Origin of the sequence: Halapricum hydrolyticum, from assembly GCF_025517535.1 — an archaeon.
GTDB classification, from domain to species: Archaea; Halobacteriota; Halobacteria; order Halobacteriales; family Haloarculaceae; genus Halapricum; species Halapricum hydrolyticum.
This window is the reverse complement of record NZ_JAOPKC010000014.1, coordinates 1-56202: the sequence shown is the minus strand read 5'-3', so window position 1 is coordinate 56202 and position 56202 is coordinate 1. Positions and strand designations below refer to the sequence as shown.

58 protein-coding genes, 1 tRNA gene and 3 pseudogenes (1 of these 62 only partly in view) are annotated in these 56202 nt (G+C 63.5%); 27 read left to right on the top strand and 35 right to left on the bottom strand.

Annotated elements, in window-relative coordinates; all coding sequences use genetic code 11:
* Together OB916_RS11875 and OB916_RS11870 are read left to right on the top strand one after the other, a co-directional pair.
* Position 1, top strand: a 1-nt sliver of a protein-coding gene (locus tag OB916_RS11875; protein WP_315909512.1) for a polyprenyl synthetase family protein. Its footprint begins 1064 nt before the window's first position; only 1 of the gene's 1065 nt is visible here; its start codon lies off the left edge, out of view; the stop codon is cut by the window's left edge — 1 of its three bases falls inside, at position 1.
* A gap of 155 nt (positions 2-156) precedes the next feature.
* Positions 157-774, top strand: a complete 618-nt coding sequence (locus tag OB916_RS11870) for a halocyanin domain-containing protein (RefSeq protein ID WP_315909511.1) — start codon at positions 157-159, stop codon at positions 772-774.
* A gap of 14 nt (positions 775-788) precedes the next feature.
* Here the strand turns inward: OB916_RS11870 and OB916_RS11865 are convergent, their stop codons facing one another.
* Complete coding sequence (locus tag OB916_RS11865; RefSeq protein ID WP_315909510.1) at positions 789-1328, bottom strand: type II toxin-antitoxin system RatA family toxin; 540 nt, start codon at positions 1326-1328, stop codon at positions 789-791.
* A gap of 84 nt (positions 1329-1412) precedes the next feature.
* Here OB916_RS11865 and trpB point away from each other — a divergent pair, with 84 nt between their 5' ends.
* The 4 genes from trpB (at position 1413) to OB916_RS11845 (ending at position 5413) form a co-directional block, all read left to right on the top strand.
* A complete protein-coding gene (trpB, locus tag OB916_RS11860; RefSeq protein WP_315909509.1) occupies positions 1413-2573 on the top strand; it encodes a tryptophan synthase subunit beta in 1161 nt (386 codons plus the stop codon).
* Positions 2574-2627: 54 nt separating this feature from the next.
* Positions 2628-3725 (top strand): DUF373 family protein, encoded by a 1098-nt coding sequence (locus OB916_RS11855; RefSeq protein ID WP_315909508.1) that lies wholly within the window; start codon positions 2628-2630, stop codon positions 3723-3725.
* A gap of 75 nt (positions 3726-3800) precedes the next feature.
* Positions 3801-3875 (top strand) — tRNA-Arg (locus OB916_RS11850).
* A 395-nt stretch (positions 3876-4270) separates the two neighbouring features.
* A complete protein-coding gene (locus OB916_RS11845; RefSeq protein WP_315909507.1) occupies positions 4271-5413 on the top strand; it encodes a thiolase family protein in 1143 nt (380 codons plus the stop codon).
* Positions 5414-5469: 56 nt separating this feature from the next.
* Here the strand turns inward: OB916_RS11845 and OB916_RS11840 are convergent, their stop codons facing one another.
* The 6 genes from OB916_RS11840 to truD form a co-directional block, all read right to left on the bottom strand.
* Positions 5470-5727 carry a KEOPS complex subunit Pcc1 gene (locus tag OB916_RS11840; RefSeq protein ID WP_315909506.1) on the bottom strand — a complete coding sequence of 86 codons (258 nt, stop codon included), beginning with the start codon at positions 5725-5727 and terminating at the stop codon, positions 5470-5472.
* 82 nt (positions 5728-5809) lie between these two features.
* Positions 5810-5944, bottom strand: a complete 135-nt coding sequence (locus OB916_RS11835) for a DNA-directed RNA polymerase subunit P (RefSeq protein ID WP_229112335.1) — start codon at positions 5942-5944, stop codon at positions 5810-5812.
* Positions 5945-5969: 25 nt separating this feature from the next.
* Positions 5970-6248 carry a 50S ribosomal protein L37ae gene (locus tag OB916_RS11830; RefSeq protein WP_315909505.1) on the bottom strand — a complete coding sequence of 93 codons (279 nt, stop codon included), beginning with the start codon at positions 6246-6248 and terminating at the stop codon, positions 5970-5972.
* Positions 6249-6417: 169 nt separating this feature from the next.
* Complete coding sequence (locus tag OB916_RS11825; RefSeq protein WP_315909504.1) at positions 6418-7140, bottom strand: DUF2103 domain-containing protein; 723 nt, start codon at positions 7138-7140, stop codon at positions 6418-6420.
* 116 nt (positions 7141-7256) lie between these two features.
* Positions 7257-8240, bottom strand: a complete 984-nt coding sequence (locus OB916_RS11820) for a sensor histidine kinase (RefSeq protein WP_315909503.1) — start codon at positions 8238-8240, stop codon at positions 7257-7259.
* A gap of 135 nt (positions 8241-8375) precedes the next feature.
* Positions 8376-9719, bottom strand: coding sequence for a tRNA pseudouridine(13) synthase TruD (gene truD, locus OB916_RS11815; protein WP_315909521.1), 1344 nt, complete (start codon positions 9717-9719; stop codon positions 8376-8378).
* Between the two features lie 89 nt (positions 9720-9808).
* On the opposite strand from truD, the gene OB916_RS11810 reads away from it, so the two are divergent.
* Positions 9809-10438 carry an RNA 2'-phosphotransferase gene (locus OB916_RS11810; protein WP_315909502.1) on the top strand — a complete coding sequence of 210 codons (630 nt, stop codon included), beginning with the start codon at positions 9809-9811 and terminating at the stop codon, positions 10436-10438.
* Between the two features lie 179 nt (positions 10439-10617).
* Here OB916_RS11810 and OB916_RS11805 read toward each other — a convergent pair whose 3' ends face one another.
* Positions 10618-11457: a M48 family metallopeptidase gene (locus tag OB916_RS11805; protein WP_315909501.1), complete on the bottom strand. Its 840-nt coding sequence runs from the start codon at positions 11455-11457 to the stop codon at positions 10618-10620.
* Between the two features lie 138 nt (positions 11458-11595).
* Between OB916_RS11805 and OB916_RS11800 the strand changes: the two genes are divergently transcribed.
* Complete coding sequence (locus tag OB916_RS11800) at positions 11596-11769, top strand: DUF5786 family protein (protein WP_315909520.1); 174 nt, start codon at positions 11596-11598, stop codon at positions 11767-11769.
* 141 nt (positions 11770-11910) lie between these two features.
* Positions 11911-12114, top strand: coding sequence for a DUF7561 family protein (locus tag OB916_RS11795; RefSeq protein WP_315909500.1), 204 nt, complete (start codon positions 11911-11913; stop codon positions 12112-12114).
* Between the two features lie 12 nt (positions 12115-12126).
* Here the strand turns inward: OB916_RS11795 and OB916_RS11790 are convergent, their stop codons facing one another.
* The gene (locus tag OB916_RS11790; RefSeq protein WP_315909499.1) at positions 12127-13488 is read right to left on the bottom strand and encodes a type IV pilin N-terminal domain-containing protein; all 1362 of its coding nucleotides are present in this window, start codon (positions 13486-13488) and stop codon (positions 12127-12129) included.
* A gap of 82 nt (positions 13489-13570) precedes the next feature.
* Here OB916_RS11790 and OB916_RS11785 point away from each other — a divergent pair, with 82 nt between their 5' ends.
* Positions 13571-15292, top strand: a complete 1722-nt coding sequence (locus tag OB916_RS11785) for an ATP-dependent DNA helicase (protein WP_315909498.1) — start codon at positions 13571-13573, stop codon at positions 15290-15292.
* A 145-nt stretch (positions 15293-15437) separates the two neighbouring features.
* Here the strand turns inward: OB916_RS11785 and OB916_RS11780 are convergent, their stop codons facing one another.
* Together OB916_RS11780 and OB916_RS11775 are read right to left on the bottom strand one after the other, a co-directional pair.
* Complete coding sequence (locus OB916_RS11780) at positions 15438-16520, bottom strand: class I SAM-dependent methyltransferase (RefSeq protein ID WP_315909497.1); 1083 nt, start codon at positions 16518-16520, stop codon at positions 15438-15440.
* Between the two features lie 2 nt (positions 16521-16522).
* A complete protein-coding gene (locus OB916_RS11775) occupies positions 16523-17659 on the bottom strand; it encodes a 60S ribosomal export protein NMD3 (protein ID WP_315909496.1) in 1137 nt (378 codons plus the stop codon).
* Between the two features lie 155 nt (positions 17660-17814).
* Between OB916_RS11775 and OB916_RS11770 the strand changes: the two genes are divergently transcribed.
* Positions 17815-18558, top strand: a complete 744-nt coding sequence (locus tag OB916_RS11770) for a creatininase family protein (RefSeq protein ID WP_315909495.1) — start codon at positions 17815-17817, stop codon at positions 18556-18558.
* A gap of 31 nt (positions 18559-18589) precedes the next feature.
* Here OB916_RS11770 and OB916_RS11765 read toward each other — a convergent pair whose 3' ends face one another.
* The 3 genes from OB916_RS11765 to OB916_RS11755 form a co-directional block, all read right to left on the bottom strand.
* A complete protein-coding gene (locus OB916_RS11765) occupies positions 18590-18985 on the bottom strand; it encodes a DUF5790 family protein (RefSeq protein ID WP_315909494.1) in 396 nt (131 codons plus the stop codon).
* Between the two features lie 64 nt (positions 18986-19049).
* On the bottom strand, positions 19050-20111 hold the full coding sequence (locus OB916_RS11760; protein ID WP_315909493.1) for a DUF7544 domain-containing protein: 1062 nt from the start codon (positions 20109-20111) through the stop codon (positions 19050-19052).
* 59 nt (positions 20112-20170) lie between these two features.
* On the bottom strand, positions 20171-20518 hold the full coding sequence (locus OB916_RS11755) for a dihydroneopterin aldolase family protein (RefSeq protein WP_315909492.1): 348 nt from the start codon (positions 20516-20518) through the stop codon (positions 20171-20173).
* A 124-nt stretch (positions 20519-20642) separates the two neighbouring features.
* On the opposite strand from OB916_RS11755, the gene azf reads away from it, so the two are divergent.
* The 3 genes and pseudogenes from azf to OB916_RS11740 form a co-directional block, all read left to right on the top strand.
* Entirely contained in the window at positions 20643-21413 is a 771-nt protein-coding gene (gene azf / locus OB916_RS11750) for an NAD-dependent glucose-6-phosphate dehydrogenase Azf (RefSeq protein ID WP_315909491.1), read from the top strand.
* Between the two features lie 416 nt (positions 21414-21829).
* On the top strand, positions 21830-23128 hold the full coding sequence (locus OB916_RS11745) for a PQQ-binding-like beta-propeller repeat protein (protein WP_315909490.1): 1299 nt from the start codon (positions 21830-21832) through the stop codon (positions 23126-23128).
* A 263-nt stretch (positions 23129-23391) separates the two neighbouring features.
* Positions 23392-23505, top strand: a pseudogene (locus OB916_RS11740) (NAD(P)-dependent oxidoreductase); the annotation flags it as partial.
* Between the two features lie 224 nt (positions 23506-23729).
* Here the strand turns inward: OB916_RS11740 and OB916_RS11735 are convergent.
* Positions 23730-24320, bottom strand: coding sequence for a hypothetical protein (locus OB916_RS11735; protein WP_315909489.1), 591 nt, complete (start codon positions 24318-24320; stop codon positions 23730-23732).
* Between the two features lie 336 nt (positions 24321-24656).
* Between OB916_RS11735 and OB916_RS11730 the strand changes: the two genes are divergently transcribed.
* Complete coding sequence (locus tag OB916_RS11730; protein ID WP_315909488.1) at positions 24657-27326, top strand: valine--tRNA ligase; 2670 nt, start codon at positions 24657-24659, stop codon at positions 27324-27326.
* Between the two features lie 390 nt (positions 27327-27716).
* Positions 27717-28319, top strand: a pseudogene (locus OB916_RS11725) (IS5 family transposase); the annotation flags it as partial.
* A 196-nt stretch (positions 28320-28515) separates the two neighbouring features.
* Here OB916_RS11725 and OB916_RS11720 read toward each other — a convergent pair.
* Positions 28516-28959 (bottom strand): hypothetical protein, encoded by a 444-nt coding sequence (locus OB916_RS11720; RefSeq protein WP_315909487.1) that lies wholly within the window; start codon positions 28957-28959, stop codon positions 28516-28518.
* Positions 28952-29362: a hypothetical protein gene (locus OB916_RS11715; protein WP_315909486.1), complete on the bottom strand. Its 411-nt coding sequence runs from the start codon at positions 29360-29362 to the stop codon at positions 28952-28954. Before OB916_RS11715 ends, OB916_RS11720 begins: the two co-directional genes overlap by 8 nt.
* 341 nt (positions 29363-29703) lie before the next feature.
* On the opposite strand from OB916_RS11715, the gene OB916_RS11710 reads away from it, so the two are divergent.
* The 3 genes from OB916_RS11710 to OB916_RS11700 are packed head-to-tail and all read left to right on the top strand — an operon-like array spanning position 29704 to position 31673.
* Positions 29704-29865 (top strand): hypothetical protein, encoded by a 162-nt coding sequence (locus OB916_RS11710; RefSeq protein WP_315909485.1) that lies wholly within the window; start codon positions 29704-29706, stop codon positions 29863-29865.
* Entirely contained in the window at positions 29862-30695 is an 834-nt protein-coding gene (locus OB916_RS11705) for an ABC transporter permease subunit (protein WP_315909484.1), read from the top strand. The genes OB916_RS11710 and OB916_RS11705 overlap by 4 nt, the downstream gene beginning before the upstream one ends.
* A gap of 6 nt (positions 30696-30701) precedes the next feature.
* On the top strand, positions 30702-31673 hold the full coding sequence (locus tag OB916_RS11700; protein WP_315909483.1) for a CPBP family intramembrane glutamic endopeptidase: 972 nt from the start codon (positions 30702-30704) through the stop codon (positions 31671-31673).
* Between the two features lie 79 nt (positions 31674-31752).
* Here the strand turns inward: OB916_RS11700 and OB916_RS11695 are convergent, their stop codons facing one another.
* Positions 31753-32325 carry a hypothetical protein gene (locus OB916_RS11695; RefSeq protein WP_315909482.1) on the bottom strand — a complete coding sequence of 191 codons (573 nt, stop codon included), beginning with the start codon at positions 32323-32325 and terminating at the stop codon, positions 31753-31755.
* Between the two features lie 159 nt (positions 32326-32484).
* Here OB916_RS11695 and OB916_RS11690 point away from each other — a divergent pair, with 159 nt between their 5' ends.
* Complete coding sequence (locus tag OB916_RS11690; protein ID WP_315909481.1) at positions 32485-34731, top strand: NADP-dependent malic enzyme; 2247 nt, start codon at positions 32485-32487, stop codon at positions 34729-34731.
* Between the two features lie 274 nt (positions 34732-35005).
* Positions 35006-36319: an extracellular solute-binding protein gene (locus OB916_RS11685; RefSeq protein ID WP_315909480.1), complete on the top strand. Its 1314-nt coding sequence runs from the start codon at positions 35006-35008 to the stop codon at positions 36317-36319.
* A gap of 188 nt (positions 36320-36507) precedes the next feature.
* On the opposite strand, the gene OB916_RS11680 is transcribed toward OB916_RS11685, so the two are convergent.
* The 8 genes from OB916_RS11680 to OB916_RS11645 all read right to left on the bottom strand — a co-directional run bounded on the left by OB916_RS11680 (position 36508) and on the right by OB916_RS11645 (position 44726).
* The gene (locus OB916_RS11680) at positions 36508-37821 is read right to left on the bottom strand and encodes an RNA-guided endonuclease InsQ/TnpB family protein (RefSeq protein WP_315909479.1); all 1314 of its coding nucleotides are present in this window, start codon (positions 37819-37821) and stop codon (positions 36508-36510) included.
* A 176-nt stretch (positions 37822-37997) separates the two neighbouring features.
* The gene (locus OB916_RS11675) at positions 37998-38687 is read right to left on the bottom strand and encodes an HAD family hydrolase (RefSeq protein ID WP_315909478.1); all 690 of its coding nucleotides are present in this window, start codon (positions 38685-38687) and stop codon (positions 37998-38000) included.
* A 57-nt stretch (positions 38688-38744) separates the two neighbouring features.
* Entirely contained in the window at positions 38745-39644 is a 900-nt protein-coding gene (locus OB916_RS11670) for a DMT family transporter (RefSeq protein WP_315909477.1), read from the bottom strand.
* Between the two features lie 36 nt (positions 39645-39680).
* The gene (locus OB916_RS11665; RefSeq protein WP_315909476.1) at positions 39681-40166 is read right to left on the bottom strand and encodes an SRPBCC family protein; all 486 of its coding nucleotides are present in this window, start codon (positions 40164-40166) and stop codon (positions 39681-39683) included.
* A 98-nt stretch (positions 40167-40264) separates the two neighbouring features.
* Positions 40265-41593, bottom strand: coding sequence for a chemotaxis protein CheC (locus tag OB916_RS11660; protein ID WP_315909475.1), 1329 nt, complete (start codon positions 41591-41593; stop codon positions 40265-40267).
* A 228-nt stretch (positions 41594-41821) separates the two neighbouring features.
* Entirely contained in the window at positions 41822-43678 is a 1857-nt protein-coding gene (locus OB916_RS11655; RefSeq protein ID WP_315909474.1) for a PINc/VapC family ATPase, read from the bottom strand.
* A 78-nt stretch (positions 43679-43756) separates the two neighbouring features.
* On the bottom strand, positions 43757-43948 hold the full coding sequence (locus tag OB916_RS11650; protein ID WP_315909473.1) for a hypothetical protein: 192 nt from the start codon (positions 43946-43948) through the stop codon (positions 43757-43759).
* Between the two features lie 115 nt (positions 43949-44063).
* Positions 44064-44726: an RNA ligase partner protein gene (locus OB916_RS11645; RefSeq protein WP_315909472.1), complete on the bottom strand. Its 663-nt coding sequence runs from the start codon at positions 44724-44726 to the stop codon at positions 44064-44066.
* Positions 44727-44799: 73 nt separating this feature from the next.
* Between OB916_RS11645 and OB916_RS11640 the strand changes: the two genes are divergently transcribed.
* On the top strand, positions 44800-45924 hold the full coding sequence (locus OB916_RS11640) for an RNA ligase (protein ID WP_315909471.1): 1125 nt from the start codon (positions 44800-44802) through the stop codon (positions 45922-45924).
* Between the two features lie 28 nt (positions 45925-45952).
* Here OB916_RS11640 and OB916_RS11635 read toward each other — a convergent pair whose 3' ends face one another.
* Positions 45953-46240: an amphi-Trp domain-containing protein gene (locus OB916_RS11635; RefSeq protein ID WP_315909470.1), complete on the bottom strand. Its 288-nt coding sequence runs from the start codon at positions 46238-46240 to the stop codon at positions 45953-45955.
* 136 nt (positions 46241-46376) lie between these two features.
* Between OB916_RS11635 and OB916_RS11630 the strand changes: the two genes are divergently transcribed.
* Entirely contained in the window at positions 46377-47603 is a 1227-nt protein-coding gene (locus tag OB916_RS11630) for an FAD-dependent oxidoreductase (RefSeq protein WP_315909469.1), read from the top strand.
* Between the two features lie 2 nt (positions 47604-47605).
* Here the strand turns inward: OB916_RS11630 and OB916_RS11625 are convergent, their stop codons facing one another.
* Entirely contained in the window at positions 47606-48055 is a 450-nt protein-coding gene (locus tag OB916_RS11625) for a DUF5799 family protein (RefSeq protein ID WP_315909468.1), read from the bottom strand.
* 25 nt (positions 48056-48080) lie between these two features.
* Between OB916_RS11625 and OB916_RS11620 the strand changes: the two genes are divergently transcribed.
* On the top strand, positions 48081-49049 hold the full coding sequence (locus OB916_RS11620; RefSeq protein ID WP_315909467.1) for an NAD(P)-dependent oxidoreductase: 969 nt from the start codon (positions 48081-48083) through the stop codon (positions 49047-49049).
* Positions 49050-49098: 49 nt separating this feature from the next.
* Here OB916_RS11620 and OB916_RS11615 read toward each other — a convergent pair whose 3' ends face one another.
* Both OB916_RS11615 and OB916_RS11610 read right to left on the bottom strand, forming a co-directional pair.
* Positions 49099-50157, bottom strand: a complete 1059-nt coding sequence (locus OB916_RS11615) for a hypothetical protein (RefSeq protein ID WP_315909466.1) — start codon at positions 50155-50157, stop codon at positions 49099-49101.
* Between the two features lie 129 nt (positions 50158-50286).
* Positions 50287-50643, bottom strand: a pseudogene (locus tag OB916_RS11610) (IS6 family transposase); the annotation flags it as partial.
* Between the two features lie 96 nt (positions 50644-50739).
* Between OB916_RS11610 and OB916_RS11605 the strand changes: the two are divergent.
* Positions 50740-51000, top strand: a complete 261-nt coding sequence (locus tag OB916_RS11605) for an antitoxin VapB family protein (protein WP_315909464.1) — start codon at positions 50740-50742, stop codon at positions 50998-51000.
* Positions 50997-51389, top strand: coding sequence for a type II toxin-antitoxin system VapC family toxin (locus OB916_RS11600; protein WP_315909463.1), 393 nt, complete (start codon positions 50997-50999; stop codon positions 51387-51389). Before OB916_RS11605 ends, OB916_RS11600 begins: the two co-directional genes overlap by 4 nt.
* 21 nt (positions 51390-51410) lie before the next feature.
* Here OB916_RS11600 and OB916_RS11595 read toward each other — a convergent pair whose 3' ends face one another.
* Complete coding sequence (locus OB916_RS11595; protein WP_315909462.1) at positions 51411-51716, bottom strand: chorismate mutase; 306 nt, start codon at positions 51714-51716, stop codon at positions 51411-51413.
* Positions 51674-52534, bottom strand: a complete 861-nt coding sequence (locus OB916_RS11590) for a shikimate kinase (RefSeq protein WP_315909461.1) — start codon at positions 52532-52534, stop codon at positions 51674-51676. The genes OB916_RS11595 and OB916_RS11590 overlap by 43 nt, the downstream gene beginning before the upstream one ends.
* 94 nt (positions 52535-52628) lie before the next feature.
* Between OB916_RS11590 and OB916_RS11585 the strand changes: the two genes are divergently transcribed.
* On the top strand, positions 52629-53066 hold the full coding sequence (locus OB916_RS11585) for a DUF5796 family protein (RefSeq protein WP_315909460.1): 438 nt from the start codon (positions 52629-52631) through the stop codon (positions 53064-53066).
* A gap of 107 nt (positions 53067-53173) precedes the next feature.
* Here the strand turns inward: OB916_RS11585 and OB916_RS11580 are convergent, their stop codons facing one another.
* The 3 genes from OB916_RS11580 to OB916_RS11570 are packed head-to-tail and all read right to left on the bottom strand — an operon-like array spanning position 53174 to position 56006.
* Complete coding sequence (locus tag OB916_RS11580) at positions 53174-54598, bottom strand: PAS domain S-box protein (RefSeq protein WP_315909459.1); 1425 nt, start codon at positions 54596-54598, stop codon at positions 53174-53176.
* A 17-nt stretch (positions 54599-54615) separates the two neighbouring features.
* On the bottom strand, positions 54616-55059 hold the full coding sequence (locus OB916_RS11575; RefSeq protein ID WP_315909458.1) for a chemotaxis protein CheW: 444 nt from the start codon (positions 55057-55059) through the stop codon (positions 54616-54618).
* A gap of 2 nt (positions 55060-55061) precedes the next feature.
* On the bottom strand, positions 55062-56006 hold the full coding sequence (locus OB916_RS11570; protein ID WP_315909457.1) for a methyl-accepting chemotaxis protein: 945 nt from the start codon (positions 56004-56006) through the stop codon (positions 55062-55064).
* Positions 56007-56202 lie beyond the last annotated feature (196 nt).

Here is a 56202-nt window from a genome sequence, read left to right as displayed (position 1 = left end):
ATAGCGATTATCGTAGCCGGTCGGAGGCGGCTCATCTCCGACCGGATTCTGGGATCCAGTTTCCCCAGCGAAATCGATAGAATTCTACGATAATCACTATAAGCAATAACCGCTGGTTTCGCTATCTTCAGTAGTCGCCACCTGAAAGCGACGGCTATGGCTGAACCAGAGACGTCTCGACGTGACTTTCTCAGAGCGACGGCTGGCGGTGCGGCCGGGGCGGGTGCGATCGCGGCCAGCGGGTCGGCGACAGCCCAGGCGGCCGAGCAGCCGGATTACAGCGGCTATCTCAGTGGCGCGAACGTTTTCGACGGGTCGACGGTCGATCTGCGGGGGCAGGAGGAGGTGACGATCGCGGTCGGTGCCGGCAGCAGCGGCTACGCGTTCGATCCCCCTGCTGTCTGGGTCGATCCCGGGACGACCATCGTCTGGGAGTGGACCGGCGAGGGCGGCGCGCACAACGTCGTCGGCGAGAACACCGACTTCACGTCCGGGGATACGATCGACCAGGAAGGCTATACCTACGAACGGACCTTCGAGGAGTCGGGGATCGTCACTTACTACTGCAATCCACATCGTGATCTCGGCATGCTCGGGGCACTTGCCGTCGGCGACGACGTCCCCACCGTCGAGGTCGGTGGCGAGGCCGGCCCGACCGTGCCGGGTGACGCGAAGGCGCTCGGCGTCGCCTCGGGCGTCGCGATGGTCTCGACGCTCGGCCTGGCGTACTTCTTCATGAAATATGGCGGCGACTACGGCGAACCTGAAGCCTGATCTTCTGGCAGCGACTACGGCGAACCCGGAGCCGAGCCGTCCGGCGTCGTGTGGATGTCGAGCTCGACTGCCCGTGATTCACCCTCCAGTTCGGCCACGAGCCGTTCGACGATCCGCTCGGCCTCCCTGCGGACGAGCGGTTTGACCTTCTCGATCACCCAGCCCAGTGAGACGAATCGGGGGAGATCGATCGTCCCCTTCCCGGCCGAATGTGGATCGTAGTGGACGACGAACCGGATCCGCGTCGCGTCGTCCCGGTCTTCGGGCGGACGTCCCGATTCCAGCACCCAGGACCCGCGAGCGTCGAGATCTTTCGTGAGTTCCCAGTCGATCCGCTCCGGTGGGTCGAGATCGGTCACCATCGAGTGTGCCGTATAGGAGAGTTTCCACCAGGCAAAGTGCAGTCGATAGCTCGTCCCGGCCGACCCGTCGCCGTCCTGGCGGACGTCCCGGAGGTGTTCCGAGAGAACGGCGTAGCGCGGGAAATCGACGAGAAACTCGTACACGTCGGATTTCGGCCGATAGACGACGGTACTGACTTCGATCGTGTCCACATCCGTCGCTGGGGCTCGCAGCGACAAAAGGACTCGTCCTTCGGGACGCCACAGTTATGAGCGCCAGTCCCGATGTTTCAGGCGATGTCAGAGGACACTGGTGATTTCGAGGGTTACGGGGGCCGACACGTCCCCGAGATGCTGGAAGAACCGCTGGAACACCTTGCGGAGGCGTTCGACGGGATCGTTCGAGACGAAGCGTTCCTGGAGGAGTTCCGATCGATTCTCCGGCAGTACGCCGGACGACCGACGCCGCTGTATCACGCCGAGAACCTCTCGGAGCGGTGGGGTGGCGAGATCTACCTGAAGCGCGAGGACCTGCTGCACGGCGGCGCACACAAGATCAACAACGCGGTCGGGCAGGCGCTGCTCGCGAGGGAGGCCGGCAAGGAGCGGCTGATCGCCGAGACCGGAGCCGGTCAGCACGGTACCGCGACGGCGATGGCCGGTGCCCTGTTCGACATGGACACCGAGATCTACATGGGCCGCAAGGACATCGAGCGCCAGCGGATGAACGTCTTCCGCATGCGACTGATGGGTGCGACCGTGACAGAAGTCACCCGGGGTGGCGAAGGGCTCGCCGACGCGGTCGACACGGCGCTGGAGGACTTCGCACAGAACATCGAGGCGACGCACTACCTAGTCGGCAGTGTCGTCGGCCCGGATCCGTTCCCGCGGATGGTCCGGGAGTTCCAGTCCGTCATCGGCAAAGAGGCACGCGAGCAGAGCCTCGAACAGATCGGACACCTCCCCGACGCCGCGGTCGCCTGCGTCGGCGGTGGCTCGAACGCGATCGGGCTCTTCCACGCGTTCCGTGACGACGACGTCGCCTTCTACGGCGGCGAGGGCGGTGGCGAAGGCGCGGACTCACAGCGGCACGCCGCGCCGCTCGACGACGGCAGCGACGACGTGATTCACGGCATGAAGACGCGGGTCATCGACGACGACACCGAAGTACACTCCGTGTCGGCCGGCCTCGACTACCCTGGCGTCGGCCCCGAACACGCGATGTTCCGCGAGACCGGTCGCGCCCAGTATCGGGCGATCACCGACGACGAGGCACTCGACGCGTTCCGGACGCTCAGCGAGGAGGAGGGCATCATCCCCGCGCTGGAGACGAGCCACGGCCTCGCGATGGCCAAGCGGGTTCTCGAAGAGACCGATCACGAGACGATCGTCGTCAATCTCAGCGGCCGGGGCGACAAGGACATGGAGACTGCCGCCGAGCACTTCGATCTCGGCTAATACGCGAGCGCGGATGCCGAAAGCCCATATGGTGGGATCGCCTACCAACGCGTGATGCTGCTGGTGTTGTGCATCGACCTCGACGACGACATTGGCCGCAAAACCGGCATCGAGACGCCGGTCGTCGGCCGCGACGCCGTCGAGGACGCCGCGGTCGAGTTCGCCACCGCCGACCCCGAGGACAGCGATCTCAACGTCCTCTTCGAGGGGTTGCACATCTACGACGACCTCGTCGACGAGGGGGGCGAGAGCGTCGAGATCGCGGCGGTCACGGGACTCGAGGGAAGCGACGTCGCGGCCAATCGTGCGGTCGGTGAGGAACTCGACGAGGTGCTGGCTCGACTCACCACGGGCGAGGACGTTCGCGCGCTGCTGGTCACCGACGGCGCACAGGACGAGAGCGTCGTGCCAGTGATCCGATCGCGGGTCAAGATCGACGGCGTCCGTCGGGTCGTCGTCAGGCAGGCCCAGGATCTGGAGTCGATGTACTACACTATCAAGCAGGTGCTGGACGATCCCGAGACTCGCGGGACGATCCTGGTGCCGCTGGGGATCGTGCTGTTGATCTATCCGCTCGCCGTGGTGGCTGATCTGCTCGGGAAGCAGGGCGACGTGTTCGGGCTCGTCTCCGGACTGCTCGGGCTGTATCTGCTCTCTCGCGGGTTCGGACTCGGGGAGCGCCTCGACGGGGCGGTCGACCGGCTTCTCTCGGGGTTGTACGCCGGTCGTGTAACGCTGGTGACCTATCTCGTCGCAGGCGTCCTCCTGTTGATCGGGAGCGCCAGCGGGTATCAGACGCTGCAGACCGCTCAGGCCGACAGCGACCCGCTCGGCGTCATCGAAGTCATCGCCGCGGTCATCGCGGGCGCGATCCGGTGGTTCGCTGCCGCCGGCGTGACCAGCAGTCTCGGACGCGTCACCGACGAGTACCTCGCGGGGACCTTCGAGTGGCGCCATCTCAACGCGCCCTTTTATATCGTCTCGATCGCGGCGATCCTGCACGCCGTCGCGGTGTACTTCCTGGAGTACGAGTACGCCGACCTGTCGTATCTGGCGCTCATGCTCACCGCCGGCACGCTGCTCGGCCTGTCGAGCACGCTCGCGTTCGCGATCGCCGAATCGCGGTTCGGCAAGCGAACCGATCCCGCGTGAGAGACGTGGTGGCCGGCACGTGGCTCTATCGGCAATCACTACTGTTTTTAAAACGAGCGTGCAATCGATGACTGAGGGCACGTAGCTCAGTCCGGATAGAGCGTCGGACTTCTAATCCGACGGTCGTGGGTTCGAATCCCACCGTGCCCGTGAAGCCGCTGAACGGGAGTAAAGCGTGCTGAACCGCAGCACGCAGGGGATTCGAAGCAGAGAACACGCAGCGCGAGCGGAGCGAGCGATCGTGTTCGCGTGGTTCGAATCCCGCCGTGCTCGTACGAACGCCTGCGGTTTAGAGGGCGTTCCTAAAATCGTTTAGCAGTGCATCGGGTTTGCGATCTCGGCCGTTTCAGATTCTTCGAACGAAGCTGCGATTTCGGGTCCCAAATGGTCGCTCTGTGCCCTACCTTCGCCTTCGGCCGAATTCAATTGTCGAAGCAGTCAGAGACGATCAGCACGGATATTGTTAGGGGCGTCGCCCCGGCCACCACAGACAATCCGTTTCCGGTTGGACAATCGTTAACAGGCCGGTACTCCAGCAATAGATGATGACAGATTCTACGCCAGTGATCGTGCAGGCGGTGCGAACGCCACAGGGGAAAGAAGACGGCGTCTATGCCGACGTCCGGAGCGAAGACCTGTCGGTCCCGTTGATCGACGAGATGCTCGCGGCGACGGGGCTTGACGGAGACGACGTGGACGACCTGCTGTGGGGCTGCGCCCAGCAGCGCGACGAGCAGGGCAACAACGTCGCGCGGGTAATCGCCCTGCTCTCGGAGCTCGGCGAGTCGGTACCGGCGACGACGATCAACCGGTGGTGTGCCTCCTCTGCGGAGGCGATCATGCGCGGGGCGGACGCCATCGCCGCCGGCCAGCGCGACTGCGTGGTCGCCGGCGGCATGGAGTCGATGTCCCGGGTGAAGATGGGCGAGAACACGCACAACGTCCACCCCCGACTCGCGCAACTGTACAACATCGGCGAGTTGCAGATGGGGATGACCGCCGAGGCGGTCGCCGAGAAATACGACGTCAGTAGACAGGCCCAGGACGAATACGCCCTGCGGAGCCACGAGCGCGCAGCCGAGGCAACTGACTCCGGGCGGTTCGACGACGAGATCGTCCCGATCGAGACCGACGGCGACACCGTCGAGGAAGACGAGGGAATCCGTCGAGACACGAACCTGGAGACGCTCGCCGGCCTGCCGACGGTGTTCAAATCCGACGGGACAGTCACGCCGGGCAACGCCTCGCAGGTCAGCGACGGTGCCGCCGGCGTGCTGATGACCTCGAAGTCGTTCGCCGACGAGCACGATCTGCCGGTCCTGGCGAAAGTGGGTGCTCACGAGGTCGTCGGCGTCGACCCGACCGAGATGGGGATCGGTCCCGTGCCGGCCGTGCGCCAGCTCGCCGAGCGGACCGGGCGTGATCTCGACGAGTACGACCTCGTCGAGTTGAACGAGGCGTTCGCCTCACAGACGCTGTACTGCCAGCGCGAACTGGGTTTCGACGACGAGATATTCAACGTCAACGGCGGTGCGATCGCCATTGGCCATCCGCTCGGGGCGTCCGGGGCACGTCTGCCCGTGACGCTGATCCACGAGATGCACAGGCGCGACGCGGAGCTGGGGCTAGCGACCGAATGTGTCGGCTTCGGACAGGGGGCCGCGATCGAGTTTCACCTGCCGGAGTGATTGACGCAGCCGACTCCAGACTCGTCTAGTCGATCGACCGCGCAACCGAAAGCATTCTAGTCGATGGCGACGGCGTCGACGCCGCTGCAGCGCTCGGCGACGTCGACGAGCGACAGCCAGGTGTTGATGCCGGCGCGCAGCGCGATCAGATCGGCCGCTTCGATCGTGATCGTCAGGCGGTTGCCGTCACGGTCGACAGTCGCGACTGTTCGGTCGCCTTCGATGTCGCCGGCTTCGAGTTCGACGCTGCGCTTGACGCGACGCGCACGGACGTCGGACTCGTAGACGGCAGTGAAAACGGCTTCGTGATCCATTATCGTGATCGCCGTAACGGTTCGTCGTTGCGACCACACGGGGCCGTGTGGTCGACCTGACACAGGTTTACACCGGCCACGATCACTCGACGTCGACTTCCTTGACGTCCGGGGCGCGCTCCTTGAGGAGCACGCGGTGTCCGCAGTACGGACAGCGGACGCCGCCGTAGGAATCCAGTTCGACGTCGCGCTTGCAGCGAGAACACTTGTAGCTCATATCTATAGTTTGTGGCTGGAGCCAGTTATTCTTCGTCCTCGGACAGTGCCGCGCGGATCGAGCGCCGGACAGTCTTGCCGGCGGGCGTCTCGGGCTGGTAGGCACCGCCGGTGAAAGCGTACCCGCAAGCCTGACACTCCCAGATGCCGGTTCCCTGGCGGTCGACGCGGTCCTCGCCGCACTGGGGACAGGTGTGGTCGTCGTGCATTTCGGCTTCGATCTCGGCGACGCGACGCCGGGCAACGCGCCCGTAGCGGGCACCGAACCGGCCCGCGCTCCCGGTGCGTCCCTTCTGTTCAGCCATAGTACCGTACTCTCGCGCCAGCGTATTCTTAAGTCCTGCGAGTTGCGACTCCGAGATCCGCCTCGTTGCAGTGGATCGGATGTCTCTGTTGGTGCTGGACCCCCACTTTCGGAAGAGTCTGTCTCCGGGCAATAGAGACGCCCACAACGGGCGACCGAAAGACGAAAATTCAGTCCTGGAGGTCCGCTTCGACGAGTGCCTCGTTCAGATCGGCGCGGACGTGCTCGCCGAGCTGTCGGTCCCCGGCGGTCGTCACCACGCGGTTTTCCTGGACGCTCGAGCCGTCACGGATGAGCAGGCGAACGTTTCCGTCCTCGCCCGCGCGGGTCGCCTTCGCGCGGACGCCCGTCCGGGACCCGCTCCCGCCGGCGTCGATCGGTCCCGGGATGACCTTTTTGACGTGGGGGTGGCCGGCCACCGTCTGGATGGCGCGCTGGCCGTCGCGGCCGCCGATCAGTGTCGAGTGACTGCCGCCGAGCTTCTCCGCGGGCGCGGCGTCGACGACTTCCAGAGCCGGCTCGCCGCGGCGTTCGAGCACGTGTTCGACAGGATCGTCCGCGCGAACCCGGTAGAACGGATAGTGCAGCTGCCCGCGCAGGCGCTCGATCACGTCCCGGTCGCCGGTGACGTAGACCTCCTCGGGGCGCTTGCGCCGGACCTCGTCGGCCACGAGCCCGGCGAAGTTCCGCAGTTCGACCACCTGGGCTTCGCTGTCGTCCTCGGGCGTGGTCGTGATCGTGTGCTCGCCGACGATCGACTCCTCGAACAACGAGACGATCCGCGCCCGATCGCGGTCGAGATCGAGCACGACGGCGTCCGAATTGTGCGTCCGGCAGACCAGACAGTAATCGCCGGGACGCTCGAGCGGCGAGGCACACTGCCGACACTCCATGTGTGCCGAGTTTCGAACTCGGCGCGAATAAGCCAGACGGTTTGACTGTCCGAACTCGATGTGAGGTCGGTTCGTCCAGACTCGCGTGTGAATGTTGGAACTCGCGCGCGAATCGATCACCCAGCGTCCGTCTCCACAGCGATCTCGAACCGTGCGCCGCCACGTTCGCTGCCGGTCACAGTGACCGTCCAGCCGTAGGTTTCGGCGATCTGCGAGACGATCCGCAATCCGAGACCGGCCCCGTTGCCACCAGTCGAGTATCCCATCTCGAAGATCGCGTCACGCTCGCCGTCCGGGATCCCGGGACCGTCATCGGCAACGTAAAATCCGTGCTGCTCGTCGAGATCGCCGACGGTGACGGCCACGCCTGTACCACCGTGTTCTACGGCGTTCCGAAACAGGTTCTCGAACAGCTGCTCCAGGTTCGACCGGTCGGCCGAGATCGTCGTCTCCGTCTCGACAGAGAGCGTCGCGTCCTGTGTCTCGACGGCATCCCACGCCGCAGTTGCAACCGCTTCGACGTCGAGATGTTCTCTGTCGGTTTCGACCATACTACCGCCTCGAATCATCGGTCCGCCCTCTTCGACGGCAGTCAACAATTCGCTGATCAGTGTTTCCATCCGTTCCAGCGCCTGCTCGATCGCACCCAGGTGATCGTCCTTGTCTTCGACCTGTGCGAGTTTGACGTGTCCCGTCGCGATCTGGAGCGGGTTCCGTAGATCGTGTGAGAGAACGCTCGAGAACTCCTCCAGCCGGTTTCTTTGCTCCTTGAGCTCGCGCTCGTACCGCTTCCGCGCCGTGATATCGGTCCCTACGCCCACGAGAAGGTCGCCGTCTTCGATGTGCATGACGCGTGCATCGACGTGGATCCACCGGATCTCCCCCTGGTCGGGGTGTGTCCGAAAATCCACAGAGAGCTGTTCCGATTCTCTCTCGAAAACCTGTCGATACAGGGGATCGACTTCGGGTAGGTCGTCAGGATGAATGCCACGATCGAAAAAAGTCACGAGATTTTCGACATCCTGCAGGTTCTCGATAGCCGGCATACTCCCAATCAGTGATACGATCTCTTTCGTCTCGATGTCCACTGCCCAGACCACTGCATCTGCGTGCTCCAGAGCGGCAGGTATGTATTCAGGAAGAGCTCGGCTCTCGGCCATAACTAATTGCTGTAGGAGTTCAATGATATTAGACACACCGACGAGTTTCGCTCTGCGAACAAGCTGTATGTGACCTCACGCCAGGTCGTCGGGGGCAGCCTTCAGGTACTCTCGTAGCAGGACGGTCGCATAGGAGCCTTTCGGGAGCGCGAAGGAGAACGTCGGCGAGTCCACGGAGACGTCCAGATCAGTGCGCACCAGAATCGCCCGCCGAGTTCCCGAGGATTCGAACTCGCCGGGCAGGTCGAAGTCCGCTGGTTCGAGATCGAGATCCGCGAGTACGTCACGCGCGATCTCGGCGGGCTCGCCCCCTCCGAATTCGGTGTCAGTGCCGACCAGCGGCGCGGTCACGAACGCCCGGCCGCGCTCGACGTGTCGACGCGCCGTCCCGACGCGACGCTCGGTGACCACCTGCGTCCGATTCGTGTCGGGCAGATCCAGCCCCTCGGGAGCGTCCGAATCGGCGAAGCAGATAACGTCGCCCTCGATCGGTTCGTCGAACGGCAGTCCGCGGCGGAGTCGCTCCGAGCAGATCCGGTTGAACACGTACGACTGGGCGGCGTTGACGAACAGACGCTGGAGGTTGCTCGGCAGCGCGGTCAGGGCGTCCCGGAAATCAGCCGGCGTTTCGCCCTTGCGCTCGGCGAGTCGTTGCAACATCGCGCGCTCGTAGCCCAGGTAGCCCGGCATCGCATCGAGTGTCCGCTCCCACTCCCGGTCGTTCCAGCAGTCTTCGACGGTCGATCTGGCGTCGCGAGTCCGCTGGCGCTCGCGGCCGCTCGGATTGGCGGCGTAGGTCCGGACGGCCTGTTCCCACTCGCGGCGGACGATCGCCAGCCCGACCTCGTGGGTGATCGCCCGCCGACTGCCGAAGCGCTGCTGGCCGAAGAAGTTGGGCACGCCCACTCGGTCGTCGTCACCGCAGAACGATCCCAACTCGTCGGTGATCTGCCCGATCGTCTCGGTTTGTTCGGCCCCCGTGACCGTGATCTCGAAGCGATTGCCCGCCAGGTCGCCGAACTGCAGCCCGCGCCCGGTCCGGCCCAGTACCTCGATGTCGGCGCCGGACAGGTCGACGGCCGCGATCGCGTCGGGATCACCTTTCCTGACGGTGAACAACTGGGTCGTGACCGCGTGCTTGTCTTTCGTGCCGGCCCAGTCGATCCGTTCGCGGCTGATCCCCAGCTGATCGGACAGCACACTTGCGAAGTCGTTGGTGTCCCACCCCCGCAGCGTGGCCCGCACGAGGACGTGCGGGTACGCGCCGGGAGCAGCATCGATCGGCTCGGCGTCGAACGCCTCGATCTCCTCGACCCGGAAGCTCTCGGGAGAATCACGGAGTCGTCCGCCGATCCCCGCCGCGTCGCTGACGTAGTAGTCGATCCCGACGGTCGCTTCGAGTGGGTGTGCCTCGCGCATTTGCGTTGAGTGGAGGTGCAGGAGCCGCGAGTAAAGTCCTGTCGGCACGACCGCCGACCTTTTCGCGCTCGACCGGCAACACGCTCCCGATGCCAGGCCCCGTCGCTGTCTGTTCCGACCACGGCCACTTCGAGGATGAGCGGTGTCCCGTCTGTGACCGGCACCTGCAACCCGTACTCTCCGGCGATCGTCGCCGTCGGCTCTCGAAGTACCTGAGCGGAGCACTCAGGCACTTTCCCGACGATGCCGGGATCGAACTGGACGACAGCGGCTGGACCGACTTCGAGGAACTCGTGGCGGCAGTCGAACGAAAATACGACTGGGCCGACGAACGGGCCGTCGAGGCGGTCGTTGCGACGGATCCAAAGGGTCGATTCGAGTTTGACGGCCGGCGCATCAGAGCCGCTTACGGCCACTCCGTCGACGTCGATCTCGAATCGGGCGATACGCCGGTTCCCGACACTCTCTATCACGGGACAGCACCGCGACATCTCGATTCGATCTTCGAAGAAGGACTCAGGTCGATGTCTCGCCAGCAGGCCCACCTCTCGGGGACGGTCGAGTCGGCACGCGAGGTCGGCTCGCGCCACGCCGACGAGCCCGCGATCATCGAGGTCGACGCCGCCGCGATGCTCGCGGACGGCCACGAGATCACTGACCGTGGAACGGACGTCTACACGACCGACCGAGTGCCGCCGGCGTATCTCCGACGACGGTAGGTCACTGCCATCACGGGACGACGTCAGCCCGGTGTTGACGGCAAGCCGATCCTGACGCACTGTTTCGAGATGCTCCTGGAAGTACGTCTCCCCGGAGACGGCCATCCACGAGGCTATATATGAACCCGATGACGGGAGCGTCGTGGCGCTCGCGAGGACACACGAGGCGGAAAGGTCGCTTAGTAGGACCGAAGCTTCTCGATGCGCTTTTCAGTCGGGGGGTGCGTCGAGACGAGCTTCGTGAGGAGACTCCTGGATTCGCCGAAGATACAGAGCGCGCTGGCCTCTTCGCTGATCCGCGAGCGGCTGTGATCGGCACCGCTGATTTTCTCCAGTGCGCGGGCCAGCGGTTCGCCGCGGCCGATCGCACCGGCGGCGTCGCTGTCGGCGACGTACTCCCGATACCGGGAGATCGCCAGCACGAACAGCATGACGAGGAACTGGACGATGTTCCCGACGATGATCCCGAGGATGATGTCGGCGAAGTCGTTGTCGCCGAGGAAGATCACGGCGAACTGCGCCACGAGGCCGACGATCGTCGCGATCCCCTGCCCGATGACCATCGTCACGACGTCGCGATTGCGGATGTGCGCCAGCTCGTGGGCGAGTACGCCTTCGAGTTCGTCGTGGTCCAGCAACTGCACGAGCTGTGCGGAGACGACCACGACGCCGGCGCCCTTGCGACCGACCGCGAAGGCGTTGGGCACGCCCATCTCGGCGATCATCAGCCGGGGCTTTTCGATGTTCATATCGTCGCTGAGTCGCTCGACTGACCGGTGGATTTCCCGGAACCGGGGGTCGTCCTCGGGCATGTCCTGTGCGCCGACGCTCCGCAGCGCGCCCCACTTGCCGATCTTGTACTGGGCGCCGATCAACAGGACGCTCCCTGCGAGAACGAGCGCGAGTACTGTCGTCGAACCGCCGAACGTCGCATAGAGGCCGGCCGCAACGACTGCGTAGAACCCGAACAGGATCGATCCGACGATCGCCATCCGGAGCTTGAGACCTGGATGTCGCATGTGTGGCCGACTGTTGGCCATCGAGGCGTATAAGCCTCGTGTCCGAGGCGCCTCTCTACCCGGGTACTGCGACAACATGACCCGTGAGATTGCGTTACATTGATAAGCAAGAACACACAAGTTCGTGTGTGGTACACAATGGCGATGGGCTCCTTCGACGATGACGAGCACGAGCGCCGTGAGCGCAAGAACACCGAAGTCGATGCCAGCTTCGACGACGAGCGGACGACGTACCATGGCAGCGTAGACTACGACGCCGGCGAGTCGACCGAGGAACTCCTCGATCAGTTCGAGGAAATCAAATCGTCCTGAGATCGTGTTTGGTTCCGCGCTCACGTCCGCCAGTGGCGACGCTACGCGTCACGTCTGACGACCCAGTAGTGACGACACCGCACCCGACGACACTGCACTGGACGACGAACGTTTTTGCCTGCCGGGCGACAAGCACGTTCGATGTCGACCCAGCGCTGTGACGGCTGCAACGAGCGAACCCGGATCGCCGGCGGGATCAGCGACTTCTGGAGCCAGGCCGGCGGGTCGAGCGGTGGGGTCACCCTGGAACTGGCCGACGGCAGCGAGCACTTCCTCTGTTTCGAGTGTGTCGAACGGCTCCCCGAGGACCGTGCGGTAACTGCCGCGGATATCAAGGCGCTGTGACCGCGCTACGCGTCACGCTTCAGGGCCGGACATCGCGGCCAGGACCGCCGATTGTTCTTGATCCGCCGGATCCCGGACGACGCGCAGTTCGAACGAGTCAGTGACGTTCTGGACGGTGACGCGCGAACCGGCCATCACCTCGCTGACGCCGTAGTCGCCGGCCCACTGTGCATTGATCGTCCCGTTGCCTGTCGTACCGCGAACGTACAGGTTCGAACCGTCGATGGCGTCGCCGCTCTGGTGAGTGATCGTGACCGTCTCCGCACCGGCGTCGTAATCGAACGCGAACGACGCCCGGGGATACGTTGCGGCCTGTGATTCTCCGAGGTCGAGCACGAACGTCCCGACGACGGCGACGGCTACCGCCATGAGATTGCCGGCCTCCTCGGCGCTGGCGCTGTGGACCATCGATACGGTCGCCCCGTCACGCTGGACGTCGACAGCGTCGAGCTGTGCGAGCGCGTCAGCGAGCGGTCCCGACTCCCCTTCCATCCGGGATTGCAGCTCCGAGAGACCCCTTTCGAGCGTCGTCGTGAGCCGCCCGGCAGCGTCGGTATCGGTGGCCTCCATCTCGACGACGAGCCGGCGCTGATCGCCGTCGGCAGACATCCCGCCTCGGACAGTCTCGACGGCCGCCAGCGCGCCCGCGGACTGCCGGTCCCCCTCGTCCGGAACGACGGCGCCGAATCGGATCGGTCCGGACGGCGCGTCCTCGTAGGTCGTGACGACGTCACCGCCAGCGGCGTCCTTCTCGCCGTTCGTGACGTCGATGACTGACTCGACGACGCCGACCGGGCCGGCTGCATACTGTCCGTCGCCCAGGACGCCGACAGCGCTGTCGCCCGGGTCAGTGTAGATCGTCACGCCGCCGTAGGTTTCCTTGGAGACCGATCCGTCCGCCTGCAGAACGTCGAGAACGTCCGGTTCGTCGTAGTCAGTCTCGGCAACGATTCCGATCTCTTCGCTGCTCTGGTCTCCGACGAACGCTGTCACCGAACTGATGCCCTGCGGGTCCAGTCCGAACTCCGTCTCGATCGTATCGAGCGCCGCATCGTAGCTTTCGGGCCCATCGTAGGACGGCTGCTGTGTGGCCACCGACGAGAGCGCGCCCTCGATGGCACTCTCGCCGACAGGGCCATCGAGCAACGCGGCGGCGTCGACGTGCGCCACCGCTGTCGCACTCCCCGGCACCACGCCGAGTTCGGGTGGACGTTCCCCGTTGTTCCCGCCGTCCTCAGTACTAGGGGTGGTGTCGTCGTTTTCGCTGTCGTTGTCGTCTCCGTTGAGCAAACCAGTACACCCCGCCAGACAGCCGACGATCCCCGCGCTGCCGATCCGGAGGGCACGGCGTCTCGTATACGATCGCGTCATCATTATCTCCAATACTGCAATCGGAAATAAATACCCGTCCATCACGATCGGAGTGTTTACCACTGGCCCGCTCTCCACCCCGAACGTGGATCCGTCCCGCATCGAAGAGGGGTTCCCCGCGCCGGGCTATCGAGGTGCCCAGCAGCAGGCACTGCAGGACATTCGCGCGGCGTTCGAGGCCGGCAACGACGTCGTGCTCGTGCGCGCACCGACCGGCAGTGGCAAGTCGCTGCTGGCGCGGGCCATCGCCGGCTGTGCCCGCGAGGGGAGCCAGGCCTCGGCGAGCCTGCCCATCGACGCCTACTACACGACGCCGCAGGTTTCCCAACTTGACGACGTCGCCGAGGACCCGCTGCTTTCCGATCTCTCGATCATCCGCGGGAAGAACAACTACGACTGCATCCTGCCGGGCGAGACCGATACGCCTGTCGACCAGGCCCCCTGCGTCCGCGAACGGGAGTTCGAGTGCCAGGTCAAACATCGCTGCCCCTATTTTTCGGATCGGGCCATCGCGGCCAACCGTCGGATCGCTGCGATGACGCTTGCGTATTTCATGCAGACCGCCGGCAGCGACGTCTTCGGCGCTCGCGACGTCGTCGTCATCGACGAGGCCCACGGGCTGGGCGAGTGGGCCGAGATGTACGCGACCATCGACCTGCGGCCCGATACGGTCCCGGTCTGGGAGGCCCGCGAGCCGCCCGAAATCGAGGATCTCGAAGACGCCGCCGCGTACGCCCAGGGGGTGATCCAGGCCGCCGATCGTCGGCTCTCGGAACTCCGGGGGAACGTGGAGATCACGCCCGAAGAGGCCGAGGAGCGCGACCGCCTCCAGCAGTTGCGCTCGGACCTGAAGTGGTTCCGCGAGGAGTACCGCGATCCCGAGGCGGCGACGACCTGGGTCGTCGATCAACCCGACGGCGCGGGCTCGCCGGTGACGATCAAGCCGCTCGATCCCGAACGGTTTCTCGGGCACACGGTCTGGGATCGGGGCAACAAGTTCGCGCTGCTGTCGGCGACGATCCTGAACAAGGAGGCGTTCTGTACGAACGTCGGGCTCGATCCCGACCGCGTCGCCCTGGTCGACGTGCCACATACCTTTCCCGTCGAGAACCGGCCGCTGTACGACGTCACCCGGGGGAAGATGACCTACGAACACCGCGAGGAGACCCTGCCGGAGATCGCCCGCGTGCTCGTGCGTCTGATGGCCCACCACCCCACCGAGAAGGGACTGGTGCACTGCCACTCCTATGCGATTCAGGAGCATCTGGAGCGACACCTGTCGGAGTTTGGCGTCGGGAGTCGAATCCGGAGCCACGACCAGGACGATCGCGACGGGCAACTGGCGGCCTGGCAGCGCAGCGACGACCCCGAGGTTTTCCTCTCGGTGAAAATGGAGGAGGCACTCGATTTAGAGGGGGACCTCTGCCGGTGGCAACTGCTGACGAAGGCACCGTATCCCAACACTCGCGACTCGCGGGTCGCCCGCCGGCTGGAAGACGGACAGTGGGGCTGGTACTACCGGACGGCGCTCCAAACGGTGATCCAGGCCTGCGGCCGGGTCGTCCGTTCGCCCGACGACTACGGCGCGACCTATCTCGCCGACGACTCGCTCCTGGATCTCTTCGAGCGCGCCCGGACGGATATGCCCGGGTGGTTCGCCGAACAGGTCGATCGCCTGTCGACTCCCGACCTGCCGGCGTTCGATCCCGGTGGGGCGACTGCAGCGATGGACAGACGGTCGCGAACCCGATCGCGGTCGAAGCGCGGCTCGGACGACCCGATCGCGGATGTCTGGGAGACCGAGTGATATCGCCGCTGTACGCTAGAAAATCAGCGCCGCGCCGTACGCGACCGACGAGCCGACCATGAGGACGGTGAGGATGACGGCGATGATCTGTTGTCTGTTCATACTGGATAGTCGATCAGCGACACAATTAGCCTTTTCGTCACGGTCACTCGATCCGTGCGTCCACGACGACGTGGACGACCCCTTCGCTGTAGCCTTTGACACGATGCGTCTCGAGCACGTCGACCGACCGCCCCTGCGTGCTGGCGGCGTCTTCGAGCCGTTCGATCGGCCGGTCGAAGGTCAGCGGCTCGGGCGTCGCCTCGTGGACGTGAATCGTGCCGCCGGGTTCGAGTGCCGCGATCGCGGGATCGAGGTACGTGTAACCGTCTCCATCGGGTTCGGTCGCGTCGTAATAGCCCATCACGATCCGGTCGACGGTCGGTGCATCGCCGAAGGCGTCGAGCCCTTCCCCGAGAACGTCGCGGTTGTCTGCCCGATACGCCTGGACGCGATCGGTGACGCCGTTTCGCATCGCGTTCTCCAGCAGGAACTCGAAGGCAGTCGGGTTGTGCTCGACGGCGACCACTTTCGCGCCGGCGTCGGCCATCGGGAGCGTGAAGTAGCCGATCCCCGCGAACATGTCGAGAACGCGGTCGTCCGCGTCCACAATCTCGCCCATCCGCGCCCGCTCGGCCTTGTTCCCGGGCGAGAACATGACTTCCGACAGATCCAGCCCGTACTCGATCCCGTGTTCGCGGTGGACGGTCCGGGTGTCCCCCTCGCCGGCGACGACCGTCACGTCCGGCTCTCGATGCGTGCCCGAAATAGGGCCGCGAGAAAGGACCGTATCGGCCTCGCCGTGCATTGTCAGCAACGCGTCGCCGATCTCTTCGGGTCGCGGCGCGTCGCCCATCTCGACGAGTACGACGGATCCGATGACCGCCCACGACCCGGGGGCAGCGTCGATCTCCCTGTCGCTCCAGCCGCGCTCGCGGAGGTGGTCTTCGAGCGTCCGGAGGCGCGGCTCGCCGACCTGACGGACGACCTCGCGGTAGCTGATGGTCTCCGGCGGCGCAGTCACGGGGATCGCAACCGCGTCCGCGCCGTGCTCCGTGACGCTTCGGTCGGCGTCGTAAACGCCCTCGTCCTGGGCGGCGTCGATGACGTCCTGGGCGCGCAGTTTGGCGACGACGATGGCGAGGGCGTCGGTGCTCTCGGCCTCCGCCGAGGTGGGGGAGTCAGCCATCGTCACTCATCGTCCTCGCTGTTACCGCGGTCGGGCAGGAGGTGGAGTCCGGACCGGCTCTTCAGGACGGGCACCGTCTCCACGTCGGGATCCAGAAACGCGGGTCGCGGGACCGACTTCGTCTCGTAGGTCTCGGGGTCGAGGACCTGCACGGCGTGTTCGTCCTCGATCGCCACCAGCGTCGTCTCCGTGCCGTCGGTGCGTTCGCCGAGCCGCCGGGCGTCGGGCGCGTCCTCGTCCGCGAAGGACGCCTCGTAGCGATCGCCGCTGGCCAGGCGCGTCCCCTTGAGGTTGCCCTGGACGCTCGTGACCAGCACCGGCCCGTCGCCGTCCTCCGGGTCGATGACCTCACCCGGACGATACCGCGGCAGCCGGACGGCGTAGGTCACGCGATAGAGTTCGTTCCCGTCGCTGTCCTCGGAGATCAGCCGCTCGGAATCGGCGTAGGTCCCGCCGAGCTCGTCGACGATCCGCTTGGCGATCCCCTGGCCGAGCTGGTTCGTCGAGATCTTCATGTTCAGGCCGTCGTCGACCTCGCTCACCTCCGTGATGAAGGCGTTCCGATCGCCGGTCTCCTCGCGGGCGGCGACGTAGGACTCGGCGATCTCGCGGGCGCGCTCGATCTCGTCGCCGGTCGGCGTCCGTTCGTCGGCCCGGACCTGGACGACGCTGGCGAACGACCCGCCAGCGATCTTCCCGCATCGGTTGCAGGTCTCCCGGCTGATCTTCACGGGGACGACCACCTCTTCGGTGACCGGCGTCTCCCGGATCACGCCCGAGAACTGGCAGTGCATCCGGATCGTCGTCTCGTCGACCTCCTCGGGAGCGACCTGCCAGGAGACGCTCTCGGCGTCGACGTGCACGCCCAGCGCCTCCGAGACCGCCTCGACGGCCACGTCGGTGTAGTCCTCGGCACCGACGTCGACCCACCGATTGCCCCTGTGGACGGCCCCACACTGTGCGCAGACGCGAACCTGGACCCGATCGGGGGCGTCCACGAGATCGAAATCTTCGAAGTAGCAGGCGTCACAGAGGACGTGATCCGGATCGCGCTGGCCGCTGCTGCCCGGCAGGCTGACCTCGGGGTCGCGCTCGATGGGATCACCGCAACGCGGGCAGAACTCGCCAGATCGGCTCATTGGGGCTCGATAGACGGTTCAGTCGTTTAAACAGCCCGCTCTCGATCGAGTCGTCGGTCTGGCTCGGTAGTCCGAGCGGGCCGATTTCGAGAGCGGGTCGGTCGGTTTCCCGAGCGGATCGGTCGTACTTTTGGGCCGGCGCTCCTACGGCAGGTATGCACCTCTCGGAGACGACCTGGACCGACGCCGACGCCGCGGACACCGATCTGGCGCTGCTGCCGACCGGGAGCACCGAACAGCACGGCCCGCACGCGCCGATGGGGACCGATGCGCTCAGTGCCGAAACGATCGCCGCCGAGGCCGCCGAGACCTACGACGGCGAGGTCATCGTCGCCCCGCCGGTGAACGTCGGGGTCTCCGAGGAACACCGCCAGTTCACCGGCTCGCTGTGGGTCAGCGAAGACACGTTCCGATCGTACGTCGGGGAAACGATCGAGAGTCTCGCTAGCCACGGCTGGGGCCGGGTCGTCGTCGTCAACGGCCACGGAGGCAACACTGACGCACTCCGGGAGGTCTGCGGGTCGATCACCCGAAGCGGCGACGCCTACGCCGTGCCCTGGACGTGGTTCGACGCGCTATCCTTCGACGAGTACGGGGTCGAACTCGGACACGGCGGCCCCGTCGAGACGGCCTTTGTCCAGGCAGTCCGTCCCGAACTCGTTCACGAGGACCGATTCGGGGACGCCGCGGCGGGCGCCGGCGACGGGTTCGGCGAGTTCCAGCAGGGGACGAACCTGGCCTACGACTTCGCGGAGTTCAGCGAGCGTGGCAACGTCGGCGATCCGGGCGACGCCGACGCCGAACTGGGCGAACGACTGCTCGCGGACGCGACCGCGGCGCTGGTCGATCTTCTGGAGAGCGTGGCCGAGCGCGACCTGACCCGGCCACCGCACCGCTGATACTGCCGGCCGCACGGCGGCCGAAGGGGAGCTACTCTTCTTCGTCGTCTTCGAGAGCGCTTTTGATCGCCGGGATCGTCCCGGCCAGATCGCCGGCCGCATCGTGTGCCGCCTCGATGTCGGCGATCACCTCCTCGACCGCCGCGATCGACGCTTCGAGGTCGTCGGCGTCCTCGAACGCGTCGGCGCGCTTGCCCATCGTGTACCACTTCTTGGCGTCCCGGAGCGCGTCCTCGGCGTCGCCGACGTCGAGCGCGGTCTTGAGCCCGTTGAGCACACCGAGGGTATTGTCGGCGTCGGTCTCCCAGATCGCGTCGGCTTCCGGGAGCGCCTCCCGCGCCTGTTCGAGGCTCTCCTCGACGTCGGCACGCATGTCGGTCGCCGCTTCGTCGAACAGTTCGTCGTCGTCGAACGTCGCCTGACTCATACCGTGTGATTCGACACCACGGAACCTAAAGGCACGCCCGAAAGTGAAAGTGAAATCGGCCGTTCTAGGCACCGAACGAATCGTCCGAGAGCGGGGGGCGGATCTCCCCCACCACGTCAAAGTCGTTATCGAGATCGCCGACGAAAAGTAGCGCGAAGTAGCGGTGGAACGACTCGATCGGGACGTGGACGACCGCGCCGGCGAGCGCGAGCACGAGCACGAACGCGACGGCCAGCAGGACGATCCCGACGACGAGCGGGGCCGTGATCGTCCCGCCCGTGACTGCACCCAGGCCCAGCAGTAACCCGACGATCAGGAACGGGATCGCCAGCACGACGCCGACGATCGCCAGCACGATCCCGGCGGCGACCGACGTCGCGATACGCAATCCGATGGCGACGAGCAGGTAGGCGCCGAACTGCTTCCACTGGGTACGGATCGCAGCGAGGAGTCCCCGCCAGGCAGCAAGGACGCCACGGTCCCGGGCCAGCATGATCGGCACGACGAGTTCGGTCGTCAGCCAGTGGATCGCCACGGCGGGCAGCCCCACGAGCGCCCCGACGAACAGGAGCGCGCCGAGCCCGACGAGGATCTGCGCGTCGCTGATCGTGACCGATCCGCCGCCGAGGGCGGTCGTTATCGGCCCCCAGAACAGCGCCAGCGCCGTCGCACCGAGCACGCCCAGCGAGAGCACGAGCAAGGCGAGTCGAAATCCGAACAGCCGGAGACCGCGACCCCAGTGACGGCCGAGCCCGCGACGGATCGCCACCGACCGGTTCGACAACCCCTCGACGAAGACGAACTCAAGCGTCGCTCCGAGCCAGGCCAGCGCCAGCCAGACCGCCACGAGCACGACAGCCAGTGCCGCCAGCGCAGCTACCGCCTCGCTCGCGATCGAGACCGATCCGGGATCGACGGAAAAATCGACGCTCGGCGCTGCCGATCCGGCCGAGGAGCCTGCCGACGGGGTATTCGAACCCAGGCTCGTGACGTTCCCACCCGATCCGAGTCCGAGAAAGAAGACGACGACGGCCAGCCGCGCCCACAGTCCCGCGTCGAACGGGAACAGCAGCGACCGCGTCAACGACACCGCGTCGTCGATCCGCTCGGTTGCGTACAGTGCCATACGTGGCCTCCTCCCGGAGTGAACAAAAAGGCCACCGTCACTTGACGCTCACCATCGCGTCACTGTCTCTCGATACTCTCGAGTCGCATCAGCGGATACCCGTCGTCCATCTCCATGCGCGCGACGACCTCGTTGCCTTCGTAGTCGATCACGATCTCGATCTCGGCGAACCGGCCCGTGAATTCCGTGTAGTCGGCCGCTCCCTCCGCCAGGGCGGCCTCGAGCACGTCCGTCCGGATGTCGACAGTCACGGACTCACAGTAGGGCTGGTTCTCGATCGCTTCCGCCATCGCTCGTGCGAGACTGTCGGCACTCTCGAGACTGATCGGCGTCCCGGCGAACTGATGGTACAGCGAGCCGAACTTGATGCCGGCCTCGAAGCAGGCCTGCTCGGCGTCAGTGGGCATATCCGTTCAATAGTGAGCCGAGGGGAAACGCGCTTCGGACCGGACGGCCGTGTGACCGTCCAACAGGGGGCGCTCGCGGGGCGAACCGCATCTTACTTACTGGCCGGTCGCACAGATACACTCGATGGACGATCCCGTTCTGCTCACGGGTGCTGGCGGTCGCGTCGGCGAGGCGATCCTCGACGGACTCGCCGAAGAATACGAGTGGCGACTGCTACTGCATAGCCCACCGGACGGAGAGCCCGACCACGAGTACATGATTGGCGACGTCACCGACGACGCGCTCGTCCGGGCCGCCGTCGAGGGCGTCGGCGCAATCATCCACCTCGCCGGCGATCCCAGGCCGGAAGCATCCTGGGATAGCGTGCTGGCGAACAACATCGACGGCACCCAGAAGATGTACGAGGCCGCGGTCGAGGAGGGCGTCGAGAAGTTCGTCTACGCCTCCTCGAACCACGCCGTCGGGGCCTTCGAGACCGACGAGCGCACCCCCGAGATGTACCGCGAGGACGACGATTTCCTGCTCGACGGGACCGAACTCCCCCGTCCCGGCAACCTCTACGGCGTTTCGAAGGCCACCGGCGAGGTCCTCGGCCGGTACTACCACGACACCTACGGCATCGACGTCTGTAACGTCCGCATCGGTAACCTCACCCGTGGTCACCCGCCGATCGACTACGAGCGCGGCCAAGCGATGTGGCTCTCCTACCCCGACTGTGCGCACCTCCACCAGCGCGCGCTCGAAGCCGACTACGACTTCGAAATCGTCTACGGAATCTCCGACAACGACCGCAAGTACTACTCCATCGAACGGGCTCGCGAGGCACTGGGCTACGATCCGCAGGACAACTCCGCGCACTTCGACGGCGAGGAGAAGGTCGTTGAAGAAAGCTAAGGCTGTCTAAGCAAATCGGGATTTCTGCCGATTTTCCGACCCTGCTTTTGTTGTTGTACACTGCCTGTAAGGTGGTCGTCGCCATCCGTCGGTTCGCTTGTAGTGTTGTCGTGAGGGGTTCTAGTTCTTTCGGTAGTTGGTAGAGACAGGGAACTTACGCACTGATCAGGTGGTTGACTCACTCGGAAACTGTCAAGAACGCCGTGCAAGATATAGAGGATGAGGGTAGCAACCGGCTTCATTTCTTTCCCTACTCCCAAGCGAATCAGGTTCGTGACGGAGCGTGAAAACTGAGTGCTCGTTTTACCTGTCGGACTTCTCTCTGCTACTCTTCGCCTCATTCACTGGAAAATATGAAAAGTGAGTGTAACAGCCGTTGGTATTTTATTGATTGGCAACTATTTAATAGATTACCGATGGAGCGTCGTCAGTACCTCGCTTCGGCTGCAGTCATGCTCGGTGCAGGCTGTTTGTCGAATAACAGCACGCCGGAGAATAGGCTGTCGTACGAGGCTCCGACTGACTCGCCACCGGGGGAGTTCGAATCAGTGACCTCCTCCAGAATATGGGAATATGACCCGCCAAATAAAAGATTCATAACCTTCGGGGCCGGTGACGGGTTGCACATTGCTACGGACGCGGCTCTCACTTGCCTTTCCCCGGCCAGGGAGATAATCTGGACTAAAAACACCACCGTTGACTGGTATTCCGTCGAACGACCCTACAATCTCACTGTCGCTGGCTCGACAGTGTACTACACGGCGATGGTGTCCGGAACCAGTTTTGGTACCAATTATGTCGGTGAAGTCGGTGCGTACGATACAGCGTCTGGCGAGCAGCGATGGGCGACAACCCTCGATACAGTTGCTCAGAATATAATTTCAGTGACTGAGGACACGGTTTTTGTCGGCCAAATCACTGATGATCCGGCTAAAACACCAGTATTCGCGTTGGACGCCGAAACTGGAGAGGAAAGGTGGCGGACCGTGACAGGGATGGATATGGGATCGGCAGTGTCACACGGCCTCTGTCTGATCTACTCCATCGTGGACGGCCTCACCGCACTTGATATAGCGACTGGTGACGTGGCGTGGAGACGGACGCCCGGCGAGGGCTATAGTGCTGGGGTACAGGTCGTTGGTGATACACTCTGTCTGTTCTTGGAAGATATGGTTCATTACTATTCACTGCCTGATGGAGCACATCTATGGGAGCAGTCATCTGCAGGCGTCTACGAGTTCGCCCAACATTCGTCATCGAGTTCCTCTGAGGTCCCGAATATCTACATCGGCGACGACAGCGGAAATCTGACGGCTCTGACTGCGGCGACCGGTGAGAAACGATGGGTCGTAACGACGAACGCCGACGGATACCCGGAGATGTGCGTGGGGACGGACTCACTGTTTCAGCAGTCCGGGACGACACTCGCCAGTTACGACCGTGTAGACGGGGACCGGCGGTGGGCGTACTCACTTGGATCAGACTATGACGAGAGTCGGCTTTTGATCGCTGATGGGGATCTGATCCTCATCACACGGGAGACTGACCAAGAGCCAGTGATAAAAGCATTCGACGTTGAGACGGGCCATCGTCAATGGTCTGCGCAACTCCCGACAACAGACCAACCGCGAGTTATCGGTGTCTTTGACGAGTATATTGTCTTCGAGAAGAGGGATCGGCTCATGGGTGTTCCAGTACCACTTTCTACTGCCTAACGGAAAGGTGTAGAGTAACCGCTCTTCGGTTACGACTACCCAGATACTGACTGATCTAAGGACTACAAGGAAAATTTCCGATCAGTTCGAGAGACGTGCTGTGTAGTAGCAACGCTCTGATAATGTCGTTAGAAACAGACAGTATGTCGGATGTTAGAGATGCACATTGTCTCTACCAACTCGCAGGTAGGGTATGATAACGGTTCTATGAATCCCTCTCAGCTTGCTATCTGCTTGCCACCGAAAAAGTGTGTTCGATAATCGACTTCACACGAAAGGACTACTCCATCGAGCGCGCTCGCGAGGCACTGGGCTACGATCCGCAGGACAACTCCGCGCATTTCGAGGGCGAGGAGCGGGTCGAAGAACCGCGTTGAAACAGTCGAAGTAGTCGGGTGGGCCGACGATTCTCGGAAGCGGCCGAAGGTCCCGACGCGTTCGGGATGCTGTCTTTCGGTGATACCCGCTCAACGGGGTCTATCTCATTTCCGCGGGAAAATCAGACCGTTCCACGACGGACACGCGTCCCGACGACACTCGGACGTTACAGGCGGCCGAGACGAGTGCCCCCGGCCTGACCTCAATACGTCACGGGGTCTGCTCAGCTGTCGTCTTCGTCGTCAGGTTCGTTCTCTTCGGCTTCGTCGTCGTGTTCGTCGTCTTCAATCTCCTCGTCCTCTTCGTCATCTTCATCATGCTCGTCCTCTGCGGCTTCGTCGTCGTGTTCGTCGTCTTCAATCTCCTCGTCTTCTTCGGCCTCGTCGCCTTCATCGTGCTCGTCCTCCGCGCTCTCAATGTCGTACTCGTACTCCTCTTCGACCAGCGTCAGGGATCCGTCACTGAGTACGTACTTGAGTTCGCCTTCGAAGCCGTCTTTCTGGAGTTCGAACTCTGTCTCGTCCTCGTCGTCTTCGGAGAGATTGAACGAGACAGTTCCGTTTCCGTCGGTCAGTTGCGTTTGATCGTCGTAGGTGACTGAGACGTTCTCGGCGGGACTACCGTCGGCGGAGACAGTTACTTCGAGCGTCCCGTTGTCCAGCACCGCCGTCGCGTCGGCGTGGGTGGGAGTTGTTGCTTCGTCCGTCTGTGCGATCGCTTCGGCCCCAGTCTCGACCGCACCGGTCGCCGCGGCGACGCCGGCGATGCCGACGAGAGCGGCAACGATCAGGATAGCAGTTTTGAGTCGGCTCATGCACTCGGTCCATCGGGCGAGGTCACAATAAACTGGGCCGACGCTCGTCTTCGATTAGCTCGATTTAATCGGATTTAACCGGCGCTCGTGGCCAGCCTGGTACAGCCACTCTGGACAGCACTCTCTGAGCCGGAACGACAGAATTGCAGATCGGTGTCTTCGACGAGTTCGGACCCCGACGGGAGCGACAGTGTCACGCGCCGGCACGGAAGCGAAAGTTTATACAACCGACATTGCAATCGTTCAGATATGGCTCTGATGTCGTCGGTAGTACGATAGCGACGCAGGTACGTTTTCACGCCGGTCCGGCGACCAGCCACGACACCTCTCTTACCCATGAGTGACCTTCCAGACACCTACGACCCGGACGACCGCGAGCAGTACTGGCGCCAGCAATGGCAGGAGATGGATCTCTACAGCTACGACGCCGAGGCGGCTGATCCCGACACGGATTACGTGATCGACACGCCGCCGCCGTACCCGACGGGGAACCTCCACATCGGCAACGCCCTCGGGTGGTGTTACATGGACTTCGCCGCGCGCTATCACCGCCTGCAGGGCGAGGAGGTGCTCTTCCCCCAGGGCTGGGACTGCCACGGACTCCCGACCGAGGTGAAAGTCGAGGAGAACGAGGGGATCCACCGCACGGACGTCCCGCGCGAGGAGTTCCGCCAGATGTGCATCGACCACACCCACGAGCAGATCGACGCGATGAAAGACACGATGCACATGCTGGGGTTCTCCCAGGACTGGGAGCAGGAGTTCCGGACGATGGACCCCGAGTACTGGGGAACGACCCAGGAGTCGTTCGTCGAGATGGCCGACGACGATCTCGTCTACCGCGACGAGCACCCGGTCAACTGGTGTCCGCGCTGTGAGACGGCCATCGCCGACGCCGAGGTCGAGACCGAAGAGGGCGTCGAGGGGACCCTCCACTACATCACGTTCCCCAGCGCCGACGAAGAGGGCGAGGACGTCGAGATCGCCACGACTCGGCCGGAACTGCTGTCCTCGTGCGTCGCGATGGCGGTCCACCCGGACGACGACCGATATGTCGACCGCATCGGCGACACCTTCGAGGTTCCGCTGTTCGGCCAGGAAGTCGAGATCATCGCCGACGAGGAGGCCGATCCCGAGTTCGGGACCGGCGCGGTGATGATCTGTACCTTCGGGGACAAACAGGACGTGACCTGGTGGGCCGAACACGACCTGGACCTGCGGATGTCCTTCACCGAGGACGGCCAGCTCAACGAGAAGGCCGGCGAGTACGAGGGCCTGTCTATCGACGAGGCAAAAACGGTCATCGCCGAGGACCTCGACGAAGAGGGATATCTCAACGACACCGAACCCACGACCCAGAACGTCGGGCAGTGCTGGCGGTGTGACACGCCTATCGAGATCCTCAGCAAAGAGCAGTGGTTCGTCGAGGTCGACCAGGACGAGATCCTCGACCGCGCTCGGGGGGTCGAGTGGATTCCCGACCACATGTACGATCGGCTGGAGGAGTGGACCGAAGGCATGGAGTGGGACTGGGTCATCTCCCGCCAGCGGGTGTTCGCGACCCCCATCCCGGCGTGGTTCTGTGCGAACGACGAGTGTGACCACATCCACGTCGCCGGTCCCGAGGAACTGCCGGTCAAACCCACCGAGGAGGACCCCGAAATCAAGGAATGCCCCGAGTGTGGCGGCACCGAGTGGGAGGGCGAGACCGACGTGATGGACACGTGGATGGATTCCTCTATCACGCCGCTTTTCGTCCGCGGCTGGCCCGACGAACCGTTCCATCCGACGACGCTCCGGCCGCAGGGCCACGACATCATCCGGACGTGGGCGTTCTACACGCTCCTGCGCACGGGAGCGCTGGTGGACGAGATCCCGTGGGAAGAGATCCTCATCAACGGGATGGTCTTCGGTGACGACGGTAACAAGATGTCCAAATCCCGGGGCAACTTCGTCCAGCCCGAAGAGGTCGTCGAGGAACACTCCGCCGACGCCTTCCGGCAGGCGATGGCGCTCGCGGGCAAGCGCGGCGAGGACGTCCAGTTCCAGTGGAAGGAGGTCACCTCCGCCTCGCGGTTCAACACCAAGGTCTGGAACATTACGAAGTTCGCAGCGGGACACCTCGACGAGGACCGCGAACCACTCGACAACCCGGCCTATCGAGACATCGACCGGTGGATCCTCTCGCGGGCCGCCGAGACCGCCGAGATTGTGGCCGAGCACATGGACGACTATCGCTTCGACGCCGCACTGCGTGAGATCCGCGAGTTCGTCTGGCACGACCTGGCCGACGACTACCTCGAACTGATCAAGGGGCGGCTCTATGAGGGCCGACCCGGCGAGCGCGACGCCGCCCGTCAGGGGCTGTTCATCGCGCTGACGGCCTCACTGAAGATGCTCGCGCCCTTTGCCCCCTTCATCGCGGAGGAGGCCTACGACGCCCTGCCCAGCACGGATGGGAGCGTCCACGCGACCGAGTGGCCCGACATCGATCTCCACCCCGAGGAAGTCGAGGACATGGCCGCCGTCGAGCAGGCCGGCGAGATCATCGTCGACGTGGCCTCGACGATCCGCGGCTGGAAGTCCGACCAGGGGATGGCGCTCAACGCCGAACTGGAGAAAGTCGAAGTCTACCCCGACGACGGACCTGAGGAGCGAGCGATCGACACCTACGACCTCAGCGAAGCCGTTAACGCGCCGGTGCTGATGCGCGAAGGCGTGCCCAACGTCGAACTCGTCCCCGTCGAGGTCGATCCCGACCACTCGGTCATCGGACCGGAGTTCCGGGACCAAGCAGGCCAGGTCGTCTCGGCGCTGGAGTCGATGGACCCCAAAGCAGTCAAAGACCAGCTCGACCGCCACGCCGAGGTCGAGGTCGACCTGGGTGACGAACTCGCTGTCATCCCTGGCGAGGCCGTCGACATCGTCGAAGAACACCGCGCGGCCTCCGGCGAGGAGGTCGTCGTCCTCGAATCCGGGACGGCAACGATCCTGATCTACGAGTGATCGGTTGACAATTGCGCCACTGTCACCGACCGGCTACGGCTCGAACTCTCGTTCGGCAGTGCCTGCACCGATCTTCAGGCTGGATGGCCAGACCACAAGCCAGCGTAGCAAACCGATTGTAAAGATAAAAATGCTGGGATAAAATAACAGTACGATTATATTATCTGTCCAATTGATAATTATAATAGCTATAGAAAAATGTAGGAGATAAAAACCCGCAACAATAGCCAATCACGTGAAGCTGTTGGTCCCAAAATGTAGTTCGTATGTTACGATCCGCTTGTCCGAAGGCTTATGAACTCATCGATTCTGGTGAATCAGTAGACGGCGTCGGCTTTGATCGCCAGAACTAGGGAGTTGAAGCGGGAAACCGCCGATGCCTATGTCGAAGATCTCCCGCATCACTCGACGCTAGTGAAGCGGTTTGACAGAATCAAGACGGCACTCTGGCGAGTGCTGCTGCGCCGAGAGGCGCAGTTGCACGAGCCAAGCGGCCACGCCGCCATCGACGCGACGTTCTTCGACCGCGAAAACGCGAGCAAGCACTACTTCCGTCGGACGAATTACCGTGTTCAGACGCTCAAAACAACTGCTCTCGTCGATACAGAAACTCAAGCAATTCTGGACGTTCACTGTACGACCGAGAAACGTCATGACACACAACTCGGCTGGCAGGTCGCCCGCCGCAACGCGGGCGCCCTCGCCAGCCTCGCTGCGGACAAAGGCTACGACTGGAGGGAGTTACGTGAAAAACTCCGCGAAGAGGGCGTCAGACCACTGATTAAGCACCGCAAATTCCGGCCCATCGATCACGCGCATAACGCGCGGATCGATGGGCCTCGCTACCGTCAGAGAGCGATGTGTGAGACCGTCTTCTCCACAATCAAACGCACCCTCGGCGACGCCGTGCGTGCGCGAACTTGGTACGGTGAATTTCGAGAACTCGTTCTGATGTGTGCGGTTCACAACATTAAGCAGTCTCTGAAACAGTGAAATCAAGCTACGTCTGGCGATTCACCACAGCCCATTTTTGGATAACAGCGACCACCTGGTGAACCGCCTCGGGGTCAAGTGGTTCGAGAGACTTCGTCTCTCGTCATCACGGAAATCTCCGATTTCCGGACGACCCCGAGGCATTCGGCCTGCCCCGCCTGTAGAGAACGAGTCCGTCGCGCTTCGTGCGACTCGATCACTTTATGCGGCTCGACCTCAACCAGGCGGTGACTCCGCGTCGGTCGCCTGTTGTCGGTGGGCGGAGCAAGAGCGCGACGATGGCAGCGTTGATGAGTACGCCGACGATACCTTTCTCGACGAGCAGCGTCGCCACACCGTCCCACATGACCAGGAGGGTGATCGTCGAGAGGATCGCCGCGGCGAGGAGGACGCCACTCGCCCACTCGGTGCGGCGCCAGTGGCCGACTGCCCCTGCCAGGAACGCGATCGTGACGACAGCGTACACCACGCTCGCCAGCGCCAGAATCGGTTCCTGCGTAAGGAGCGACGAGAGCAGCCACGAGGTGCCGTTCCATCCCATCGCGTCTTCCGCCTGCACCCAGCCGTTGCTCAGCACCACGTACCACCCGTGAACGAGTCCGTGAAGTGCGAGAAAGACGGCCACAGCCACTCTACGCATGGCTTCCCTCCATACCGATCCGCTCGTCTCCTTCGGTAGTCGGCCGGAAGAGGTGCTCGACGAGCAACGCCAGCGTCGCCACGGTCAGGACGGTGAACATCCCGACCATCGCGACGTCGCCCAGTTGCGCGTAGTAGCCGGCGCTGTTGACCACCGTGTACAGCAACAATCCCAGCGCGACGGGATAGAGTCGCCGGGCGAGCGATCGGCCGCCCAGGAGTCCGATACCCGACGCGAGCAACGCCACGGCAGTCAGGAATTCGGCGAGCAGGTGGTAGGCGATCTCGTACGGTGCAGTCGTCAGTTCCGGGATGTCGCCAGCGACGAGCAGCACGATCCAGAAACCGAGCATAAAGGTACCGACCACGAGAGTGTAGAAGGCACCCAGACGGGTAGTAGTCACAGCAATCACCAGGAAAGCTACGCTCGATGCGAATATCAATCGATACGACAGTTCTCATCGGGAGAGAAACAGGGCACGTCCGGGCGGCAGTACTCGAACGTCCTTCGAGTGACAGGAGCCAGCAGTTACGAGGGTCAGTCGGCGTACTCCCGCGACGACGCCTGACCCGAACGTGTGTGCAGAGCTGGACAGCGCGCCTGTACAGCGCCTCCTGTCGCCCCGCCTGGGAGGTAATTCCTCCGGACCGGCCGCTCCAGCAGTCACACCGTCTGATCTCCTCAGTGATAGGTGCTATGCGCCCTCAGTATGTATTTATCTACTAACAGGTCGTCTCTTAGCACATGGCTTCTGCAATCGGGCTCACTGACCTAACCAAACAGTTCGACGAGAGAACGTCGCTCAACGGCGACGACCTCGCTGTCGAGAACCTCGTGTCTGCGGGCGAAACCGCGGACGCGGCTACGCCAGCGACCGTGGCGATCCCCGTGGGGGTATCACGATGAGCTGGACCGTCGTCGCGCGCAAGGACTTCAACGACGCTCGCCGGTCGCGTTCGCTGTGGGCGCTGTCTGCGGTGTTCCTCGGGCTGGCATTACTGTTTGCCAGCCTCTACGCGTTTGTCCCGGAGTTCTCGGCCGACGCCGATCTCTCGTCAGTCGGGCTGATGACCTTCCTGTCGGCTCCTGTGGCACTGTTCGTCGCGGTCGCGTCGCTGGTCGTCGCGTACAAGTCGGTCGCAGGTGAAACCGAGTCCGGATCGGGCAAGCTCCTGTTGGGCCTCCCGAACACTCGGCGTGACGTCGTCGTCGGGAAAGTCGTCGGCCGCACGCTCGTGCTGACGATTCCCGTCGTGATCGGCCTTGTCGCGATGCTCGCGATCGTTTTCGTCGGCGATGTGGGTTTCTCGGCTGTTGACTACGCGCTGTTCGGGCTGGTGACGCTGCTGTTCGTGCTGGTCTACGTGGCCTTCTTCGTCGGTATCTCGGCCGTAACTGCCTCGACCGCCAGGGCGGCCACCCTCAGCGTGCTCGCACTGGTGATCCTGGAGTTCGCCTGGGACGTCGTCCCGATGGGTGCCTGGTTCGTCGCCAACGGCTTCCAGGTTCCCCCGGGCCTGTTCAGCGGTGCGCCGATGCCGAACTGGGTCGCGTTCCTCGCGAACATGCCGCCCAGCTCGGCTTACATGAACGCCATCGCCGGCGTTCTCACAGGCTCGATGAACGGAAGCGGTCCGTGGTACCTCTCGCGCTGGTTCAGCCTGGTCGTCCTCTCGGTGTGGGGAATCGTTCCCCTGGTCGTCGGCTACTTGCGCTACAATCGTGCTGATCTCTGATCGAGTATGCTGTCACTCTCACGTTTCACGAAGGCGCTCGGCGTCCCGTTCTGGAACCGTGACGAACGCCGTCTTCGGGCCGGATGGCGGATCGTCGCCATGCTGGCGCTGTACCTCGTTCTCACGATCAGTTCGATGACTGCGATCGACGCGGGCTTCGACGGGTACGAAGAGTACGCTGCGCCGTTCGCTCTCGTCCTGACCGCAGTTCTGACAGTCTGGCTGGCCACACAGTACCTCGATCGTCGGCCGTTTCGTTCGCTGGGGCTTCGACTCGATAGGACCTGGTGGCGTGAGTTCGGAGTCGGCATCGGGCTCGGGCTGTTCCTGACCGGCGGCGTGCTAGCGATCTACCTCGTGGCCGGGTGGGCGACGATCGAAGGGTGGTTCGTCGCCGAAGAACGGACATTCCTCAATGCCTTCGGGCTGCGCGTAGTGATCTATGCGGCCGTCGCGTTCCTCGAAGAGCTCCTGTTTCGGGGGTACTTCATCACGAACGCGACCGAAGGAGTCCCGTCGCGGTTCGTCGGCCTCTTCGACGGCATCGTTCCGCGACGCTGGCTCGGCGCGATTCCCGTTGTCGTCGCCGTGTTCGTCTCCTCGCTCGTGTTCGCGCACTTTCACGGCGATTCGCTGACCGCCATGCAGTATATCCACTTCTGGCTGGCGGGCGTGCTGCTGGCGCTTCCGTACGTCCTGACCGGGCGGCTCGGCGCCTCGATCGGGCTCCACTGGGCGTTCAACGTCGGCATGACGAGCCTGTTCAACGTCGAAGGCGGCCTTCCGGCGTTCGTCCGACTCGGGTTCGACGGGCCGGCGCTGTGGGTCGGCGAAACCGCACTGACCGAAACCGGCATGATTGTGGTGACCATTGGAGTCGTATTGCTGTGGGCGCGCTCGCGGGGCCTGACGGGACTCGACGAGTCCTTCCGCCGAGACGCTGCGGAGCCGGACCGATCGGTGCCGCTCGACGACTAATCACCCGTTCTCGGCACCGATTCGCCGGAAAGCCATGCCGAGGCGCCACAGGGGCGAACAAGCAGGGACGTCGGTGTCGTCAGTCGTCTCGATCGGACACCAGCGCACGGATCCCGCCGATCACCAGTCTATCGAGCGAGCGGGCAGCAGTGCCGTAGGCGAGAAAGAAGACGACCATCGCGAACACGCCGATAGGATCGGTCGTGCTGACCTCAGCAGTCGCGATAGCGGGGATCAGCGCCGACAGCGTCTCCACCGCGGATTCGAACGTCATCGCTGCGACGATCGAGCCGGCGAGGAATACCAGTACATAGCCTGCCGTCCGTAGCGACGAGGGCGTGACGCGTGACCACAGGCGAAGTTGCGCCTGGTCGTACGTGCCGACCCCGAGCGCCGCCAGTTGGCGCTGCAACTGATCGATGACGGACACGGCAAGGACGAACCACAGGGCCACCGCGAGCGCGAACCGGACGAACGACGGCGAGAGATCGAGAACCGTTTCGCTGAATACCGTGACGATCGCCGGCGTTACGCGATCGACGAGTACGTAAAACAGGAGATACCCGAGACTCGCCTCGATCGGTCCGTACGCCGGGAGTTCGACAGTCCCCTCGTCGATCGTGTGTGCCGTGCCCGGGCCAGACGTGTCCATTGTATCGAGACGAGGACTCCCCTCCAATATAAAAAGCACAGGGTGGATGCACCGGCACTCACGGCGGGTGTGGGTGACTGCGGAGCTGCGCGTGTCCGGCTAGGAGGCAATGACTGTTGGCGGGACTAGGTTTTTGCTCTTGCCTGACAGCCATGGTCTATGGGACTCGAGGAGGACGCACTCGACTATCACCGCCGGGACCCGCCCGGCAAGATCGCGATCGAAACGACCAAACCGACCAACACCCAGCGCGACCTCTCGCTGGCGTACTCGCCCGGGGTCGCCGCACCCTGCCGGGAGATCCGGGACACGCCGGGCTCGGTCTTCGAATACACCGCGAAGGGCAACCTCGTGGCGGTGGTTTCTGACGGGAGCGCCACCCTCGGTCTGGGCGATATCGGGCCACAGGCGAGCAAGCCCGTCATGGAGGGCAAGGGGGTGCTGTTCAAGCGCTTCGCCGACATCGACGTGTTCGATCTGGAGCTAGACACTGACGATCCGGACGGGATGGTGCAGGCGATCGCGGCGATGGAGCCGACCTTCGGCGGGATCAACCTCGAAGACATCAAGGCACCCGAATGCTTCGAGATCGAGGCGCGCCTGCGCGAGCAACTGGATATCCCGGTCTTCCACGACGACCAGCACGGGACGGCGATCATCTCCGGGGCGGCACTGCTGAACGCTGCCGAACTGGCGGGCAAGGATCTGGACGAACTGGAGGTCGTCTTCTCGGGGGCCGGTGCCAGCGCGATCGCCAGCGCGCGCTTTTACGTGTCGCTCGGAATCGAACGGGAGAACATTACGATGTGTGACTCCTCGGGGATCATCACCGAATCGCGGGCCGAGGAGGTCAACCGTTTCAAACGGGAGTTCGTCAGCGACCGTCCCGAGGGCGATCTGGCGGACGCGATGGAGGGGGCAGACGTGTTCGTCGGGCTATCGGTCGGCGGGATCGTCAGCCAGGAGATGATCCAGTCGATGGCACCGAACCCGATCGTCTTCGCGATGGCCAACCCCGATCCCGAGATCGGCTACGAGGCGGCCAAGACCGCCCGTGACGACACGGTCATCATGGCGACCGGTCGCTCGGACTACCCCAACCAGGTCAACAACGTGCTCGGGTTCCCGTTCATCTTCCGGGGCGCGCTGGACGTGCGGGCAAGAGAGATCAACGAGGCGATGAAGGTCGCGGCTGCACAGGCGCTGGCCGATCTCGCGCGCCAGGACGTTCCCGACGCCGTCGTCAAGGCCTACGGAGACGAGCCGCTGCAGTTCGGTCCGGAGTACATTATTCCGAAGCCGCTGGACCCGCGCGTGCTCTTCGAGGTGACGCCGGCCGTCGCCGAGGCGGCGATCGAGTCGGGGTGTGCCCGGACGGAGCTCGACACCGAAAAGTACGTCGAGCGACTGGAGAGTCGGCTGGGCAAGTCGCGCGAGATGATGCGCGTCGTGCTGAACAAGGCAAAGAGCGATCCCAAGCGCGTCGTGCTGGCGGAAGGTGACGACGAGAAGATGATCCGTGCGGCCTACCAGCTCGTCGATCAGGGGATCGCCCGCCCGCTGTTGATCGGCGACCGTGACCGGATCGACGCCGTCGTCGAGACGCTGGGACTGTCGTTCGAGCCGGACGTGCTCGATCCGGCCGTGGCGGATCTGGATCGCTACGCCGAGTGGCTCTACGAGCAGCGCCAGCGCAAGGGCGTCACCCGGCGAGAAGCCGCCGAGCTGGTCCAGAACGGCGACTACCTCGGCAGCGTCCTCGTGGAGATGGACGAGGCCGACGCGCTTTTGACTGGACTTACCCATCACTACCCGTCGGCACTGCGGCCGCCGCTGGAAGTCGTCGGGACCGCTCCGGACGCCGAGTACGCGGCCGGCGTGTACATGCTGACGTTCAAGAACCGGGTCGTCTTCTGTGCCGACGCGACGGTGAACGTCGCGCCCGACGCGGACGTGCTGGCGGAGGTGACCTGCCACACCGCCGAACTCGCCAGGCGATTCAACGTCGAGCCCCGGGCCGCGCTGCTGTCGTACTCGGACTTCGGGAGCGTCGACACCGAGGGTGCCGCGATACCGCGCCGCGCGGCCGAGCGACTGCGGTCGGACCCGAGCGTCGACTTTCCCGTCGACGGCGAGATGCAGGCCGACACGGCACTCGTCGAGGAGATGCTCACCGAGAGCTACGACTTCTCCGAACTCGACGAGCCGGCGAACGTGCTGGTCTTCCCGAACCTCGAGGCCGGCAACATCGGGTACAAACTCCTTCAGCGACTGGGCGGGGCCGAGGCGATCGGTCCCATGCTCGTTGGGATGGACAAGCCGGTCCACATCATCCAGCGCGGCGACGAAGTCAAAGACGTGGTCAACCTCGCCGGCGTGGCCGTCGTCGACGCACAGCAGGAGTGAACCACGGGCCGGACTATCAGCTGCACTGGACGAAGCGGTGCTCGTGGGTGCTGTGACGATCCGTAAGCCACGCCGTCCGATTCCGAGACCACGGTGAAAGTGAACGCAGGCGCAACAGGCACTCGATTTGAGCGCAAGAGACTTGTTTGATAGCTGAGCAGATCGGTGTATGGAGCGACGCCGTTTCCTGCTCGGAGTCGGGTCAGCTTCACTCGTGGCCGGGTGTTCGTCGACTCTGCTCGACGGCAGGACCAGGACCCCGGAAAGTGCGGCCGTGCGGATCATAGCCGATCAAGCATACAAGGACGCTGAAGAAGCAATCGCCAACGCGCTATACGACGCCGGTCTCAGCGAGGACATCGACATCGAGTTCGAGACTATGGGTTCCTACGGCGAAAGAGAGAGTACTTATATATCGGCGCTGGGCGCCGGTCGGAGCGGTCCGGACATCTTCATGATGGACTCGGGGTGGACGATCCCGTTCATCGTCCGCGACCAGCTCGTCAACCTGAGCGAGGAGCTGTCTCAGGACACGCTTGATTACGTCCAGAACGACTACCTGGGCTCGGCGGTCCAGACGGCGAGCGATCCCGAAACGGGAGACCTCTACGGCCTTCCGCTGTTCCTGGACTACCCGGTGATGCACTACCGGAAGGACCTCGTCGAGGAGGCGGGCTACGATCCCGAGGGCGAGAACTGGGCGACCGAGCCGATGACCTGGCAGCGCTTCTCAGAGATCGCCGCCGACGTCTGGGAGCAGAGCAGCGTCGATTACGGGTTCACGACCCAGGCGGACGAATACATCGGGCTGTCCTGCTGTACGTTCAGCGAGACGATGACATCGTGGGGCGGCGCGTACTTCGGCGATCACAGCAACCTCTTCGGGCCGGTCGGCAACCGCCCGGTCACCGTCAACGAAGAACCGGTCCACGACACGATCAAAATGATGCGGTCATTCGCCGAGGGGCCCGACGCCGAGAACGCACTTGACGGGTACCAGCAGGTCACGAACACGGATGTCTTCGAGTTCGACGAAGAAGACGCGCGTGGGCCGTTCACAGACGGAAACGCGGTCTTCATGCGCAACTGGCCGTACGCGATCGCGGCGACGCTCAGCGCCGACGACTCTCCGATCACCGCTGACACGTACGGGACGATGCCGCTGCCCTACGCCGTTGAAAAGGGCGAGGGCAACTACGAGGGCACCGGCGGGTCGAGTCACGCGTTCGACGGCTGGCACCTCTCCGTCAACCCTCACAGCGTTCGGAAGGACGACGCCATTCAGGTACTGGAGGCGTTCGCCAGCGAGGACGTGATGCTCACCATTCTTGAGAACGTCGGCAACCTGCCGCCGGACCCGGCTGTCACGGAGCAGGCGAACCCGGATAATGTCGGCGCGATCGGGAACCACCGCGACACGCTGGCCGTCGCAGCCGAGAACACGGTCGCGCGCCCGGTGACGGCCGTCTGGTCCGACCAGTCGCCGGTCGTCGCCGAGGAGGTCCACGCCGCCTATCGCAACGAGAAGTCCCCCGAGAGAGCCATGTCAGACCTCGAAGAACGGTTGTTGGAGATCGAAAATAGGTGATACCTCTACTGATACAGACTATTCCACATCGATTGCACGGCGGCGTCCTCGCGAGTGGAACGAGCGAGGGCTCGGAAGTTGAGCCCCGGGAATCGTCCGGTGTCCTCGCGAGTCTTCCGGTGTGCGATCAGCGCAGTCAATTGACATCCACCTCCGCCTGAAGACGGAGGAATCCCGAGGTTGGGATATTACGGTTTGCAGTCCACCACCTCGGCCTGCGGTTGGAATCCGCAGGAGAGGTCATACAGGTAGACTCCGGGCTGTGCCAACCAGCCGGTACTCCTATCTCCGTCCAAACTGGACGCAGACTCGGAGTTACTTTCGTTGCTGTTGAGACGGATGTTCTCCGCCCCGTTCACGTCGGCGTTGAACGCTGCATCACACGACTCGCAGACGTACAACCCGCGTTCAACACGCTGACTGTCGTCTTCTTTCCCGCACACACAACACGTTTTACTCGTGTCTTGCTCGGACACTTCCATGACCTCGATACCCTCGACCTTTGCCTTGTATTCGAGGATATCCGTGAGGCGGTCGAACGCCCACCCGTGCAAGTCGAGGTTGCCATGTTTGCCCCAGTTTTTCGCCTCGCCGTTCTCGTCCTCGCGGACGCCCTCTAAGTCCCCGACGTTGATGCGGCCAACTCCTTTCTCGACACACCTTTCAACGATGTGTTTCGCTAAGGAGTGGAAGAAGTGGGTACGGCGTTCCGACCACTTGTGGTGGAGTCGTCTGGCCCGTTCACCCCCACTATCGTTGCATTTGGCGATTTCTTTCGGGAAGTAATAGCCGTCCTGTTTCAGGCGGTTGCCGGGGTAGAGATCAGCGTCTTCAGTGCTGTAGGCGACGGCGGCGAAGTTGCTGATGCCGAGGTCGATACCTGCCGTCGCCTCTCCGGGAGCGTCGGGTGTCTCGATTTCGTCTTTGCAGACGAGGTGCAACTCCCATCGCTCGTTCTGCTTGTCGTAGACAGCGCGAACCTGTTGCAGGTTATCAACTTCGACACCGGGGCGCGTCTCGTACTCGACAAGGATGTATTCCCACGCTTTCGGGTGTTCCTTGTGATTCGCGCCCTTTGACAGGCGGACGCGATTGTTTTTGGTGTCGTGGCGGATACCGTTCTGCTTCCACGTCACGGTGGAACGCGGGTGTTCTTCGTGAACGCGACGGCCCTGTTGGTCGTAGTAGTTCTCTTTGCGGTAGCCGGGCGGATTATCCCTGTCATCGTCGCTGGAGTACCACGAGTTGAAGGCTTCAGCGAGTTCCTCCAGAACCCGCTGACTGGACTGACTATGCAGCCCTTTGTACGTTGGATGGGTCTTCAACTCGTCTTTCAACTCCTCGTGGTCGGGGATCTCGTCCGTCTCCTCCCAGACTTGGCGGGTGTGGTAGTTAGCGACGTTCCAGAGCTTGCTGGCACTCCACCCGTGGCGGTCAAGCGAATCCTCTACCTGACTATGGTTGCGGATTTTCGCTCGATGGGTGCGGTGGACGTCTAGCATCGTGAAACGCCTGTATAATCGCTTATATTCGTTTCACTTGTAAAGGTTGGGTTTGAGAACGGTAGAATATCCAGCCCCGTTGGAGTCGGTGGAATGAGTCACTGAGTGACGGCACGTATCCACGGCCTGAAGGCCGTGGTATTGCGCCTGTTCAGCGTATAACAGCGACGACGGCGCTATCGTCGGTCCGACGACGGCCCTTCGAGCACCCGCGGTATCTCCCCGGGCGTCGAGACGGTCGACATCGGTTCGACCGGTCCGTCGGCGGGCGGCTCTCCGACGAGTATCGACGACAGCCCCGCCGACGCCGCCCCGACCACGTCCGTCTCGTAGTTGTTACCGACGTACACTGCGCGATCGGTCGCCGCGTCGAGTGCGTCGAGCGCGCGCTCGAACGGCTCCGGATCGGGCTTGGCGGGGACCTCGTAGCCGGCGTAGACGAGGGAATTGAGATACCGTTCGAGACCGAGCGTTTCGAGTTTTGGGTCCTGCATATCCGGACCGCCATTGGTCACCATCGCGAGCGGATAGCGCTCGGCGAGTCTTTCGACGGCTTCGGCCGCACCGTCCAGAAACCGGACGTTGCTGTGGTCGCGCTCGGCCGCGTACGCGTCGGCCACCTCGCGACCGAGCCCGCGATCGTAGCCGTTTTCCTCGGCCAGATCGGCGAAACACAGCCGTCGGCGTTCGAGCATCGAGTCGGCGCGGTCGGCGTAACTGTCGACGCGCTCGACGTACGCCTCGGGTGAGAACACCGGCTCGACGCCGACCGTCTCGAACGCGGCCGGCAGGAGTTGTTCGGTCCCGCGAACGTACTCACAGAGCGTCCCGTCCAAGTCCAGCAGGACCGCGTCGTACGCCGTCATGTTCGCGTCTCCGTGTTGCGGCCGTAGATGATTTGCGGTTCCGTCCGGCGACCAGAACTAACCCGGACTCGGTCGTGACCGCGCTGTCAGGACGATCCCACCGAGGACGACGGCCCCGCCGACGACTGTCATCGCGGGCGGCACCTCACCGAGCAACACCAGCGCGAGCAGCGTACTTCCGACGGGTTCGCCAACCAGCGTCACGCTGACGACGCTCGACTCGACGTGCGCGAGCGCCCAGTTGACGACGGTGTGTCCGAAGATCCCCGGGCCGACTGCCATCCCGAGAAAGAGTGCCCACTCCCGGGGCGGATACGGGCCCAGCGACGCGCCCTGCCCGACAGTCCAGACGAGCAGTCCTGCGGCACTGACAGTGTAGACGACGATCACGTACGGGACCAGCGGCAATCGCTGGCGAAGCGACCGCCCGGCGAGCACGTACCCCGCAGCGGCGACCGCCCCAAGCAGTGCGAGCGCGTCCCCGTGGAGAGGATTCGCACCCGCGAACGCGCCGCCGGAGAGCAGATCACCGATCGACAGGAGTACGCTTCCGAGCAGCGCGACGCCGATACCGAGGGCCATCGTCCGGTTCAGACGTTCCTCAAGCAGCCAGACGGCGCCGACCGCGACGAACACCGGCTGGGTCTGGACGAGCGTGACAGAGGCGGCAACGGTGGTCCAGTCGAGGCTCTCGAACCAGGCGGCGAAGTGTGCGGCAAGCGCCAGTCCGGACGAGACGGCGACCAGCCAGTCACGCGTCGACAGACGGGCGAACTGCTCGCGATAGCGGACGACCGCGACGGGTGCGAGCAGCAGCGTCGTGAACAGCACGCGATAGAAGGCCGCGACCGAGGAGGGGGCGCGACTCCAGCGGATCAGGATCGCGCTGGTGCTGACCGCGACGACGGCGATCGCGAGCGCAGCCAGCGGCGGTACTGCAGGCGTGTCACTGTCCACGACCGGATCTCGGCCGCCGGGTGATTTATGCTTTCGTTACGGCCTTTCGAGCAGTTCCTTCGTCTTCCGATGACGGTACCGAAACATCGGTTCGAAGCCGATCCACGCGAGCGGATTCGCGACGCGACCGACCGGTCCCCCGGGCAGGTCGTACTCGACGAAGTCCCGGACGACCGTCGCCCCGTCGTCGCGGTAAAACGAGTGTGTGTGGACCCAGCGCGGGAACGGTCCCTCGGCCATTTCGTCGCGGAACATGGCGTGGTCGTCCGTTTGTTCGCGGGCGACGATCTCCGAGACCCACCGCTGGCGCGGCCCCACGCCGAACGGCTGGACCGTCGAGACGATCGTCGAACCCGTTTCGAGGACGTCCGGATCGGGTTCACCGTCGGGACCGCGTTCGGATTCGACCCGCAAGTGCATCCACCCCGGAGTGAGCGCGACCAGCCCGTCGCCGGTCGAGTGGAACTCCCAGACGTCCTCGAACGGGGCCTCGACGCGAACCGACCGCTTGTACGTTGCCATACCAGCCCTTTCGAACTCGAGGAAGATATGTCAGCGGGTTGCAGTCGACACTGTCTCTATCCCTGGCAGCCAGAAAAATTCAATTTACGGCCACTATTCTACTGGAAAATCTCGTCGGGATCGGCTTCGGTGCGGTCACGCCGGGTGACCAGCAGGTCTTCGAGCGCTTCGCTCAATTGCGTCTCGTTGGGGAGTGCGTGGATCTCGCAGTCGAATTCGACCGATTCAGTGGTGATCCGCGACTCGATCGTGTACGCGTGGGTCTGGAACGGGCCGAGCTGCTCGGTGACCAACTCGAGCAGCGTCATCTCCATGTCGTCGCTGAACTCCGGCGGTGTGTGATCGACCGAGGTCTGCAGGACGTTGGCCCAGCCGTCGATGAATCCCGAGGCCATGTTGTTGCCCAGCTCTTCGAGCGCGCTCCTGTGCATCTGTGTGAGCCCGTCGCCGTCGGGGTCGGTCGGCAGCATTTCGTCGGCGACACGATAGGCCGACTCCTCGGAAAACATAATCGCCAGGTGACCGCTGGGTTTGCCCTCGAACTCCAGGATCGTCCCGACGTAGGAGTCGTCGTCCAGACTCGTCGAGATGTCGTCGATCGGCGTGAAGTTGATCCCCGAGATCTCGGTATCGGTCTCGATCCCGGTAAACCCCGTCACGCGCTCGGCGGCGGCCCTGGTTCCACCCCTCGTCAGGTCACTGAAGACCGATAGTTTGTCCAGCGGGAGCGGCGCCGACGCGTCGTCACCGTCCTCGAAAAGGTCGCTATCGGCATCTTCGAAGAGATTGCTGTCGTCCGCCGTGTCTGTGTCGAACGTCGCATCGTCGAACGCAGATCCGTCGTCTGTCTCTGACGCGTCGTCTCGCTCGGTGCTCTCCTCGTCCGTGATCGAGCCGTTCGAGAGCAGCGTCTCCAGGGACTGCGCGTCGGGCACGAGATACAGCTTGATCCGCCCGGGAAGATCGACGGCGTCGATACTGCCCTGGAACAGCGGCGTGCTTTCGGCGTCGTCGCTGACCGACTCGAAGCCGAAGTCGTGTGCGGCCGGGTCGGGCACGTACGTCACTGTCTCGACCGCCAGATCGCCACTGACGTACGATTCCCACTCTCGAACGAACGCGTCGAACAGCTCGCCCGCTAGGTCGTCGACACCCCCGCCGCTACTGTCTCGCATCAGCGATCGTGACCCCTCGTCGAAGGTCAAGATCGCCGTTCCGGACAGCGGGCCAGCAACCTCGAACTTGAGACACTCCTCATCGCCGGTCAAAAGCGCCGCGACCAGATCCTGCTGGCTGGTGATCCGGATCCGGGTTGCGCCGATCTTCGTCTCGACGCCGATCGCATCCGAAAACCGCTCGCCCGCTCGCTCTGCGCCGTCTCTCGTCCTGAGGTTGAGCTGTTCAAGCGAGTCGGCATCCACCTGCACTGGACTCACCTCCTGTGTCCGGAGTGTGTCCCGGACGTCCGCGTCGTTCGATCGCAGCTCTGGACTCCCATTACGCGGGAGACTCGTCTACTGGCGTTAAGACCTTTGGGAGCAGTTCTCAATTGTGGTAATCGGGTGGCTGGGGCCGTCTCCCGGCACTATAGGAATCTCGACGACGAGCGAAACGATCGTCCGGCATAGCTGGAGGCTCCCGAACGATCGTCCAGCCTACGACGGGACGACAGTGATCCGTTTGCCCCGGTCGATCGCCTGTTCTAGCTCTTCGGCGATCGCGCTCCCGCGAGACACCTGGATCTCGCCGCCGCGAGAGACCGTTGCTGTGAAGAGGTACTCGCCGTCGGCCTGGACTTCCACGGTGTCGCCCGTGTACTCGTGGGCCGGAACGAGCACGTGGCGAGAGGTGACCTCCGGGGTGACGACGTCGCCGGCGGGACCGGCCGATCCGGTGTCACCGCTCTCGCCACTCGATCCGGATTTTCCGCCGGGTCGCTCGTCGAAGGTGCGCACGTCGATGTCGATGCCGAGTCGGTTCTCGATGTCGGAGATCCGGCCGCCGCCTTTGCCGATGACGTGGCTGATATCGTGCTGTTCGACCCAGACGACCGCACGATTTGACCCCTGGAGTTCGACCTCGACGTGGCCGTCGGCGACCGAGCGGATCTCGCGCTGAATCTCCTGGCGTGCGAGCCGGTCGACGCCGCTTTCGTCGCTCTCGCCCTCGTTCAGCGGCACCGTCACGACCTGGCGGTTGAACGTGTAGATCTCGTACTCGGGACGGCCGGTCTCGAAGTCCTGAATGGTGATGACCGGCCGGGCGAGATCCTCTTCCATCAGCCCCTCCGGCACTTTGACCTCCGTCTGCACGTCGTAGACCTTCGCGATCTCGCCGGCTTCGATGTAGACGACCGTGTCGACGATCTGGGGGATCATCCCGAGTTCGACCCGTCCGACGAGTCGCTGGAGCGCGTCGATCGCGCGGGTCGCGTGGACGACGCCGATCATCCCGACGCCGGCCAGCCGCATGTCCGCAAAGACCTCGAAGTCGTCGGTCTTGCGAACCTCGTCGTAGATGGTGTAGTCCGGTCGGACCATCAAAAGCGAGTCGGCGGTCTTGGCCATCTCCCCGCCCAGTGCCGTGTATTGGGTGATGTCCGCGCCGACCTGCAGGTCCCGGGGTTTTTCCATGGTCTTGACCGCGTAGTCGTTGTCGTTGAGGAACTCCGCGACTGCCTGGGCGAACGTGGACTTGCCGGCCCCCGGCGAACCGGAGATGAGGACGCCACGCTGCCGCTCGGCGAGGCGATCCCGGAGTTCGTCGGCGTACTCGTAGTCGTCCAGGTCGGTCTTGACGATCGGACGGACCGCGGTGATCTCCAGGGCGTCCGAGAAGGGGGGTCGGGCGATGGCGATCCGGTACTCGCGGAACTGGACGATGCTCATCCCGGGCTCGTCCAGTTCGAGGAACCCGTCGGGGCTGGCCCGGGCACCCTCCTCGATCTCGTGAGCGTACTCTTTCAGTTCGGATTCGGTGGCCGGTTCGTCGCGGATCCGCTGGTAGTGCATGTCGCCGATATCGCCGCGCTTGGCCTTCGGGGCGACGCCAACCTTGAGGTGGACCGACATCGTCGACTCGTCGAAGAAGTTCTCGATCGTGAGCCGCTGGACGTCCCGACCGTGGGGTTCGAGATACATGACCGCAAGTCCCTTCGCTCGTGCGACCTCGCTCTGGACGACGTCGCTGGTCAGAAGCGTCGCGTCGCGCTCGGCGGCGATATCGCGGATCAGCGCGTCGATCTCTCCTTCGCCGGCCTCGCGTTTCTCCACTGCGTCCGGGCGGCGACCGACGTACTCGACAGTGATGTCGCCCGCGTCGTGGAGGTCGGCGAGTTTCTGCAATTCCTCGAGGCCGTCCCAGCCCTGCTGGCGGCTGTCGTTGGCCTGCGCTTCGAGTTCGCCGACGACCGCCTCGGGGACGACAATCGTCGCCCCTGCGAGGTCGCCGTCGGCGATCTGCTCGGACACGCGGCCGTCGATGACCACGCTCGTGTCCGGTACTACGTCCATGCCTGATCTGGGCGACCGAGACTGATAAACACGATGACTCCCCCTCCCCTCGCGGATCCCGCGACCGTTCGCTGGCTCCTACTTCCCGTACTGGCGCTTGCAGCGGTTCTCGAACGCCCGGATCCGTTCGAACTCCCGTGGACTGCCGACTGTCGTGGCGTCGAGGACTTCTCTGCTCCCGTCGGCGTAGACGCCGACGCTCTCGATGTAGACGCCCATCGCCCCGTTGGTCTGCTCGAACTCGATGGCCTCGATGTCGCTGTTGGTCATCGTGTGAGACTGCCGGGCCGGGATACAAATACGCTCCCCTGATACGGACTTCGACAGCCTAGGGTCTGTATACCTCTATAAGGGCCCCCTGTTACCGTCGCACATGTGCCGCGCGTTACTCCTCGACGCCCGTGGCCCGCAAGTACTCCTCCAGCAGCGTCGGGAACTGCCCGCCCCGGACGTACCGGAGGCCGAACCGATCGGCCCACGCGATGATGCCCCGGTCCTCGGTGACGACGCCGGCGTCGAGTTCCTTCGCGAGCACGAGCAGATCGAAGTCCTCCCGGGAGTCGAGCACGCCCTGGCGCAGCGCCTGGCGGTACTTGTCCCGGAGGTTCGAGAGCACGCGATCGGCCTCGGTCATGTACTCCTCGCCCGAACCCAGCTTGTCGGGATCGAGTTGCTCGACTTCCCGAAGTGCTTCTTCGGAGACCCTGAGCCCTCGATCGACCCGATCGCTCATCTCGTCGACGAACTGGTAGACGATATCGGCGGGGATGTCCACGCCGTAGCGATCGGGGCTTTTCCGGACGACCCAGGTCTCCAGCCGCTCGAAGACCTCCTCGCTCACGTCGCGCTCGCGGAGCATCGTCACGAGTTCGTCGTGGATCGAGGGCGGCATGTGACAGGAGATGTTGAGTTGCAGCCTGGCCGTCGCGATGAGATCGAGGAGCCTGAGAACGGCGTCTTCCAGCGACTCCTCGGGCTCGCGGATCGCTTCGGTGATGAAAAGCGACGTGTCGAGCACGAACTGCTGTCGCGGCAGTTCCGGGGGCATATCCGGGCATTGTACGTCGAAACCTATAGAACCACCCCCGTTGCTTTTGTCCGAATCAAGTGTAGTGGTAGCTATGGACAGGGACGTCTGGCACGAGCGACTCGAGACGAGCGCCGACAGCCCGTCGGAACTGTTCGAGCACCTCCAGACCCGCACCGACCAGGGGCTGGAGTATTACTACCTGCCCGACGCCCGCCACGGTCTCGAACGCGGGACGGTCCTCGTCGAGACGACCGGCGCTGTCGTCCGGGGCTACCCGAGTGTCCCGCGCGTGCTCGTGCTCGATCCCGGCGTCCGGAACTACTTCGAGGGCGACCGCATCACGATCGAGGAGAAGCTCAACGGATTCAACGTCAGGATCGCGGACGTCGACGGCACGACGGCGTTCACCCGCAGCGGGTACGTCTGCCCGTATACGACCGAACGCGCTCGCGAACTGCTCGATCCGGGCGAGTTCTTCGCCGACCATCCCGAGAAGATGCTCTGTGCGGAACTGGTCGGCCCGGAGAACCCCTACACGGTACACGATTACGACGGTGTCGAGACCAACGCCTTCCGGGTGTTCGACGTCCGCGATCGGAGGACCGGCCGGCCGCTCGCGCCCGAGCGGCGGCGCAAACTGTGCGCCGAGTACGGGTTCGAACAGCCGCAAACCTTCGGCTGGCACGACACCGACGAGGCCGCCGGGGCCGTCCGCGACGCTATCGAAACCCTGGACGCCGAGGGCCGGGAAGGCGTCGTGATGAAATCCGAGGACGGTCAGTCGCTGTTGAAGTACACGACCGAGGCGACCCATCACGCGGAACTGGCGTACGCGTTCTCGCTGCCCTTCGAGTACGGCCGGGACTTCCTGTTCTCGCGGCTCCTCCGGGAAGCGTTTCAGACGGTCGAATTCGAGGAATCACCCGAACGGCGCCGCGAGCGGGCACACGACCTCGGCGAGTCGATCCTCTTGCCGATGGCCGGGGCGATCGAAGCTGTCGCCGACGGCGAGACGGTCGGCGAACGACACACGGTCCGGGGCGATCCCGAGACGGTCAACGCCCTCCTCGAGCACCTCCGGGAGTTTCAGCTGACGATCGACGTCGAGTCGGATCGTCGTCTCGACGGTGAGCGCGTCGTCACGTTCACCAAGGTCTCCGCCTCGACGAACGACCGGATCGAGCACTACCTCGACGGTGGAATCGTCGACGAGTAGGACGGTTCGAGAAGACGGACGTTCGCAATCACTCTATTTCCAGTTCTCCGCTGCCCCCGTCCTCACCCTCGGCACCTTCAGGCCATTCCAGTTCGAACTCGATGCTGAGCTCTTTGGGACCGTCTGTCGGCCCCTCGCGCTCGGCTTTGACCTCGAACGTCGGGCGGGCTGGCGGGCTCATCGTCACGGACTCGCTGCCCGCTTTGAGCGTGATATCGGAACCCTGCTCCAGGTTTTCAGCGACGGTGCGCAGAAACGACGCGATCTCTTCGTTGCTCTGTCGGCTTTCGGACTTGAACAGTACTTCTTCAGGCATACGTGACGGATACGTTCCGTGGCCTGATAACTGTGTATGCGCTGGGGTGACGTCTGAGCGCAGACGATCGCCCGCCGCACACCGGCCAATATCCCCGTCAGCGGCAAGCACATGTGGCCGTAGCCGAATGAAAGGTATGCGAACGACAACAGTTCTCGTGATCGGTGGCGGTGCGACCGGCACTGGTATCGCCCGTGACCTCGCGCTCAGGGGCGTGGACGCGACGCTGGTCGAACGCGGCGGCCTCGGGAGCGGTACCTCGGGACGCTCGCACGGGCTACTACACAGCGGCGCACGCTACGCGGAGTCAGATCGGGTCGGAGCCGAAGAGTGCATCGAAGAGAGTCGGATCCTCAAAACCATCGCGGGCGAGTGCATCCGCGATACCGGCGGCCTGTTCGTCCAGCTGACCGGGGACGATCCCGAGTACTTCGAGGAGAAGCGCAGCGCCTGCGAGGCCGTGGGGATCCCGACAGAGACACTCGACGACGAGGCCGTCCGCGACCGTGTCCCGGAGATCGCGGCGGACGTCGAGCGGGCAATGGAAGTGCCCGACGCCGTGATCTACCCCTCGCGGCTGGTCGCCGCGAACGCGGCCGACGCCCGCGATCACGGGGCGACGATCCACACCCACGCGCCGGTGGAGGCGATCGCGGCCGACGACGGCCGTGTCCAGCACGTCACCGTCGGCGGGAGCGTCGACGAGCGAATCGAGGCCGAGTACGTCGTCAACGCGACGGGAGCCTGGGCCGAGCAACTCGCCGAGATGGCAGATCTCGACGTCAAGATGAAGCCGACGCGAGGCGTGATGCTGTCGGTCGAATACGACGGTCTCGGACCGGTGTTGAACCGCGCCCGCGATCCCGACGACGGTGACATCATCATCCCACACGAGGGTGAAGTGGTCCTGGGGACGACCAGCGTTGAAGTCGACGACCCCGACGAGTACCCGCGTGAAGACTGGGAGATCGAGCGCACGGTCGAGGAGTGTGCGGCGATGTTGCCGCCGGTCGCCGACGCGCCGACGGTTCGCACGTGGTGGGGCGTGCGACCCCTGTACGCGCCCGACGAGGACGAGCGCGGCGGCCGTGGTATCTCGCGGGGCTTCTTCCGACTCGATCATGCCGACGACGGCGTCGAGAACGCCGTCAGCGTCGTCGGCGGGAAGCTGACCACCTATCGACAGATGGCCGAATCGACGGCCGACCTCGTCTGCGAGCGACTCGGCGTCGATGCCGAGTCCGAGACGGCCGACCGGCGGCTGCCGGGCGCTGACGATCCCGACCGGCTTGACGAGTTCGTCGCGACGTTCGATGCTCAGGGAGAGACCGACGCGGGCGTCGTCGGCCGCAACCAGGAGTGACGCTACGACTCCTGTGCAGCCTGCTCGCGGATCGACTGCCAGCGATCTCGCTTTTCCAGGCGTTCCTGGAGCTTTTCGGCGTATTCTTCTGCGAGCGACTCGGCCTCGCGCTGTCGCTTCCCGCCGCCAGAGCCGCCGCCACCCGGGAGCACGCTCGCGAGTTTGCTCAGCAGCCCGCCGCCACCGCCCCCGCCACCGGCGGCCCCGCCCATGGCTCCACCGCTCTGTTCCATCTGCTTGATCTGCGGCATGACGCTCGATAGTTTGCTCGTATCCGCGATCAGTCGTGCCGCATCCGGATCGGCCGGGTTTTCGACGTCGAACTCGACCGCCGTCATCACCAGCCCCCACTGCTGGCGCGTGAACGACGACGACTGGACGCGATCTTCGAACTGTCGGTCGACGCGCATCCGCTCGGCTGCGAGCATATCTCGCCAGCTATTGTCGCTCATAATAGACTGTTCGTCCCCTGCCCCGATGAACGTTTCCCGACCCGGAAGATCTCACGTGGTCCGATCCGGAAAGGACTTACAAAATCGCCATGAAACGTACCTACGTATGCAAACGATAGGATTCATCGGACTGGGCGCGATGGGGGCGCCGATGGCGTGGAACCTTGACGAGGCCGGCTACGACTTGCTCGTCTACAACCGCAGTGACGGGCCCACGGAGCCGTTCGCCGAGGCCGGCATCGACGTCGCGGACTCGCCCCGGGACGTCGGGCAGCGGTCCGACGTCGTGGTCACGATAGTCACCGACGACGAGGCACTGGCGGCCGTGATGGACGGCGAAACGGGACTGCTCGCCGGTCTCGGTTCGGGAACGACCGTCATCCAGATGAGTACGGTCACGCCCGAAGCCACCGAAGCGGCGGCACAGACCGTCCGCGCACAGAACGCCCGGTTCGTCGACGCGCCGGTCTCGGGCACGGTCGGCCCGGCGGAGGAAGGAACGCTGACGGTCCTCGCTGGCGGTGACGACGCGGTCGTCGACAACGTCGAGGAGATCCTGGCCGCGATGGGCGAGCCGATCGTCCGCTGTGGCGACGCCGGCGACGGCGCTCGCATGAAACTGTTCGTCAATCTCCTGCTGGGAGACATGATGGGCGCGTACGCGGAGGCACTGACGTTCGGAGCCGCACAGGGGCTCGATCTCGACGCCATGCAACAGGTCGTCGAGGCCGGCGCGGTGGACTCGCCGCTATTCGAGATCAAGGGCGATCTGATCGCCGAACGCGACTTCGAGCCGCGGTTCCCGGTCGACCTGCAGTTCAAGGATCTCCGGTACGCCAACGAAGTCGGCAACGAGATCGGCGTGCAGTTGCCCCAGACGGCCGCCGCACGCGAGTCGTTCAGCGCCGCCAGTGCGATGGGTCACGGCGACGAGGACATGACGGCCGTCCTCAAGTACCTCGAATCGATTGCCGGCGTGACCGTCGGACAGTAGCGCAGAGATCTATCCGGAGCGACACGGACGCTCCGGGCCGTGCGATCGTTCAGCTAGGCCGTTTGTTTCTTTCCAGAGCCGTTCGATCGCCTTCGATCGCGGCTGCGATCCACGACTGGTCGTTACCAGTCTGTCGCTCGACGAGTTCGACGAACCGCTCGACGGTCACGGGCTCGTCCCCGGCGTTCATCGTCCGGAACACGTCCACCAGCGTGTGCTCGCCGCCGGTCTCGGCCCGGAGCTCGGCGTCGATAGCCGCCAGTAGCCGGGCGCCGGCGTGATAGTTGCCGCCCGTCCCTTCCCAGGTCGTCCGGTTCGCGAGGACGACGCTCTCATACTTGGGGCGCGCCGAGAGCGAGTCCCGGAGGTCTGCCTCCGACACACCCTCGTACTGCTCGTACATGAACCGACAGCTCAGATAGCGGGCGCTGGCTTCTCGGAACCATTCCATACCATCAGCAGTACGGAAGTCCTGGCGGGCGTGGACGTACTCGTGAATCCAGACGCTGTGCGCGTCGCCGTCCCAGAACGCCTCGATAGTGACGTACCCGCGATCGTCGTGGTACATGAGACCCTCGTTCGGCAGTGCGTCGGGAACGGACACGAGAACGACGCGCTCGTCGCTTTCGGGGGACAACGAATACGGCCCGGCGAACGCCTCGACGAACCCGGCTTTGCGGGCTGGATCGACGTCCCGTCCCGCCGGCACGACGACTGTCAGCGTCGACCCGTCGATCGGGACTGTCGCCGTCTCGACCGCGCCGACCAGCGCCCACTCGCCGAAGCCGACCACGCCGTGGCCCGGTTCGCCGTCGACGGCCCGCAACGCCGAGGGCAGCGACGAACGATTGACGATCGCCCAGTCGTGTCCGGCGTTCGAGAGCGCGGGATCGACGCCGGGCACGGCGAACTGGTCGGACGCGCCGGTTGCGTCGACGTACGTGACCGTGACAGTGCCGTTGCCCGAGACCGACTCGACGGACGGTCCAGGGTCGTCGACGTCGGGACCGAGCGCTCCCAGCGTGACAGCCCCGCCAGTGAGCAATACTGCGAGCACGACGACGGCGAGCACGGCAGGCGTTCGGAATCCCGGCAACTGGTCGAGCATATCCGTCTCTCTTTCGGCTTCGTGCCCCAAGACAATAACTCTCGGCGGCATAGGGACCCGGGGCCACTTCCGAACGACGCGCTCGAGTCCGTCAGCGGTTCTCGCGCTGTTCGACCTTGTTCAGGTCTATTTCGTCGCTGTCGGAAACAGACTGACGTGGAGGATTTCGCTCATGTACGGATCGACTGCACCGTACAGCCAGTATTCTTGACCATGCAGGCGGATCATCTTCTCGTCAACCGCAAGTTGATCCGCAGTGACTGTCGAAACCGGCTGTAGATCGGCCTTGTGAACCCACTTATGGATCGCCACGTGACTCCGCTGGACTCCCAACTCATCGAGAAACTGACTGGCACCCCGCGATGACATACCCGCCAAATGATATCGGATGCCCACTTGAATCGCCCACTTGGGAGTCCGCCAGCGCTCCACAAACGACATATCTATCCACGTGATAGCATCGCTGAGGCGTTCGGTATCGAGCATGGACACGCAGAGATCGAACGCCTCATTCTCTAACTTAACGCGACTATAGGCTTCGCACTAGTATTTTTAAGTATGCATGTAGTACTGTGTACTACGATGGCGACGAAAACGATTTCACTCGACGAGGAAGCCTACGAGCGGCTGAAAGCCCGAAAAATGGAGGGAGAAAGCTTCAGTGAAACCGTCAAGCGCCTTGCAGGAGAACGGTCGTGGAACGAGGTCACAGGAATTCTTTCCGAGGACGAGGCGGCAGACCTCGAGGCCGCTATCGAGGAAGGACGAACGAAGTCCAGAGAACGGAGTGATCGTCTCACAGCAGCGTTAAACGAAGCCGTAGACGACGAGACGTCGGAATGATTCAGGACACATCGTTCATTATCGACTTACTTCGGGGCGACGAAGACGCAAAACGACTTCTCAATATCGTCGAAAAAGAAGCGCGACCACAGAAACTGTCCTCCGTGACGGTTTTGGAACTCTACGAGGGCGTCGCTCGGTCTCAAACGCCGGAGACGAAGCGAGAGCGAATTCTTGAGATACTGGAAACGAAGCACGTCGTGAGTGCCGACCACACCGTGATGCGAAAAGCCGGAAAACTCTCCGGTAAGCTAATCAATGGCGGCGAACGGATTGAGCGAGAAGATTGTATTATCGCTGCGACTGCGCTTCTCAACGACGAACCAGTTGTCACGAGAAACACCAAGCACTTCGGACGTATCGACGGCCTCGAAGTACGGACGTACTAGGGCGATGACTGCGTGAGGTGTTTACCTGTTTTCACGCTGCTCGACCTTGTTCAACTCAATCAGCAGCCGGAAAACGGCTTTCACCAGGTTCGCGTCCACGTCAAACTGTTCGGCGTTCTCGCCGGCGCGATCCATCACCGCCTGCTCCTGTTGCTCGTCGGTCGTCGGCAGCCCCTGCTCGTCTTTGACCTGTGCGATCGTGTCCGCGACGTAGGTGCGCTGGGCGATCTTCTCGACGATCTCGCGGTCGATCGTCTCGATCTCCTCGCGCAACTCCGCGAGGCTCATCTCGTCCGGGTCCCTGCTGTCTGTGTCGTCGTTAGCCATGTTGATCCGTCCCGTTGGTCCCACATCTCTCGTACGTCCTCTAATGCCTCCCGGTCGCCGACCGCGACGACGCTTGGGCCGGTCCCGGACAACGAGACCCCCTCGACCAGCGGCATGGCCTCGACCATCGGGTCCGCCGAAAAATCCAGCGCCGCGGAGAAGGCGAGCCCGTTGACCGTCATCGCCCGGCCGTAGGCACCCTCGCGAGCGAGATCGAACGCCAGGTCGGCCATCGGAGCGATCTGCTTGCACCGCTCGACGTCCGCGTCGGCGCTGAACGACCGCTCGTCGGGCGTCCAGACGAGCACGTCCCAGTCTACTGTCTCGCGAGCGAGCAGTTCGTCGGTCGTGTTGTCGGTGACAGTGACGCCGCCGAGCATCGACGCCGACGCGTCGTCGAACGCACCAGTGACGGTGACGCCGACGTCTCGCGCGGCCATCACGCCCAGTCGGGCGGCGTCCTCACGCGTCATTTTCCCTGTCGCGTCGAGCGCGTCCAGTGTGGCCATGACGGCCGCGTTGGCCGCTGCCGAGGAAGATTTCAGCCCGGAGGCCATCGGCACGTCGCTCTCGGTCTCGACGTGTGCGCCCGAGACCCCCGGCTCGCCGTGTGCGTCGAGGACGTACTCGACGCAGGTTTCGATCAATCGCGTGTCGGCATCGGGGTCCTCGGCGACCTCGCCGGTGATCCCCTCGGCGTCTTCGAACAGTTCCACTGTCGCGGTCGTGTAGGCGTCGATGGCGAACGCCGAGCCCTTGCCGGTGGCGAGCGCGTTCAGCACCGTCCCGGCGGCCGGTGCCCGTGCCTGTCCCTGCATGGTCGTGGGTGGGGTCGAACCGGATATATGGGTGGTGGTTCGCCGCCGGACTCGCGAGCGCGGCCCTTTTGACCGACGGAATCGAACCGGACGTATGAACCGCGCCAGCGAGGTCTCTCCATCGACGCTCCCGGTCGAACTCACCGAGGGCGGCATCGGGATCGAATATCTGGACGGACGCCAGGTGTTCTATCACGGCGTACCCTCGAAGACGGCCGAGAGCCACCGCACGACGCCACAGATGGACGTCCACGTTCTCGTCACTGATCAGGACGGAACCGAAGGAATACTCGTCTATCTGAACGATCGCAAGACCGACGGCGAGATCCTCGAAGACAGCGGCGTCGGTCGTGTCCTGCTTGCCGACGGCGAGTCGACGAGCGTGTTCCCTGGTGTGACTGTCTCCCGGGATGGGTTCGCCTTTGAGATCGACGTCGACATCGATACCGTCGACGGGCGGGTGTTCGTCTTCGAGGAATCGGAAATGGCCGAGCGGCGCTACGAGATCGTCCCCGCAGAAAAACAGCAATAGACAGACAGTCATACTCGGTTGCTCGACTGAATGGGAGCGGACAATGGAACGGTACGGTAGCGTATCGCGCCAGTGGCAGTCCCGGAAATAGCATTGGAGACCGGCTGCTACCGCTTCAGACGTGGCAAGGTCACTCGGAGCGTCGTTTCAGGGGTTGGGTCACCCACCAGCTGGATGTCACCGCCGATCTCAATGAGCGTGAGGCAAATCTTCCCAATATCGAGACCCAGGCCGTGGCTCAGCTTCGTCTCCGTCCCGTTGCTGAGCAGTTCTCGGTGCCTGTTCGAGAGCAGCGGTGTATCACCCTGGATCGTCAGCTCTAGGTCCGTGGCCCGAAGTCGGAGCGTTACGTCGATGGCCGGCTGCGCCATGTACGCGGTGATGTGTGTGAGTAACTGCTCTACTGCGGAGTGGGCGGGCTTCGGGATCGAGATCGTCTCACTTGTCGCCGGCATATTGATCGACGCATCCGCAGCGTCTGCGAGGAGCGACTCGACTGTGGTGCGAAGCGCCCGGAGTTCAAGCGGGTCGGTCTCGACCGCTGGCTCGTCACTGAGAAGACGTGACTGAGCGACTTGGGTGCTCAATTCCGCAAGATCGTCGGTTGCAGTCACGATCTGCTCGGCCGCTTTCCGTCTGGTTTCTGGTTCGAGATCGGCTTCGTTCACGAGTGCCGATGCGTGTCCCTGAATGACTGTCAGCTTGTTCCGCAGATCGTGCCGAAAGACACGGTAAAGAACCTCGAGTCCCTGGCGATACCGTTTCCGGTCTGTGATATCGACGGCAGCACTGACGATCCCCGTGATTCCGCTGTCGTCGCACAGGGGCCGCGCGTATAGTTTCACATGCAGACTGGAGCCGTCTTTCGTATGCTGGATGGTCTCATACCCATCCAGAATGTCGCCGTCGAGAATCCGATCAAGCAGGTCGGCGAGGTGTGACGTGTCAGCGAATAGTGGATACGGTTCGCCAACGACTTCTGCGGAGTTGTAGCCGAACGTCTCCTCAGCAGCCCGATTCCACGACTGGACGTGTCCCTCCGTGTCTAAGACGGTTATCGGCACCGGGGCGGTGTCCAGTAGGGTTTCGAGCCGCGCCATCGTCTCCTGTAACTGTTGGTGGCGCTCGATGCGGGAGCTGACGTCACGGAAGACGCCGAGGACAAACGTCTGGTTCTGGTGCTGGATGCGTCGGAAGGTGACCTCGACCGGGACGCGTTCGCCTGTCCGAGTCTCGATGGAGAGTGGGCTCTCGTCTCGAGGGCGTTCGATCTGTTCGCTGTCCAATGAGCGTCTAAAGGCCATTTCGTAGGCCGATCGCTCTTCATCGGGGTAGAGGACGCGTCGATCGAGACTGACGAGTGTAGCCGGCTGACATTCGAACAAATCCCCGGCTGTATCGTTGACCGCGACGATCTCGTCCGTAGTGGTGTCGACGACAATAACTGCGTCCGGGATACTTTCGAGAACGGTCGTCAGTGAGAGTTCCGGAACCGAATGCAACCCGTCACTGGACCGCTTCTGCTCGGGCATAGTGTTTACTTTCCTCCCTACGCGGTGAACTCGTGGGGATCTAGCCAGAGAGTGAAGCCGTCATCGTCTTTGATCAGTCCTCGCAGTAGGTCCGAATCCCCAACACTCTCGGCATCCAGTACCTCGTCCGAAACTTCTGTCACTTCGTCTACATCCGAGACGAGCCAGCCGGTTTCCGTTTCTGTCTCGAGTGTCTCTGAGTCGAGGACGATAATACGGGATTGCGTCTGGCCGCCGTCTGTGAGCAGTGCCTCGGCATCGACGTTCAGGAGGTCTGCAGGGTTGATAATCGTCGTCGTTTCTCCCCTGAGGTCAGTAATCCCTTCGACGTGCGGAGCAGTCTCCGGGAGCGATCGGATCTGCTCTCCATCGACGATTTCCGCCACGCAGTCGATCGGGACACAGTAATCCTCGTCCCCGAGCGTGAACGTAAGGACCTGCGTCTTGTTGGCCTCACTCATCGTCAGTCACCTGCCGCAACTTCAGTCTCCCACTCGTCGCTGAATGTCTCGACGAGTTCGGCGATTTCGGTCACTTTGGCGGTCTGTTCCTGGTTGGCGGCGGCGAGTTCGTCGATTTCGTCGGCCATCATGCGGGCGCGGTCGTTCGCGTCGTCGGTCATCGCCGCGATCTCTTCGGTACTGGACGCCTGTTCGTCGGTCGCGTCGGCGACTTCTTCGATCCCGTCGTTGATTTCTCCAACGGCTTCACTGATCTCGTTTAGACTGTCGAGAGCAGTATTGACCTTGCCGAGACCGTCGTCGATTCGCTCGTTCGCGCGGTCGATGCTGTCGACTGTTTCGCTGGTGTTCGATTTGATCTGATTGGCCATCTCCTCGATGTCGACAGCCTGGTCCTGGGTTTCTTCGGCTAGCGCTTTGATCTCATCGGCGACGACCGCGAATCCATCGCCGCCGTTTTCGGCGCGTGCGGCCTCAATATTCGCGTTGAGTGCCAACAAGTTCGTCTGATCCGCGATGTCCTGGATCACGGTCACGATGTCGTCTATTTCGTCGACACGGTCCCGAAGCGTCGAAATGTCTTCGGAAACCTCCCCCGCGGCCTCATCAACGGCATCCATCGCGTCGATGGCGTCATTGGCTGCCCGCTGGCTTTCCTCGGAGAGCTCACGAGCTTTCCGGCTCTCGGTACGGACTTGATCCGCACTCGAGGCGATCTCTTCGATCGTGGCACTGAGATTCGACGCCTCGTCGGCAACCGTCGCCATGTTCTCGGCCTGCTCGGCGGCGACGCCGTTGATTTCGTCGGTACTATCCGCGATCTGCCCGGCTGCAGAGGCGAGTTCCTGGGTCGAAGCCTGGAGGTCCTCGAGCCGGCTCCGCTCGATGACGACAGTTTCAGAATCGGCCTGTGCTGGCTGACTCGACTGCTGGGCTTCCGATGACATGCGATTCCAACACGCAAATACGGTCGTATAAAATCATCTCCCAGATTGGCGCGGATGAATATCGAGTGAGAATTACAAACACGAATTTTAATACATGACTCAGCTTTGCACGTTGAAGTAGGAGCGTGACGTAGGCGGTAGCAAGGACAGATGATGCCGATTACGGACTTTCTGTCGTGCACGCGCGTGTTCGACA

Coding starts and splice junctions, on each gene's coding strand:
- OB916_RS11870 (WP_315909511.1), top strand. CDS start 157: ATGGCTGAACCAGAGACGTCTCGACGTGACTTTCTCAGAGCGACGGCT.
- trpB (WP_315909509.1), top strand. CDS start 1,413: ATGTCAGAGGACACTGGTGATTTCGAGGGTTACGGGGGCCGACACGTC.
- OB916_RS11855 (WP_315909508.1), top strand. CDS start 2,628: ATGCTGCTGGTGTTGTGCATCGACCTCGACGACGACATTGGCCGCAAA.
- OB916_RS11845 (WP_315909507.1), top strand. CDS start 4,271: ATGACAGATTCTACGCCAGTGATCGTGCAGGCGGTGCGAACGCCACAG.
- OB916_RS11840 (WP_315909506.1), bottom strand. CDS start 5,727: ATGGATCACGAAGCCGTTTTCACTGCCGTCTACGAGTCCGACGTCCGT.
- OB916_RS11835 (WP_229112335.1), bottom strand. CDS start 5,944: ATGAGCTACAAGTGTTCTCGCTGCAAGCGCGACGTCGAACTGGATTCC.
- OB916_RS11830 (WP_315909505.1), bottom strand. CDS start 6,248: ATGGCTGAACAGAAGGGACGCACCGGGAGCGCGGGCCGGTTCGGTGCC.
- OB916_RS11825 (WP_315909504.1), bottom strand. CDS start 7,140: ATGGAGTGTCGGCAGTGTGCCTCGCCGCTCGAGCGTCCCGGCGATTAC.
- truD (WP_315909521.1), bottom strand. CDS start 9,719: ATGCGCGAGGCACACCCACTCGAAGCGACCGTCGGGATCGACTACTAC.
- OB916_RS11810 (WP_315909502.1), top strand. CDS start 9,809: ATGCCAGGCCCCGTCGCTGTCTGTTCCGACCACGGCCACTTCGAGGAT.
- OB916_RS11805 (WP_315909501.1), bottom strand. CDS start 11,457: ATGCGACATCCAGGTCTCAAGCTCCGGATGGCGATCGTCGGATCGATC.
- OB916_RS11800 (WP_315909520.1), top strand. CDS start 11,596: ATGGCGATGGGCTCCTTCGACGATGACGAGCACGAGCGCCGTGAGCGC.
- OB916_RS11795 (WP_315909500.1), top strand. CDS start 11,911: ATGTCGACCCAGCGCTGTGACGGCTGCAACGAGCGAACCCGGATCGCC.
- OB916_RS11790 (WP_315909499.1), bottom strand. CDS start 13,488: ATGATGACGCGATCGTATACGAGACGCCGTGCCCTCCGGATCGGCAGC.
- OB916_RS11780 (WP_315909497.1), bottom strand. CDS start 16,520: ATGGCTGACTCCCCCACCTCGGCGGAGGCCGAGAGCACCGACGCCCTC.
- OB916_RS11775 (WP_315909496.1), bottom strand. CDS start 17,659: ATGAGCCGATCTGGCGAGTTCTGCCCGCGTTGCGGTGATCCCATCGAG.
- OB916_RS11770 (WP_315909495.1), top strand. CDS start 17,815: ATGCACCTCTCGGAGACGACCTGGACCGACGCCGACGCCGCGGACACC.
- OB916_RS11765 (WP_315909494.1), bottom strand. CDS start 18,985: ATGAGTCAGGCGACGTTCGACGACGACGAACTGTTCGACGAAGCGGCG.
- OB916_RS11760 (WP_315909493.1), bottom strand. CDS start 20,111: ATGGCACTGTACGCAACCGAGCGGATCGACGACGCGGTGTCGTTGACG.
- OB916_RS11755 (WP_315909492.1), bottom strand. CDS start 20,518: ATGCCCACTGACGCCGAGCAGGCCTGCTTCGAGGCCGGCATCAAGTTC.
- azf (WP_315909491.1), top strand. CDS start 20,643: ATGGACGATCCCGTTCTGCTCACGGGTGCTGGCGGTCGCGTCGGCGAG.
- OB916_RS11745 (WP_315909490.1), top strand. CDS start 21,830: ATGGAGCGTCGTCAGTACCTCGCTTCGGCTGCAGTCATGCTCGGTGCA.
- OB916_RS11735 (WP_315909489.1), bottom strand. CDS start 24,320: ATGAGCCGACTCAAAACTGCTATCCTGATCGTTGCCGCTCTCGTCGGC.
- OB916_RS11730 (WP_315909488.1), top strand. CDS start 24,657: ATGAGTGACCTTCCAGACACCTACGACCCGGACGACCGCGAGCAGTAC.
- OB916_RS11720 (WP_315909487.1), bottom strand. CDS start 28,959: ATGCGTAGAGTGGCTGTGGCCGTCTTTCTCGCACTTCACGGACTCGTT.
- OB916_RS11710 (WP_315909485.1), top strand. CDS start 29,704: ATGGCTTCTGCAATCGGGCTCACTGACCTAACCAAACAGTTCGACGAG.
- OB916_RS11705 (WP_315909484.1), top strand. CDS start 29,862: ATGAGCTGGACCGTCGTCGCGCGCAAGGACTTCAACGACGCTCGCCGG.
- OB916_RS11700 (WP_315909483.1), top strand. CDS start 30,702: ATGCTGTCACTCTCACGTTTCACGAAGGCGCTCGGCGTCCCGTTCTGG.
- OB916_RS11695 (WP_315909482.1), bottom strand. CDS start 32,325: ATGGACACGTCTGGCCCGGGCACGGCACACACGATCGACGAGGGGACT.
- OB916_RS11690 (WP_315909481.1), top strand. CDS start 32,485: ATGGGACTCGAGGAGGACGCACTCGACTATCACCGCCGGGACCCGCCC.
- OB916_RS11680 (WP_315909479.1), bottom strand. CDS start 37,821: ATGCTAGACGTCCACCGCACCCATCGAGCGAAAATCCGCAACCATAGT.
- OB916_RS11675 (WP_315909478.1), bottom strand. CDS start 38,687: ATGACGGCGTACGACGCGGTCCTGCTGGACTTGGACGGGACGCTCTGT.
- OB916_RS11665 (WP_315909476.1), bottom strand. CDS start 40,166: ATGGCAACGTACAAGCGGTCGGTTCGCGTCGAGGCCCCGTTCGAGGAC.
- OB916_RS11655 (WP_315909474.1), bottom strand. CDS start 43,678: ATGGACGTAGTACCGGACACGAGCGTGGTCATCGACGGCCGCGTGTCC.
- OB916_RS11650 (WP_315909473.1), bottom strand. CDS start 43,948: ATGACCAACAGCGACATCGAGGCCATCGAGTTCGAGCAGACCAACGGG.
- OB916_RS11645 (WP_315909472.1), bottom strand. CDS start 44,726: ATGCCCCCGGAACTGCCGCGACAGCAGTTCGTGCTCGACACGTCGCTT.
- OB916_RS11640 (WP_315909471.1), top strand. CDS start 44,800: ATGGACAGGGACGTCTGGCACGAGCGACTCGAGACGAGCGCCGACAGC.
- OB916_RS11635 (WP_315909470.1), bottom strand. CDS start 46,240: ATGCCTGAAGAAGTACTGTTCAAGTCCGAAAGCCGACAGAGCAACGAA.
- OB916_RS11630 (WP_315909469.1), top strand. CDS start 46,377: ATGCGAACGACAACAGTTCTCGTGATCGGTGGCGGTGCGACCGGCACT.
- OB916_RS11625 (WP_315909468.1), bottom strand. CDS start 48,055: ATGAGCGACAATAGCTGGCGAGATATGCTCGCAGCCGAGCGGATGCGC.
- OB916_RS11620 (WP_315909467.1), top strand. CDS start 48,081: ATGAACGTTTCCCGACCCGGAAGATCTCACGTGGTCCGATCCGGAAAG.
- OB916_RS11615 (WP_315909466.1), bottom strand. CDS start 50,157: ATGCTCGACCAGTTGCCGGGATTCCGAACGCCTGCCGTGCTCGCCGTC.
- OB916_RS11605 (WP_315909464.1), top strand. CDS start 50,740: ATGGCGACGAAAACGATTTCACTCGACGAGGAAGCCTACGAGCGGCTG.
- OB916_RS11600 (WP_315909463.1), top strand. CDS start 50,997: ATGATTCAGGACACATCGTTCATTATCGACTTACTTCGGGGCGACGAA.
- OB916_RS11595 (WP_315909462.1), bottom strand. CDS start 51,716: ATGGCTAACGACGACACAGACAGCAGGGACCCGGACGAGATGAGCCTC.
- OB916_RS11590 (WP_315909461.1), bottom strand. CDS start 52,534: ATGCAGGGACAGGCACGGGCACCGGCCGCCGGGACGGTGCTGAACGCG.
- OB916_RS11585 (WP_315909460.1), top strand. CDS start 52,629: ATGAACCGCGCCAGCGAGGTCTCTCCATCGACGCTCCCGGTCGAACTC.
- OB916_RS11580 (WP_315909459.1), bottom strand. CDS start 54,598: ATGCCCGAGCAGAAGCGGTCCAGTGACGGGTTGCATTCGGTTCCGGAA.
- OB916_RS11575 (WP_315909458.1), bottom strand. CDS start 55,059: ATGAGTGAGGCCAACAAGACGCAGGTCCTTACGTTCACGCTCGGGGAC.
- OB916_RS11570 (WP_315909457.1), bottom strand. CDS start 56,006: ATGTCATCGGAAGCCCAGCAGTCGAGTCAGCCAGCACAGGCCGATTCT.